Below are 51289 nucleotides of genomic sequence, written 5' to 3'. Positions count from 1 at the left end.
AGGCCCTGACAACAGGCCCCAGGGGCCACAAAATAGGGCGATTGACGCTTCGTTTTCAAGAAATCGCACTGTCATCAGCCTCGGCTGGCGTTTTGACGGCACTTGTTCAGCGTAGCCCTAAGCTGTTTTCTGTCCAAGTGAAGTAGCCGTAGCCACCAAAGAGCTTACCCATCTTGCGGGTGCTGGGGCTACTTCCATTGGAAATCTGAGTGATGGTGGCTGCACGCACGTAGTCACCGAAACACCCTGCCTCTTTTGAACTGCGCTTGACCCACACAGCGAACCGCATCCAGTCGTCTAACCGCATCCGTAACCCGCTGTCGGCCAATCCGTTTTGTTGGCGGTCTTGAACGTACAAGCCCGTTTTAGCCGCACCCATTGGATTCAAGATTTGTTCCTGAATCCACTGGCTCCATGTTGTACCCGTAGCGCGGCTGACCATGATGCCCAGCACGTAGGGGTCTGTACTTTTGTAGGTAGACACTTCACCCGGTTTGAAATCTGAGAATACGCCCTTCGCGGCTTTGGCAATACGATCCTCCGTCACCAAGTTAACCAGATTCAGATTGCCACGACCCCATTCTTTGAACTGCTCAGGTGTCCATACTGAACTGTCCGGGTTGGGGTCAGCCGCACCGGATGCCATGCGCAGCAAATCTCGCACAGTAGCATTGCCCAGTGCCTTGCCATTGAGTTCCGGCATGATGTCACTGACCTTGGTTTCCAGCTTGAGCTTTCCTGCGCAAATGGCCTGACCAACGGCCATAGCTGTGACCGTCTTGCCCATGGAGAAGCCAAAGAAGACTGAATCAGCGTCCGCAGGCGCTTTTGTCTCTGAATACAGCACCGTGTCACCATCCATCAAAACAAACGCTTTGGCAGGCCGATTTGCCACCAATGCGCGTGCTCTATCAATGATGACTTGCTCCGCTGTCGTGGGCGTGCGCTTTTGAAGCTGAACAGGCATGGGGCTCGGCTTGGTTTCATACCACCACGGGTTGCCTTTTTTGACCAACAGCCATTCGTCAGGAGCGGCGGCATTGCCGTCAGCATAGGGGTTGTTTTGGGCGAAGGCTTGACCACAAAGCAATGCGACAGTAGCCGCCATCAAGGAAATCTTCTTGTTCATGCGAAGTCTTTCAAAAATCAATTAATGGTTCATTTCGATGCTGATGGAGTTTCGACATCCGAAAGAGAAATGCTCACCACGTTGTCCATCGTCACCCCTCCTTCAGGCATGTACTTTTTGCCGATAACCAAGTCAGCTTTGGCTCCGATCAGTGGTACAAAGCCCCTTGGTCCTTCAGCCCATGATTGACAACCCTTTGTATCGGTGCAAATCGCAGTCTGGTTATTGCCGTTGGCATCAACGTATTTCAGTTGACAGGTGTCACCGCATTCAAACGCCTGCAACGTCACGCCGGAAACGTTGCGCTTGGGTGCGGCTTTGGCGGCTGCGATTTCCGCCTCCGCTGATGGTGTTGCCGTAACCTTGAAATCGTTGGTGGTTGTGGCACTTACTTGCTTAAAGACTCCCATGTTGCCAAGTGCAGATACCAAATCAACAACACCCTTGAACCCGCGCATTTCAACCAAGTGCTCCTTCTTGTCGTCGGTCATTTGTGACGTGTACTGAATTTCTGTTGATACGACCAGACCATTTACTTTCAGGTCGCGGGTTGCAGGATCACGCAACATTGCATTTCTGAATATGGGGTTTTCCATCGGCACTTTTGCTGCGGGTGGCAACTCGGCTTCAAGCACGGCATCGCATGTAACCTTACCCACTTTTTCATCGGTTGCAGCGGTACGTATAGTGCTGACCACCAATTTGACATCCTGCTTCATCTTCTCCAACAATGAGGCATCTTCGCCGGGTTCATTTTGCTTTTCTGCCAGTGACTTATGGAAGATGCGCTTCACCAGGTCGATGGATTTTTCGTCTGAACATTGCGGGGGTTTGTTTCCGCAGGCTACTAGCATGGACATCAAAAGACTGGCGCAAAGTAGTTTTGCTTTCATTTGCAAATACTCCTACTTTTTGAGCGCCAGAATGATTGCCAAAACGACTAGACCCAGCGCAGCCAAGGCACCTGAGGAGCTGTCGCTGTTCAAGATGTACATGAACCACGGCAAGGTCGCGATCATTAACCCGGTTTTGATGTTTTTCGGAAAGGTTTTGACCTCTCCGGTTTTCCCTTTGTAGAAAATATCTCCAGTCATCGCAAGAAGACTGGCTATGGGGGTGAAGCTGATGAGGCACAGCAATACCAACCATCGACGGCGGAACCACGGCACGGCGGAATAGCCTTGTGGTGAGTCAGAAAAGTTATTGGCAATGGCCTTGGCGCTGACCGGGCTTGCGATGTTTTGGGGCGCACCACATTTTGGGCAGGTCACTGCGGTCTCGTGTATTTGTACGCCGCAGCCACGGCAATGAACAAAGTTGGTCATAGAAAATCTCCCTTGAGTTGTTAAAGATTGCCGATACAGATCAACAGGCTGATGCCTGCTGTCACCAGTCCGATCACGGCGGTTGATTTACTGGGGTTTTGTTGATGAAGGCTGAGTGCGCCGCAAACCAGTGCAAGCAGTGAGAGCGCGGTTCCGCCGACAAAAGCGTCGTGATCCCATGCGGCATCAGCGAGCAATAAGGAAATAACCATGAGTACGCCAATCACGCACGCCACGATGGCAAGTGCGGGGCTGCCTGCCACCGCTCCGGTGGTTAGCTGTTGTTGTGCTCCGCAATGCGGGCAGGAAATGGCATCAGCATGGATACTTTTTCCGCATCCTCTGCAATAAACGGGGTTGATGATTTTGTTGATGTGTTCATCGTCTGGAGCTTTCATGATGATGTTTCATGCCTAACTATTGTGTTCTTTAGCGCACATTTTCGCATGTTTTGTGTTGTTTAAGACGTGGTGCTATACGGCCCAAATGGTGAACCTATGGGGCATGAAAACTGCCAACCAAGGAACCATCCCGACTCTGAAAAAGGTCTCGCTTCAAGATAAAGAAAGCGAGATGCCGATTCGACTGCCCAACGAGGTAACGAAAGCGATTGGTCAGAGCGTTTCGAGTCACCGCAAGGCGGCCGGAATGTCACAAGAGACGCTGGCTCACGAAGGAGAAATCGAGCGTTCGAGAATTTCCAAAATCGAGACCGGGCGAGTAAACGTTTCGCTCATGACGCTGGCTACGATTTGCTACTGCTTAAAAATCACCTTGGCCGAGCTATTTGTGGACATCAAAGTAACCATGCCGCCTGTTGCCAAAGGTGGCGTATCTCGCCGACTCAACTATTCAGGATCGGTACGCAATCTGGCGAAAAAATCGCCACGCAAACAAACCACGTCAGCGGCCAAACTCAAAGCTGGCTAAGACCATTCCGAAAACCGAAACCGAACCGCTGACACTATTCGGCACTGGTCGGTCGCAAAATCACCGGACTCGTAAAGCCAAATAACGGGCTTGCTCGTTGCTTTGCCTTTGGGCGACTGGCTCAGTTCATCGGCAGACTTTCCAGCACGGCTACCGGGGCCAGTGATCGGCACGCGGAGCCTTGCGTTATGTGGCCTGTAACTCGGTTCACTGGCCGATGGGTCGAGCAACAGAATCGTGTCTGGTCGCGTTTCACGTCCAGCAACCAAACCCTCGATACCTAGTGCCAGTGACCAATGTTTGGATATGGAGTTCTTGGCGTTGGCAGTAACAATGGCTACCAATTCGCCGCGCATCAAACAATCCACCACCCAGTGGTCTAAGCCGCCGTCTTTGCTTTCACGTAGGGTCAAGTTAAGCGGCAGATTGAGTGAGTCAACCAGCGTGACGAATTCATGTGCGTGAACACCTGAAAAGTACGTGTGACTAAATGCTGACCAGACAAGCGCCGGAATTCCGTGCTTCCTTCTTGATAGATTTTCAAGCGCCGAACTTTTCGCTAGATCAAAAATTACAAGCAGGGAGAGGAACACCATCAAGCCGCAACAACCATCTGTTCTGCCTTGAAAAAACGTCACATGCGCTGGCAGTTGTCTTTGACTTGTTTTCACAGCCAGGTAGTGCGAGGTTTGCAGCTTTGGGTAATAGCGTTGGAACCTGTATGAAACGACGGCGGTTGACTTGGATTTGTGAGCCGTCATATCAATAATCTTCAGGCAAAAGTACGGTGGTACAGCGTCGGATTCCGTCATCGTCAGCAGCGTCCGTTATCAGCCATAGGCTTGGTAGTTCCGAACGTTTTGAATGTGACGTGGCTTTCAGTTTTTCAGGTGTAACCAAGCGGTACACCGACATGATTCGTGAGCCGTCTTTCAGCGCCAGTTCATTCAGTTCAGCGTCTTCTTTGCATACGTCACCCCAGTCACCATGAAGGTGGCGGTTGACGATAAACGCCGCACTGAATCCGGTTTTCTCCAGCAGTGCAAGCGCACCCGGTGTAGCAACGCACTGTCCCAGTTGGAGCTTCGCGGCATTGGTGATGATGGTCACGGGTGGCTTTGGTTGTGCCGTGTCTGTATTGGTGTCGTGGTGGGTCATGGTCTTCTCCGAGTTGTAAAAAAATGGACGTGGCAAAGCCTCGGCATTGGCTATCCGATACGTCGCGTTGGTGTTGAAAGTCAGTGGAGTGGCGTTACTGCGTCAGCACAGCAATATGTCACTCAACATTTAAGCGGCGTTTGAATACGACACTGCAACCGTCTAATCGCTTCAACTCGCGCCCGTTGCGACTGCTGACAACCGTGTACGGCATGCAGCGATATTCAAAGCCATTGCAATCACTGCGCCAATCGCATGCGCGGCAGATATTTCCAAGGCCAGCAGTCACAACGTCGCTTTTGAGTACCGCAACAAAGCCCGGAGGGGCTTCGTCCGGGTCAAGAATTCCGAGTTCAGATTTCCGCATTTTTGTTCCCGAAGTTGAGCAACACGGCATGCGCCTATGCCGAAGCTGCGTAAAGTGCTTTCATCACTGCATGAACATCAAGCGGCTTGTTGGCTTGACAGCATTTCAGCGCAGCGCGTTTGATCGTTTCTCGCACGCCGTCAACCGTAAGGCGGCCAGCCAATGACGAATAGAACGATGGCAGCATTCGATGCCCTCCGGTGAACCAACTCACCAATGCATTGATGTGAAGGGAATTCAATGGACGACTTAACACAGCGCATTCATATGCTTCGGCTATGTCCTTGGGCAGAATTTCATACAGGTAGCCGATGGGTGTTGCGCCGTCGTCGAGCAAGTCGAAATCTTGTTCTTGCTCCAGAATGCCTGCCAGCAGTGCCTCGTGTGAGCGGAACGGCGTTTCCAGCAGCGTGACAAACTCATCGGTCAGTGCAAATATATCGCGCAAAGTGCATCTCTGGTTGAAGACGGCAGCATCAACGAATCTCAAAGAAACGAGTGTTGACGGCGCTGCAAACATGGCCTCAACCTCAGCAAGCGGCACGTCTAGCAAAACGGATACAGCGCGGTTGCGATGCATGTTGTCCGCCACGCCGATGTGGGACAGTGCAATTTTGAGGCTACTGGACTCGTCTTTGGTCAAGCTGTGAATGCAGCATTTTGAATAGGCCAATGCCAAGAATTTGATAGCCGTATCGTTCAGATTCAACAACTTTTGCAGTAGCGCCAGCTTGGATGACACGATGCACAGCACAGGTGTCTCCGGCATCAGCACTGTCGCCAATTGGGAGGCTAGTTCTTGTGGTTCGGTTCGCGGCTCGATTTTGTGATCAGGCTTGAGCAAAAAACGCGGCACATTGGTTGCCAATTCGGGTGGTTGCGATAGTCCCAAATCTTTCCAAAAATGACGACGAACGGTGTGGGCGCAATACTGCAAATCCTCGCCGTAGGGGCTGCTCACAATCTCGACCAATTTAGTGCCCAGTCGGTGCATGGCTTGACGCTCGATGCAGAATTGGAATCGCAGATTGTCGGGGTGCGGCACAAGGCTATGGCTGTCGAAGCAGGCGGCTTCGCGGATAGTGGCAAAGGCTTGAGTCAGGGATTCATCGAGGCACATGGTTTTTCTCCATGACCCTGCATACCGTTGTGCCCGTCAGGGCTGGCGGTGGCACAGGATCAGTCAGGGGTTCAGGGATGCAAACGACCACAGACGTGACGAAACGTCCTGATGCGTTGAAGGCTCAGGAACACGGTCTGAAGGTGCTCGAATGCGGGGTGGGATTTCAGTGCAGCCAAATTGTCTCGGGCTGCGGCCCCAAAACAGAACGATTGGGGTGGTTTCAAACAAGCAAAAGTCTGCTTGCTCGCTGTCAGTTGTCAGCAGTCAAAATCCGGTCAAAACGGCTGTTTTGCGAAGTTGGCTACCGATAGCTCCATTTTATACGATTTTACGCATAAAAGCCATCAAAAATAGCTCATTGACCATCTAAAAGTGGTGTTTTTACCCCCAAACACGCCCCATTGAGCCCCTCAATGCGGTCAAAAAAGTGCTTCATGGTGATCGGCCAGCCAAACCACGAAAATGGTCAATTTGCTTAAATTTTGAGCATTTTTGGAGTTTTCTTGGATTTCTTGTCTAAATCTGACTTTGAGCGTAAAATCGGTGCAATATTTACGCTCATTTTTTGATGGTCGAATCGACATGAAATTTTCGTCAGACGAGCTTATTCCGTTTTCTGAGGCGCGCTCAGGCATGTCCAAGGTGATTGAGAAAGTGCTGGCAGGCCGTGAGTTCGTGGTCACGAGGCACAGCAAGATGACCGTTGCGATCATCACTGCGTCGCAACTCTTTCAGTTCCGCGAAATGGAGCGGGAACTGAGTGAGTATCTGGACTCCATCGACGACGAAAAGAGTGGCGATGATGTCAAAGATAAGCTTGCGGCCTTGAGACGGCGCGTAGTGACAAAACAAGCGGATTTTGCGACTTACAGTAACAACGTGGCGAACGACAAGACAGTCACCGAAAGCGATCAAGCACAAGAGCTAAAAGATGAACAAGGGACTAAATGACGGTCAGCACAAAACGCCCATCGGTTGAATTGACCGCAGTCCTGAATTTTGGGGTTGTAGCGCAATGAACTACAGCCCTCATCAACTCGCTTTTTTCGCACATCAACTCACACGCCGCGCCGCATCCAGTTCAATGGAGGCAATGGCCGGGGCACTGTTGGATGCACAAGTTGATTTGAATCCGCATCAAATTGATGCCGCGATGTTTGCCACCAGTAACCCGCTGTCCAAGGGAGTGATTCTTGCGGACGAAGTTGGCTTGGGTAAGACCATTGAGGCTGGCTTGCTAATTGCTCAACGTTGGGCTGAACGCAAGCGCCGTATTTTGGTGATTACCCCAGCCAATTTGCGCAAGCAATGGCACCAAGAGTTGGCAGACAAGTTCGGTTTGCCCGCCACGATTTTTGAGGCCAAGTCGTTTCGGCAGTTGGTTAAAGAAGGTGCGGTAAATCCATTCAATCGGTCGGGCATCATCATTTGCTCTTACCAGTTCGCTGCACGTAAAACGGTAGAGGTCAAAGCCGTTGCTTGGGACTTGGTGGTAATCGACGAAGCGCACCGGCTGCGCAATGTCTATAAGCCTGAGAATAAAACGGCACGCGCTCTGCAAGAAGCTTTGTCCCAACCGCAAAAGGTGCTGCTTACCGCGACCCCGCTGCAAAACTCCTTGCTGGAGTTATACGGGTTGGTGAGCTTTATCGACGAGCGCGTGTTTGGTGATCTGGATAGCTTCAAAAGCCAATTCGGCGCACTCAAAAACGCAGAGAGCTTTGATGCCTTAAAGAACCGCATTGCGCCCATTTGCAAGCGCACCTTGCGCCGCCAAGTGGAAGCCTATGTGAAGTACACCAAGCGTATTCCATTGTTGCGTGAGTTCACCCCCAGTGCAGACGAAACCGCGCTGTACAACCATGTGACGGAATACCTGGAGCGCGAAGCACTTCACGCGCTACCTAATAGCCAGCGACAACTTATCACGCTGGTGCTGCGCAAGCTGTTGGCATCAAGTACCTTTGCGATAGCGGGTGCGCTGGAAACACTGACCAACCGCCTCAAGAAAACGCTGGCAGAAAAAGCATCCACTCTGGATAAGGGTGTAGACAACGGTCGAGGATTGATTGACGAGTTGGATGAGGACTTTGAAACACTGGATGAAATCGCCGAAGAAACTAATGACGTAACTTCCGACTTGCCAGTGGATGAAGCCCAAGCCCGGACAAAAGAACAAGTACAAGCAATCGCCCAAGAAATTGCAGACCTAGAGTCATTCCGGCAATTGGCTGTTTCTATTACCGAAAACGCCAAAGGCACGGCATTGCTGCAAGCTTTGAAAGTTGCCTTTGCCAAGCTCAATGAGCTGGGTGCGGCCAAGAAGGCAATCATCTTCACCGAGTCGCGTCGCACGCAAGATTATTTGATGGGCTTGCTGGCAGCAACCCCGTACCAAGATGGGGTCGTGTTGTTCAACGGAACCAACAACGATGCGGCCTCTAAGCGCATCTATGCGGACTGGATTAAGCGACACGCTGGCACAGACCGCATTACAGGGTCGCGTACTGCCGACACCCGTGCTGCATTGGTTGAACATTTTCGTGAGTTCAACGGCCCCGATGGTTCGATCATGATTGCCACAGAAGCAGGCGCTGAGGGCATCAACCTTCAGTTCTGTTCGATGGTCATAAACTACGACTTGCCGTGGAATCCGCAGCGTATTGAGCAACGCATAGGCCGCTGCCACCGCTATGGACAAAAGCACGATGTGGTGGTGGTCAACTTCCTTAACCGCGAGAACGAAGCCGATAAGCGGGTGTACGAACTGCTAGACCAGAAATTCAAGCTGTTTGATGGCGTGTTTGGTGCCAGTGATGAAGTGCTGGGCGCGGTGGAATCTGGTGTCGATTTTGAACGCCGAATCGCCGAGATTTACCAAACCTGTAGACAGCCTGCGGCGATTCACACCGCTTTCGAGCAATTGCAACTTGATATGGCAGGTGAAATCAGCGATGCCATGCTCAAGGCGCGCAAGTCTCTGCTGGAAAACTTTGACGAGGATGTGCAAGAGCGGTTGCGGCTTCGCAGTCAGGATGCAAAAGCTTCTTTGGGCAAGCTAGAACGTCTGCTGATGCGCTTTACGAGTGGGGCGCTGAATGGTCATGCTGAATTTACGGATGACGAAACCAGCTTTGTTCTCAAAGCTACGCCTTCGTTCTTGGCAAATATGGGAGGTCAGGCAGAGCTAGATGCCGGACGCTATGAATTGCCGCGACGATCAGAAGATGCACATATTTACAGGCTGGGGCATCCGCTGGCACAAGCTCTGTTGCAACATGCCAAACAGCACCCCGGCTTGACCACTACATCGCCTGCGACAAAGATCGTCCTCGACTACGCCGCTTACGGTGCAAAGGTTTCAGTTGTTGAGCCCCTGCGTGGACAGCACGGTTGGCTGGAAGTGCAGTCCCTTCAAATTCGCTCGTTAGGTGCAGTCGAAGAGCATTTGCTGGTTGCAGCGGTCGATACCAATGGCAATGCCTTTGATGAGCAAGTGACCGAAAAACTGCTCAACCTGCCATGTGCATCCAACGTGCAGGTTGAGACCAGTTCGGTGGAACATCGCACACCGCTTGAGGCTGAAATTGAGCGGCAGAAGACACTCGTAGTGGCAGACCTTGAAACGCGCAACTTGGGCGCATTCACGCAAGAGACTGAAAAACTGGATGCTTGGGCGGATGACTTGAAAGTTGGCTTGGAGCGCGACATCAAGGAGCTAGACCGTCGCATCAAGGAGTCGCGCACTAAAAGCAAAGGCGCTGCGACCCTTGCTGACAAGCTGGCGGCACAAAAAGAGCAACGCGATCTTGAAGGCCAGCGTGACAAAAAACGCCGTGAATTATTCGACCGCCAGGACGAGATTCAACGCAAACGGGATGGCCTGATTGATGAGCTTGAACGTCAGTTAAAACAAGAAATAACCGTCAGTACGGTACTAACGTGTGAATGGGAGTTGATATGACAGATAACACTGGAAGTGAAGCGACTAAATCCACTCCGGCACAACAACTTGTCGATTTGATTTGCGAGACACTCTCTGCGGACAACGTTGTTGGGAGCTTGTCGATTGGCACCCTGAAACAGCAGATGCTTTCTGGAAAGGCGAAAGCAGAGGATTGGTATTTGGCGATTGAGTCGAACTTGGAAGTCATCAACGGAGGAAATAGTGATGGCAACTAAGCAGTCTCTGAAATCACTTCGCATCAAGGAGTTTCGTGGGTCTACTCGCGACTTCTCGATTTCGTTTGATGGGAAGAAGCCGTTGTCGTTAATTTACGGCGAAAACGGTACAGGAAAGACCACAATCTGTGATGCTTTTGACTTTGTTGGAAATGCCAAAGTTGGTTCACTAGAGAATCGTGGGCTAGGCACGTTGCAACCGTTTTGGCCAACAATCGGTAAAGCCAGAACAGATATTCTTGTTGAATTGACGGTTGATGCCACTACGTGGAAAGCCCAGGCTTCAACGAAGTCAGTTTCTATATCCCCTAGTACACCGCTTCCTCGCATCGAAGTCTTGCGTAGATCAACGGTCCTGAAATTGGTACAAGATGCTCCAAGCGAAAAATACGGAGCAATAAAACCGTTCATTGACATTTCTGTCGTGGAACAGGCTGAAACGGTATTGCGCGCCCTCATTCGCGATAAGCGTCTAGCAGAAAGTGAAGCCGTTAGTCGTATCGCTGAAAATAGTGATTCTCTCGAACGCTTGCGGCAGCAGTCAAACGCTTCGTTGGTAGATGCTATCGAGTGGGCAAAATCTGAGATAGCTACCCCACCCGTAGATCAAACCCAAGATATTGAATCGTACCGTGCTGCAATCAGGGGGGTAGAAGCTGTTATTGCTATAGAAAATGAAGTTAAAAATTCTATTTCTGATCTTGAAATTGCCTTATCAAATCTACGAAATGCTAACGATACATTGGGTAACGCCACTACGAATGCTTATTCCTCTGACGGTCAATTAATAGGTATTCTTCAGGCTGCAAAGAGTCACTATATAAATCATGCCGAAGGCGATATTTGTCCCTTATGTGAAAGCGCAGATAAAGCGGCGGGCTTAGTAAAACGAATAGACGAACGTCTATCCAAATTGACTGAATTGGAAGCTGCTCGCAGAAATGTAGCGTCTATAAATTCTATTGTTGAGTCAAAGCAGACTTTGCGACACGCCAGTCAAGAGAAAGTCAAAAACCTTGCCAGAGTAGCGGCTGACAAATTGGAGGCTACGAATTCAGATTTGAAAATCCCCGCCGAATTGGTGGCGCAGCAGCTTATTCAGGCAGCATCGACAGGAACCTTGAACGACGTAGACTTCAATGGCCTTCGCGATTTGGTTGAAATTGCAAATCAACTATGTACTGCAATGGATGGAAAGGCAGCAGCTTACAAAACGATTAAGGCGCTATACGAGCAGTATGATGCTAACAACACGCGTTTGACTCAAGTCTCAAGAGTTATACCTAAGCTGGAGCAGGCGCTCGCTATTTGTGAAACTCAGAGGAAAAAGTTTCTTGATGGCATCTTGTCTTCAATAGCTCAAGAAGTAGGACGAATTTACGAAGTCATCCATCCTGGAGAAGGCCTGAATAAAATAAGCCTGAAGCTAGACCCTAAAAAAACGGGCTCCCTTGATTTGTCCGCCGAGTTTCTAAATAAACAAGATCAACCGCCACACGCCTATTTCAGCGAATCCCATCTGGATACGTTAGGTCTATGTATCTTTTTGGCACTGGCTGGTAGGCAGTCGCCACATGACACCATTGTCGTGATGGATGATGTTCTTGGGAGTATCGACGAGCCACACGTAGATAGGCTAATAGAAATGCTCTACAAGGAATCCCAGCGATTCAAGCATACGATCATTACTACGCACTACCGACCGTGGAAGGAAAAATTCCGTTGGGGGTGGTTGCGAAGCGGTCAAGTAGAACTAATTGAGTTGAGGGCATGGGAATCTACAACAGGAATTCAGGTTGCTGGATTGACACAAGCGCCATTGATCGAGTTAAGAAACCACTTATCGCAACAACCAATTAGCACTCAAGCCGCGTGCGCCAGCGCAGGTGTTTTGTTGGAGGCCATTTGTGATTACCTGACCGCACTCTATGAGTGTGCGGTACCTCGTCGGAAAGGAAAACCCACTTTAGGTGACTTGCTGCCAAACATCAACGGCAAACTAAGGGATGCACTTCGAGTGGAAGTCAGACAGGCCGATGGAAGTTACCTGTCCATTCCACTGAATGGCAAGTTCGATCAGTTGCAACAAATGGCGCAATTACGAAATATATTCGGTTGTCATTACAACGATCTGGCCTTGCAGCTACCGGGTCAGGACGCTGCCCAGTTTGCGACAACAGTACATGAAATCGCATCGGCTTTGATTTGTGATGAGCAAGGTTGGCCTGGCTCGGACAAGTCAGGATCTTACTGGGCCACGAAAGAAGAAACACGACGCTTGCATCCATTGAAAAAGCCCAGTAAATGAAAAAACAAAAACTAGAACTCACATGGGTCGGCAAGGATGCCCGCCCGAAGTTAGAGCCGCGCATTCTGCTTGAGGACCCAAACAAGAGTTACCACGCCAAACATCGCGTGAGTGAGGTAGACAGTTTTGATAATCGTCTCATCTTTGGTGACAACTTGCTGGCGTTGAAGTCATTGGAGCAAGAGTTTGCGGGTAAGGTCAAATGCGTATTCATCGACCCTCCGTACAACACTGGAAGTGCATTCTCGCATTACGACGATGGACTAGAGCACTCTATTTGGTTAGGCTTGATTCGGGATAGATTGGAAATTATTCGCCGCCTAATGACTGATGATGGGTCACTTTGGATAACAATTGATGACAACGAAGCTCACTACCTCAAAGTATTGTGCGATGAAGTATTTGGTAGGACAAACTTTGTATCGAACGTAATTTGGCAAAAAGCTTACGCACCTCGCAGCAATGCCAACCTGATCTCAGACTCGCACGATCATATTTTGGTGTTTGCAAAAAATAAGCCACTCGTTAGATTTGGCCTGCTTGGACGGTCAAACGAGCAAACCGCAAAATACAAGAATCCTGATAATGATTCGCGTGGCCCTTGGAAGCCGGAAAATTCTTCAATCAGTCTCCTGTCCGGCCAAAGGGGTAAACAATATGCAAAGACTGGTGAAAGCGAAAATATCTTTGAAATTGCTTCCCCCGCTGGGGTGAAACATCTTCCTCCAAAAAATAGATGTTGGGCTTTCACGCCAAAGAAATATGAAAAGTTATTGGCCGAAAACCGGATTATTTTTGGCATGGACGGGAACGGTCGGCCTTCGATAAAACGATTCTTATCGGAAATTTCCACAGGCGTTATGCCGCAATCAGTTTGGCTACATGAAGAGGTGGGGCATAACCAAGAAGCGAGCAGAGAAATTCGTGACCTTTTCCCCAGCGATCCTTTTTCAACTCCAAAACCAGAAAAACTACTTCACAGGATAGTTGACCTAGCTACAAGTCCTGGGGATTTAGTTTTGGATTCATTCGCTGGCTCTGGCACTACTGGTGCGGTCGCTCATAAAATGGGACGTCGTTGGATCATGGTGGAGCTGGGTGAGCACTGCCACACACACATCATTCCGCGTTTGAAAAAGGTCATCAACGGTGAAGACAACGGCGGTATCACCGAGGTCTCTGACTGGCAAGGCGGGGGCGGATTTCGCTACTTCTCGTTAGCACCTAGCCTCTTAGAAAAAGACCGCTGGGGGAACTGGGTGGTCAACAAGGAATACAACGCTGAAATGTTGACTGCGGCGATATGCAAGTTGGAGGGGTTTGCCTATGCACCGTCCGACACTCGCTACTGGCAGCACGGCCACAGCACCGAGACAGACTTCATTTACGTGACTACGCAAACGCTGAATGCCGATCAATTGCAGGCATTGAGTGATGACGTGGGGGGTGAAAAAAGTCTGCTGGTGTGTTGCAGCGCCTTCAAGGGTGACGTCAACCGTTACCCCAACCTCACTCTCAAGAAGATTCCTAAGATGGTATTGACCAAGTGCGAATGGGGGCATGACGACTACAGTTTGAATGTAGAAAACTTACCCATGCAACAGCAGTCTGCCGTTGAACCAGTGCCAACAAAACGCGCAGCCTCCGCCAAAGCAGTGCAGACGGCGCAAGGTGGTTTATTTGATGCCAAAACTACAGATAAGGACACGGCTACACCCGGCAGTTCGGAGGTGAAGTCATGAGCCAGAATCCAATTCAAAAAGACAGCGGACGCGAAAAAGTTGCGCGCTCAATTGCTGGCCGACTGAGCCTGCGCCAGCCGCAAACTGAAAGCCTTGACATTCTGCACAACGCGCTTGAGGCCGTGCCGGCCTTACGCGACTCTCACGCACGTTCTCCCGATGAACTCAAGGCCATGCAGACGGCGCTTGCAAGTCAGTTTCCAACGCTGACTGACTTTGAACGTGAATTTCCGTCAATGTGCTTTGCCCTTGCCACTGGCGTTGGCAAGACGCGCTTGATGGGCGCATTCATCAGCTACCTGTACGCCGCGTATGGGTACAAGCACTTCTTCGTTCTAGCCCCCAATCTCACCATCTACGACAAGCTGATACGAGACTTCACGCCCAACACGCCGAAGTATGTGTTTAAGGGGATAGCAGAATTTGCAACCGCCGTGCCGGAAGTCATTACAGGCGAAACCTACGAGCAGCGCGGCGATTTGGTAAGCCAAGCGATTGATGCACCCGTCCAAGTCAACATCTTCAATATTTCCAAGATCAATTCCGAAGTGCGCGGTGGCAAAGCGCCAAAGATCAAACGCCTTTCGGAATACTTGGGGCAGAGCTATTTTGACTACCTTGCAGGCTTGCCCGACTTGGTGCTCATCATGGACGAGTCGCACCGTTACCGGGCAGGCGCTGGCATCCGGGCGCTGAATGAACTCAAGCCACTGTTAGGTCTGGAAGTAACAGCCACACCGTTTACTGAGGCTGCTGGCGGTAAGACCGTCCCCTTCAAGAACGTGGTGATGGACTACCCACTGGCGCGTGCCATTGAAGACGGCTTTGTGAAAGAGCCAGCGGTTGTCACCCAACAGAACTTCAACCCGGCTGACCACAGTTCAGAACAAATCGAAGTCATCAAGCTCAAAGATGGCGTGCGGGTGCATGAGGAAACCAAGGTTCATTTGCTGACCTATGCCGCGCAGACTGGGCTGAAACCTGTCAAACCGTTTGTGCTCGTGATTGCGCGTGACACCACTCATGCGGCGCAATTGCTGGCACGGATTGAAAGCGATACCTTCTTTGGTGGCAACTACAAGGGCAAAGTCATTCAGGTCGATTCAAGCCGTACAGGTGCGGAAGAAGAAGAAATGATTCGCCGCCTGCTGGCAGTGGAAAGCTACGACGAACCTACCGAGATTGTGATTCACGTCAACATGCTGAAAGAAGGCTGGGACGTTACCAATCTGTACACCATCGTACCGCTGCGTGCAGCCAATGCCCGCACGCTGATTGAGCAATCCATCGGGCGCGGCTTGCGCTTGCCTTATGGCCGTAAGACCGGGGTGGAAGTTGTAGACCGCCTAAACATCATTGCGCACGACAAGTTTCAAGAAGTCATTGCCGAAGCCAACAAGGGTGATTCACCAATTCGCCTGAAGCAACTCAAGCTTGACCCAACCGATTCCGAAGGCAACAGACTGACCAGCTATGCCGTGCCGTCCACGATGGCGGTGGTGCTGGGACTGGCCGATGTCAAGGGTACGGGTGCCAACGGGAAAAGCTTTGTGGCAAGTGGCCCTGTTGGCGGTGAAGCTATGTCTGGCGTAGTCAGCCCCGGCGTAACCACCGGACAGCAAACCACAGGCCATATTACGACCGTGCTGCATACGAGTGAAGATCGACAAATTGCGATGGCGGCGATGGAGGTCATTGCAGAGGTTGGGCGCTTACGTCACTCAATTGGGACAACAAGCAGTGGCGAGTCTGGCAAATTGATTGCTCCAACCAGTGCCTCTTTGTCTACCCCCAGCGTGCAAGAGCACATTGCTCAATTGGTGCAGCAGCGATTGATACCGCAGCAAGGTGAGTTACTGGAATCGAAGTTCAACGATGCGGCGGCAGTAGCTGAGGTGGTCAAGCAGGCGGTAGATATTTTCGTGGAGCATACGATTGACATTCCACGGATTTCAATCGTGCCCGTTGGCCCCGTGACAAGTGGATACGCGCCGTTCCAACTGGACATTTCACGCCTGAACTATCAGCCACTTGCCAACACGCTTGAGTCACACGGACTGCAATCAAACAAGGTGTTGACTTATGGCGAAGCGGCGGTTGTTGAGGAGTCGCGGTTTGCCGACTACATCGTGCGGGAGTTGATTAACTTTGACGACGTTTCCTACGACGACCACGCCGATTTCATCTACCAATTGGCCGATCAGGCGGTCACGCATTTTCAAACGTATCTGACCGATGACGACGCACTTCACAACGTGCTGGCGAACTATGCCAAGCCCATTGCTGACATCATCCATACGCAGATGGCCAAGAACTATGTCGAAGAATCGGCTGGTTCTGACGTGGTTATCAGTCAAGGCTTTGTGCCACTCAAGCCCTGCGCGTTTACGGCCAAAGACGATTTGAAGCCGCTGCATTGGGCTCCAGACGACAAGCGCACTATCGGTCAGTACCTGTATGGTGGCTTTTCACGTTGCGCCTACCCTTACCAGAAGTTCCACTCCGACACCGAGCGTATTCTTGCGACTGTCCTAGAGCGGCAAGCAGTACGCTGGTTCCGCCCAGCCTCCGGTCAGTTCAACATCTATTACCGTTCAGGCGCAAATCAACCTGAGTACATCCCCGATTTCGTTGCCGCTATGGATGGCGTGATTCTGATGATTGAAACAAAAAAGGCTCAGGAAGTTACTGCATCGCAGGAGTCAGAAACAGATGTGAGGGCTAAAGCTGATCAGGCTGCACTGTGGTGCAAAAATGCTTCTGACTACTCAAAAAGTGTCGGTGGCAAACCATGGCGTTATTTATTGATCCCACACGATGCGGTGGCCGCAAATGTTACGTTGGATAACCTCATTTCAAGATTTGGATTGTGACTTCCTGACCCAACAGTATCGAGGAAGAAAATGGCAAAAACAAAAAAATCAAAAGCTGGGTTTGAGTCACTTTTTGAAGAGGATTACCTCCTTCGGACATTGGGCCGAATCGCTCACGACCCAGAAGTTGCGCTAACCGAACTTGTCGCCAATGCGTGGGATGCAGGAGCATCGCTGGTTGACATCATTATTCCAACGGTGAGGAGTGGCACTCTCGTCGTTGAGGATGATGGCCATGGAATGAGTTCTACCCAGTTCAAAGGCCGTTGGATGAAACTTTCGTATGACCGGGTGAAACACCAAGGTCAGAATGTTGAGTTCCCGAAGGAACGAGACAGTTGGCGACGTAGAGCCTATGGCAGAAACGGCGTGGGACGGCATGGAATGCTGTGTTTTGCAGATGAATACGCGGTCGAAACTTGGCGTGAGGGCAAAGGCTCGAAGTTCGTAGTCAGCACACATAGTAGCGAGACACCTTTCAAAATTGCCAGTGAAACAGCTTTCTTGAAAACAGGTCATGGAACACGTCTGTCAGTCGAGGTTGATCGACACCTTCCTGATGCTGAAAAAATAGGACAAATTCTTTCGGCACGGTTCCTTCATGATCCCCAGTTCGTCGTTCGAGTAAATGGGCACTCAATTTCACTTTCGGAGCAACCAGGTCTGATTGAACAGAAAACCTTGCGAGTAACAGAAGACCTGACCGTTGAGGCCTACGTAGTTGATTCAGCCCGAGCGGCAAAGTCAACTCTTTATCAAGGCATCGCTTTCTGGATAAATGGCCGTCTTGTTGGAACCCCGAGTTGGATTGTTGGAAATACGGCCGTTCTTGATGGTCGAGGCCGACTCGCTAAGCGCTATTCAATAGTGATAAAGGCCGGCGACGAATGGATTCGAGAAATCGAACCTGATTGGTCCCGCTTTAAAAATACCGAGGTCGTTACGGAACTTAATTCCGCTGTTTGTCGATATTCACTTGAGGTTTTTGAGAGAGTGTCCGACTCCTTCGTTGATGAAAGCTCTGAGGATGTCCTAGTGCGGAATCGTGAACAATTTCGCGAACTTTCGACTCTTGGTCGCATTGAGGTTGCAACATTTACTCAAGAACTGGTGAAGCGCAATCCAGCGATAAATACTGAGACGTTATCAGCGGCTGTACAGGCAGTCATCAATTTAGAAAAATCTCGGAGTGGTGCGGCCCTACTTGAAAAGCTCACAAAGCTCGATGAATCAGATTTGGAAGGTCTTGATCGGCTGTTGGGGCAATGGACTGTACGAGATGCTTTGTCGGTGCTTGATGAGATTGACCATCGCCTTGCGGTCATCGTTGCCATTGAGAAGTTGTGCGGTGACCCATCCACGGATGAATTACACACACTTCACCCTCTTGTCACTCAAGCACGCTGGATTTTTGGTCCAGAGTTTGACAGTCATGAATACGCTTCGAACATTACTTTGCGTAACGCAGCAAACAAGGTGTTTGGGAAGAAAGTTGAGGCATGCGCGTTTATCAATGCAAAGCAACGTCCTGACATCGTGATTCTTTCGGACTCAACTTGTTCTATCGTTGGCACAGAGGTTTACGACAGCCAAGATCAGGCACTTACGCGAATTCAGGATGTACTAATTATTGAATTGAAAAAGGGTGCATCCGCCATTGGGCGTGAAGAGATGAACCAAGCGGATAGCTACGTCCAAGATTTTTTAAACAGTGGTGCCATGGATGGCACGCCCATGTTTCGTGCTTTTGTTGTAGGGCATGAGATAGCCCCGAAAACCAGTAAAGAAAAAGAAATCAAGGATGACGGTGTACTTCGTGGCCGGATAGTCGCAACCACTTATGGTCAATTGATTCGGCATGCCAATCACAGACTTTTTAAATTACGTGAAAAAATACCAACTCGCTATGAAGAAACAACAGGTGCCGATCTCATGAAGCGAGTCATGATGCAATCAAGCCAGAGCGTTATTTCGGATAAAAATGTGACTTGAGTGGATGCGAGGAACGCTCTGTAAGCTCCGAACTTTCTTGGAATTAAATATGCTTAGGCTCATGGGTGGCGCGAGCCTAAAGTGTGAAAATAATATATCCACTTGCCTGGCTGTCAATAGCCTGAGAAAATAGAGAAACATTTCGCTGCAATGGCGTGGTGTATTGACTGACGCGCCCTGCGTTGGTTTGGTTTTTCTTCCCCAATTCCCCGCTTGATTTTTCTTGTCATGCCATTGGTGCGTGCTGACTAAACACGTCTGTGCGCCCAAGGGTTTGGGGAATATTTTTCTTCAACCTCAGGTAGTGATAACTCTCAGTTATCGACAGCCAGAAAGCCCTTCAAAATGACCAAAATTTCCGCCAAAAACACGGGTACGGCAACCGCTCGCAAGTCCAAGACCGCCACTATCAGCAACCAACAACCGAAGCCACCACAGGCCGTTTTGGACGGTTTTTCAGCTACTGCTGACCGCTTCATGGAAGCTGCACAGTCCGAAGCCAGTAAGTGCGCGTATTCCAGCGATATTCGCATGTTCGCTGCCATTGGCATCACGGTTCCGGCCACCGCTGCGCAAGTGATCGAGTACCTGGCCAAATTCGCCGGAAATCTTTCCGTGGCAACCCTTGAGCGTCGGCTTATTTCTCTGCACAAAGCCCACCTCGAAAATTCGTTCAAATCCCCGACCGTTCATATTACGGTGAAACGCACCATGCAGGGTATCCGGCGCACGTTCGGCACAAAGCAAAAACAGGCTCGGCCAATGGTTAAAGACGACTTGCTTGAGGCGATGGTAATGATTGACCGCCAGAAGCCCATCAAAGCAGCGCGGGACCGTGCGCTTCTGCTGGTCGGTTTCGCATCCGCGATGCGTCGCTCGGAATTGGTGGCTGTGATGGTTGAACATTTGACGTACCTGCCCAACGGCGTTGAAATCTTTTTGCCCCACAGCAAAACCGACCAAGAACGGCAAGGCCGCACGGTCTTTGTGCCGTTCGCCAATGGCGACCGTTGCCCGGTGCGTGCGTTGATGCAGTGGCTAGATGTCGCCGAAATCAAAAATGGGTTTGTTTTTAGAGCCGTCACGCGCCATGACCGCATTGCACGGCATGGTTTGTCTGCGCAGTCGGTGGCGCTGGTGGTGAAGGCATCGGTGGCGCGTGTGGGCGGTGATGCCGATAAAGTCAGCGGCCACAGCCTACGCTCTGGCTACTGCACTCAAGCGGCCATGATCGGGCTGCAACCGTGGCAAATTCGAGAGCAAACCGGGCACAAATCAGATGTGACCTTAGCCAAGTACATCCGCGCCGTTGCGAAAAGAGCCATCCCCAGCTTGCTCTGAATAAAAAGATCAAAGCGTTACCTTACTGGTAGCGCTTTTTCCCATTAGGTGTCATGAAGTATTGACCACCTTTCGATTCAGTGCAGTCACTAATTCATGACTAATACTTTGGTTTTTGGCATCGTAGGACTTCTCATATCGCCTTGAGAAAAGGCAATTTTTTTATCCGATACATACTATTGAGTTCTTCAAAGTGCAGATGCAATACAGCAGCTAGTTCGCCCTCAGAGTAGTTGAGATCCTCTTGAATATTTTTTATCAAAGCGTCAAAAATACTGGTCTGTTCGTTTGCGAAGTTCAGCGACTCTGGTTCTCGCGTGCGATAGCCACGAGTGGACATGGTTCGCCAAAGGTATTGCGACTTCCCTTCGTCAATTACACCTAACGATTTAGCCTTGTAGATGAGCGCCGCCATAGATACTTTCCAATATGGCTTCAGGGCAGCGGCACGTTCAATAGTGAGATTCTGCAAGTCTGGGGCAATATCTGCGGCTGGCATGAGTAAGGCGGAGGCGAACTTATTTGCTTCGTTTTCCATGTCGGGGACAGGATAACGGTGCAAAACTATGTGACCCAACTCATGAGCCAGAGTGAATCGCTCGCGGTCTGCTGGCAGTGCATTGTTTATGAAAATCAACGGTGGCAAGTTGCTAATGCGGTAGCTGACTCCATCTATTTTCGCGCCGTTCATATTGCACTTGATGATGATGCAGCCTGCACGCTCAAGGTATTCTGTGAGGTTCTTGACGGGACCACGCGGCATTAACCAAGCGCGGCGAACGTTCTGGGCGATTACTTCGAGGTCACCTTCATAGTCTTCTATGTCGTATGTAGGTAGAGGCAGTTCGGGCTCCACTTCCACCATGGAAAGCAGTGTGTTTGTGTGGGCAATACGAACGTTTAATTCCGCAATCACTCTGTCGATAACCTTCTGACCAACAGAGGCACTTTTACGGAACATACCGTCATGCATGCTCATTGGCGATCCATACTCCCGCGCCTTTTGCGTAAAAAAGCTTATCGGGCAATTGAGGGCTCGGGCAAGTACCTCAATTTGGGGTGCAGTAACGTCCTTGAGCCCTTGCTCAATTTTTGAAAGAGTGCCTTGGGAAATTCCCGCAGCATCTGCCAACTCGGTCTGGCTAAGGCTCAGCATACGGCGGCGCAAGCTGAGCAGATCAGGCCGGAAGTCGGTGCTATTTCCCCTTTCCTGCTGTACTACGCTTGTGTTCATTGTCTCGGTCCTTGGTTTTCTTGATAACTCTCTCTGCGGGCGACCCTTGGGGTGTCGGTTGCTGCGGCATTTCGATAATAGTTTGCTCAATTTCAGCCGTTGCCAAGAGGTCGATTGTCCAAGCAATTTGCCCTTTATCCTTGCAAACCAGCATGATGCGTTCGACATCTAACTCGTCTCGTGTCGGAACGTAGACAAGCTCCAATCGGGTTAGACCTTCCAGTGCTTCGATAGGTTGTGACTTATCGAGGAATGCTTTGGCCGACTTCGTTTGCACGTTGTTGGTGCGTAAATTCCGTTTGCTCTTTTTGAAGCGCAGATAAAGGGCGCTCTCCACGTAGAGACCAACGTATGGACGTTTTGTCTCGACAGATACAAAGGCACTCTTGCTGTAGAACTTGTGCATGGCCACTTTTAAGAAGTAGTTGCACATGGCATTGCCCATAACCGTCTTCCAGTGCAAGTTGGCAGCATGGTCACTGGCGCGCCAAAGACCCCACGCTTCATGCACACATTCACGCAGATCGTTTATGTGCGGTTCAACGATTTGTTCAACTTCGTCTTTGCTGTGTTCAATCATTTGGGTCCTGTTTACCCCCGATGCCAAGCCGAAGGCAGGCGCTCTGGAGCTATGAAATGTTGGTAGCAGGATAATAACAGAAACAACATAACTTGCATCAAATTATTCCTAAAATTATTCCATGAATGCCAAATTTCATTCTTTCACTCCCTTTTCAATAACAGCGACGATGAGCATCCGGTGATGGGCAGATTTCACCGACCGGGCGACGAGCGGCGAAGCCTTGTGGTGGTGGTGCCCAATGCTTGTCATGAATGGCTGGAGCGACGACCGGGACAGCACTCGATTTGCTGACTGAGATGCCGATAGCGGAATTTAGTGCCGACCCCGTTGTTGGCGAAAGCGTTCAGGTCAACTCTCGGGCAACATTGCTGTAGAGATAAAATCAAGATGGGCTTTCAGTAGTCCCCGCATTCACCTCCCTGATGCGGCAGGCATCAAGCTTGTTCAGACCCAGCCTTTAAACCGCTGGGTTTTCTTTTGGCTGTGCTGATTTCAGAGAGTCTGCTGACAGTGGACTACGCCCTGATATGAGTCCTATGCAGAAGCCAACATCAGATGACCAATATCCGCCTTTGCAGGTCGCACACTGATCTCTATGTCGTAACCTAGCCGCGTCAAGCAATCCATCAGTTTGCGCTCTGACAGGTTGGTGAAATCACCGCGCATCATGTCGGAGACTTTGGGTTGCGTGATGCCCATGCGTTTGGCGGCATCTTGTTGCGTCAGGCCACGGCTGCGCATGGCTTTCCTGATCTCAATGACAAGCCCCGTTTTGATCTTGAGTTTTTCGGCATCAGCCAGACCAAGGTCAGCAAACACATTGCCGGAACCCCGTTGCACTTCAATGCCATCAATCAGTCGAGTTTTCATTTTCGCAACTCCTTTGCAAACGCTTCGGCTATTTTTAGCCTTGCGTGGATGATGTCCATTTCTTCCTTCGGCGTGGCGATGCCGCGCTTGCTTTTCTTCTGGAAGCAGTGAAGGACAAACACTGCCTCGGCGAACTTGACCGTGTACACGGCACGGTAGGTGCCACCAATATCGTCTTCCACCACCTCAAGCACCCCTGCACCGCCAAAACCTTTGAGCACTTTGGCTGCGTCATGCTTGTCACCAGACTGTGCCAACGACAAAGCGAAGCCGAAAAACCGCCGAACGTCCGCAGGCAAGGCCATCAAGTCTTTGTGGCTGCTGCCTATCCACTCAAGCGGTTTTTCGATACTTGGCATATCAATGATTATCCATGAAAAGGTATAAAATGCAACCCTTGTTTGCGCAGCGTGTCTTGCACGACTCAAGTATTGCTGCCTGCGATCTGCATCATGTAGTCGTTGTGCTTTGATGCCGAATCACGGGCAGGCTCCAGCGAAATTTTGGTGTAATATTTTTGTGTCGTCTGCATCGAACGGTGCCCCATAAGACTTTTGGTGACAGCCATGTTCGCGCCTAGCTCGGCTTGAATCGAGCCAAAAGTACAGCGTAAGTCATGCAATCTTGCGGGTCGCATACGAGCACCCGTGGTGTCAACGCCCAGCTTTTTAGCCTGTTCTTTAGCGTCTTGCAGGGTGTCCGCAGTGCGGCCATACTCCTTGTGTTCAATGCTGTGCCCAGCACTTTCAATGCGACGAAATATCTCTTGTGTTTCGTCACGATCAAAAATGCGAATCCATGCTTTCTTTGGCTCGTTCAGGTGCGGCGTTTTCGTCCCCCAACTTGGAAACAGATAGTCAGACGCACCGCTCAACTGAAGCTGACGTTCGACGATTTTGAAAGCCTGCCCAGAAAGCGGCACTTTATGCTCTCGTTTGCCCTTGAATTTCTCTTTGGGAATGATCCACGCCTGACTGACCATATCAAGCTCGCGCTTTTCTAGCGAAAGCAAATTCGCACGTCTGGCACCCGTCAACGCAGCCAGCATGAAAAAGTTACGCCAATTTTCATCAGGCTCTTTTTCGAGTGACGCGAAAAAACGGCGTAGTTCTTCACGACTCAGGCTGCGCAATCGCGGTTCTTCAGCATTTCGCTTGATAGCAATCACAGGGTTGGTCACTGTGACATCCTTGGCTGCCATTTCCCGCACAAAACGGTTAAAGACGCTACTCAGCAAAGCGATCACTCGATTGGCAGTGGACGGCTGCGCCACGCTGATCTTGTTGAACAGCTTTTCAATATGAGGGTATTTGATGTCCATCATTTTTAACGGCGCGAGGTTAACGCCCGCCTCGTCACTTGCGCAGAATCGCTCAAACTTGGAGAGGTCTTCGAGGTGACTTCGATTGCGCAGTTTGCTATGACTTTCGTAATAGGCGGTAAACGCCTGCTGCAACGTTGCGCTCTCACGGTAAGTGCGCATCTTGTCAAACGGACTCTCACCTGTTGCCACTTGCCCAATGATTTCATCCATCTTTCGGCGTGCTTGGTCAACCGTCATTTCTGGAAAGACCCCCAGAGACTTGCGTTCCGGCTTCCGGTTTACTTTCCGATAAAAGATGAAGGTTTTGCGCCCACTTGATCCAACGCCCATAGCAAGACCGGGGCGATCTTCGTCGTAATAATATTTGTAGCCAGCATCAGGCACAGGTAGTGCGATGATGTTGGTTTTGGTGAAGTGAATTTTTCGAGTTTCTGGCTGTGATTTTTCGGCTGGCATGACTAAAGACCTGATTTTTGGTTGCTACTCAATTGCAGTCATGAACGGGATTTGCTGCAATTTTGATAGCGGTTCCGTTGCTACCGTATTGCTACCACGGGTAGCAACGGAGATGTGTTTTCAATGATCTTAACCAGTTTGCGAAATTCACGCAAGCCTATGATTTTAAACAACTATTTATCTTTATTGACCTCCAATGAACAGCATCTATTTCGCCAAAAATGCACTGTTAATCCGTAGGTCCCTGGTTCGAGCCCAGGTCGAGGAGCCAGGTTTTTCATGCGGGAGTAGCTCAGTTGGTAGAGCGCAACCTTGCCAAGGTTGAGGTCGAGAGTTCGAGACTCTTCTCCCGCTCCATATGGTCCATATTGCCCTTTGGCAACCCATGACTGTGTGGACCATGTGAATTCGTTTGAATCCAAACGAAAAACCCAGCGCGATGGCTGGGTCCTTCGAAATTCCTACCAACCCAATATCTGCTTAGCGCGCCTTTTTGGCTTTGGACGCTGGCGCAACGGATGCCAGGGCGGAGGCACCTTTTTCCATGGCGGCGTCGAGCGTAGTTTCCGCTGTCGTTGCAGCGTCTTTCAGGTTCTTGGCGACTGAAGCAAAGGCTTCTGGCGCTGGGTGAGCCTTTTCGACGGCATCAACCGTGCTGTGAAACTGTCCGAAGCTCAAAGAGGTCGCCTCTTTCAAATTCTTGGCAAACATGGCCATGCCCGCTTCGGCTGAAGCCTTCATGATTTCAAACGCGGCCTGCGGGTCCTTGATGCCCTTGATGGACTCCACGGTTTCAGCAATGGCCGCTTGTGCCTCTTTGGCCTGGTTTTGAGCCAAATCAGCCCATGCCTTCAGGCTTTCCTGTGCTGGCTTGATCGCGTCCTGCATGGCCGCTGGATTGATTTTTGAAGCAGATTCCGACATGGTCTTTGCGATGGCTTCGAAGGGGGTGTTCTTGAACATTTGATGGCCTTTGTTAAAAAATGGTGCAGTGCAGCAATTATCAATCAAATGACAAGGTCGTGCTCATACAAACGAAGAATTCGTCTTGATTAGTAGCGCAGACCTAGATCAAGCAGAACGGTCAAGGACGCGCCACCTGGGCCACCATGCTGTCAGGCGCCCAGCCGCCACCCATCGCCTTGTAAAGGCTCACGATCGCCGTGAGGTGGTTGCGCTGGGTGTCGATCAAGCCGGACTCGGCCTGCGCCAGGTCGCGCTGCGCATTCAGCACTTCCAGGTAGCTGGAGTAACCCGCCTTGTAGCGCAAGTCGGACAGGCGCAAGGTGTTGCGCAAGGCCTCGATACGCCGGTTGGTGGTGCTGGCGATCTCACGGCCTGCGGCCACGTTGTTCAAGGCGTCATGCACATCCCTGAAGGCGTTTTGCACCGTCTGGGTGTACTGGGCCAGGGCTTGCTGCTCCCGCGCATTGGCCGCAGCTACCACCGCGCCGATGGCGCCTGCGCGAAACACCGGCTGCGTCAGGTTGCCCACCAGGTTCCAGAACAGTGAGGCGGGGTCGAACAGGCTGGACAGGTCTTTGGACTGCTGCCCCAATCCGGCCGTCAGACTCAACTTCGGGAAGTACGCCGCACGGGCCTGGCCGATGTCGGCGTTGGCGGCCATCAGCGCTTGCTCGGCACTGACGATGTCGGGCCGACGCGTCAACATGTCCGACGGCAGGTCTGCCGGGATCGCCTGACGGGCATACAAGGCGCTCACGTCGGCCCCCCGCGCCAGAATGGGCTGCAGGATGGCGCCGGGCGTGCGGCCCAGCAGCACGGCCAGTGCCGCCTCGGCGTTGCTTCGGTTTTGCCGCGTAGCCTGCAGCGTCGCCTCGACGCTGGCAGCTTCGGACTCGGCTTGGCGCAGGTCCAGCGCCCCGATCACCCCCCCCTCCAGGCGGCGCTTTTGCAAGCGCAGGTTCTCTTGCCGGGTGGCCAGGGTTTGCTCGGCCAGCATCATTTGGGCATCCAGCGCCCGCAGTGCAAAGTAACTTTGCGCCACATTGGCGTACAAGGTGGTCAACACCGTGCCGCGGTTGGCGGCCTGACCCAGCAGCCGGGCGCGGGCCGCTTCATCGGCGCGGGCATATTTGCCCCAGAAGTCGATTTCGTAGCTGGCGCTCAAACCCACCTGCGTGTCGGTGGAGAACGGCCCGGCACTGGTGTTGTAGGTAGCCGCATTTTCGCTGCCACGCCGGCGCGTCGCACCCGCGTTCAGGTCCACCGTGGGGTAGAAGTTGGACTGGTTCTGGTCCAGGGTGGCACGGGCTTCTGCCATGCGGGCGGTGGCCAGGGCCAGGTCCTGGTTGTTGCTGGCGGCCTCCATCAGCAAGGCGTCAAGCGCCGGGTCCTGAAAGCCTTTCCACCACGTCAGCCAGTCCACCTGGACGGTGCTGCCCGTGGCGGGCAGGCTCGCAGGCACATCCAGCACCGGGCGCTCGTAGTTTTTACCTAAATTGGCTGTACCGCACGCGGATATTGTGCAAGCCGCTACTAAAGTAATAGCAAAATAATTCAACTGTTTGATGCGCTTAAACATGGTGCGCTCCTTCGCCATGAGCGGGTTTGCTCAAAAATTTGTAGTCTTCAGGTTCACTGCGAAAGTGCCAGTCGTTCACCAGTTTGAAAAACAGGGGGACCAGAAAGACCGCCAGGAAAGTGGCCGCGAGCATGCCGCCTAGAACACCGGTACCAATCGACTGGCGCGCTGCCGCGCCCGCGCCGCTGGAGAAGGCCAGTGGCACCACACCCAGAATGAACGCGAGCGAAGTCATCAAGATGGGCCTGAAGCGCAGTCGCGCCGCTTCCAACGCAGCCGCCACGGGGCTCAGGCCTTCGTGCACCTTCATCATTGCAAACTCGACGATCAGAATCGCGTTCTTGGCGGACAGGCCCAACAGGGTGACCAGACCAATCTGGAAGTACACGTCGTTAGCATAGTTGCGCAAGTACACCGCCACCAGCGCGCCAAAGATACCAAAGGGCAAAGCGAGCAAGACGGACAGGGGCAACGACCATTTTTCATACTGCGCCGCCAGGATCAAAAAGATCATGACAAAACCGGCTGTCAACGCCAGCGTGCTGGAGCCGCTGCTGCGCTTTTGCTGGAAGGCCGTGCCACCCCAGTCGTAGCCCATGTCGGCGGGCAACACGTTGGCTGCGGCGCGCTCCATCGCGGCAATGGCCTGGCCCGAGCTGTAGCCCGGTTTGGGATCGCCAATGATCTGGATGCTGGGCAAGGCATTGAAGTGCTGCACCGAATCGGGGCCGGAGACAAACTTCACTTCAGCCACCGAGCGGATCTGGATCATCTGGCCGGTTTTGGAGCGCACATACAGCGCGCCGATGTCTTCCGGCTTGGCGCGGTACTGGCCTTCGGCCTGCATCAGCACCTGGTAGATACGCCCACTCTTGTTGAAGTCGTTGACGTAATAGCTGCCCAGGGTCGCGGCCAGGGTGTTGTAGATGTCGGCCACGGCGATGCCCATGGAACGGGCCTTCTCGGTGTCAACATTGACAAACAGCTGGGGCGAGTTGGCTTGCCACAGGGTTTTGACGCCTTGCAGTTCAGGCTGCTTGTTGGCCTCGGCCAGCAAGGCCGGCAGCGTTTGCGCCAGGCGCCGCACGCCACCGTCGCCCTTGTTTTGCAGGTAGAACTCAAAGCCGCCGGTCTGGCCCAGGCCCTGGATCGCCGGGGGCGAGAAGGCCAGGGGCAGGCCTTCCTTGATGCCGCCGGTTTTCATGTAGGTCTCGGTCACCAGGTCTTTGGCCGACTGGGTGCGCTCAGCCCAGGGTTTGAGCGGGAAGAACATGGTGGCCGCAGATGACTTCAAGCCACCACCGCCCAAAAAGTTCAAGCCCACCAGGCTGAACACGGTGTCGATGTTTTTGTTGGGTGACATGGCGGCCTCCACTTGTTTAACCACCTGGTTGGTGCGCTCCAGCGCTGCACCTTCCGGCAGGATCACGGCGCCAATGAAGTAGCCCTGGTCTTCGTCCGGTACCAGGCCTGAGGGAACTATTTTGAACAACAGCCCGGTCAAAGCGCCCATGCCCACAAACAGCGCCAGGCCGAGCACGCCACGCTTGAGGAAGAAGGCCACGCCCCGGGTGTAGCGCGTCGTCAGTTTCGCGAAGCTGCGGTTGAACCAGTCGAAAAACTTGTTCCGGCGCTCCATGTTGGGCTTGAGCAGCACCGCGCACAAGGCGGGCGTCAAGGTCAGCGCCACAATACCCGAAAGCACCACGGCAATGGTGATGGTGACCGAGAACTGGCGGTACAACTCCCCCGCCAGGCCGCCCAAAAAGGCGACGGGAATAAAGGCCGCACACAGCACCAGCACGATGGCGATCACGGGGCCGGTGACTTCCTGCATGGCTTCAATGGCGGCATCGCGCGGACTCATGTTTTCTTCATGCATGAGGCGCTCGACGTTTTCCAGCACCACAATCGCGTCGTCCACCACGATACCAATGGCCAGCACCATGCCGAACAGGGTCAGCGTGTTAATGCTGTAGCCCAGCAGGTGCAAACCGGCCATGGTGCCAATCAGCGACACCGGCACCGCGAGTGTCGGAATGATGGTGGCACGCCAGCTTTGCAAGAAGAGGTAGACCACGATGAATACCAGCACCATCGCTTCGACCAGGGTCTTCAGCACTTCGTGAATCGACTCGGTCACAAACGGCGTCGTGTCGTACGGCGTTGAATAGGTCAGGCCTTCGGGGAACTTGGCCTTGAGCGCGACCAGCGTTTTCTCCAGCGCCTCCCGGGTGTCCAACGCATTGGCGCCGGTTTGCAGGAACACACCCACGGGGATCGCGGGGTGGCCATTGACGCGGCCATAGAAGTTGTAGTCCTTGGCCCCCAGTTCGACCCGGGCCACGTCCTTCAACCGGACCATGGCACCTTTGTCGCCGCTTCGTACAACGATGTTGGCAAACTGCTCGGGCTCCAGCAGGCGGCCTTTGGCCGTCACGGTGAGCGTCAACTCCTCGGTGTTGTTGGGCGGCGCGCCGATCTTGCCGGCGGCGTACTGGGCATTCTGTTCCGTGACGGCACTGGAAATGTCACCCACGGTGATGCCCAGTTGCGCCATGCGGTCAGGTCGCAACCAGATGCGCATGGCGTAATCTTTGGCGCCAAAAATCTGCACATTGGTAGTACCGGGCACGCGTTTGACGGCATCCAGCACGTTTTGCGTCACGTAGTTGGAGATGAAGAGCGCGTCATAACGGTCATCCGGTGAATAGATGGCCGCCACCGTCATGAAGCTGGCGGAGCTTTTGGCCACCGTCAGCCCCTGGCGCTGCACCTCTTGCGGTAGCTTGTTCAGCACCTGGTTGACGCGGTTGTTCACGTTCACGGCGGCGATGTCGAGGTTGGTGCCGACATCAAACGTCACGTTGATCGTGACGGCGCCATCGCCCGACGAAGTAGAGCTCATGTAGAGCATCTTTTCCACGCCGTTGATCGACTGTTCGATGGGCGCGGCCACCGTGGTTTCCAGCACCTCGGCCGAGGCGCCGGGGTAGACCGCGGTCACACTGACCACGGGTGGTGAGATTTCCGGGTAACGCGAGATCGGCAAAATGCGCATGGCGGCCAGACCGGCCAGCACCAGGAACAGCGAGAGCACCGTCGCGAAAATCGGACGGTCAATAAAGAACTTGGAGAACATGGGGCGTTTGCTCCTTATTTAGTAGCTGCTTGCGAACTACTGGCGGGGGCTACAGGCATTTTTGATGCTGAATTTGTGGCTGCAGGCACATACGGCACCGGCTTGACGGTCATACCGGGGTCATGGGCCTTGATGAAGCCATCCACCAGCACGCGGTCGCCATTCGCGAGGCCTTTGGTCACAATCCACTGCCCTTTGCTCCAGCCGTCCAGCTCGACCGGACGAGGTTCCAGTTTGTCGTCCTTGGAGACGACAAACACCATTTTGCCCATCGGACTGTCAATCACGGCACGCTGGGGCACGCTCAGGCTGTTGGGGCGGTTCGCGCCACCCAGCATCACACGGACAAATTGGCCCGGGCGTAACACACCGTCCGGGTTGGGCAGTTCGGCGCGAACATCAAAGCTGCCGGTTTGCGCGTTGACCCGTTCGCTGGCGAAGTTGAGTTTGCCGGTGCGCGGATAAGTGCTGCCATCAGCCAGCTTGACGTTGACCGTAAAACCCAGGCTGCCATTGGCAGCGCGCTTGCCCGGCACATTCATCTGGCCGTTGTTGAGCTGCTGCGTCATGTGCAGCAAATCGCTCTCGGACACGCTGAAGTTCACATACATCGGATTGGTTTGCACCAGGGTGGTCAGCAGGCTGTCGGTGCCGGACACCAGGCTGCCTTCGGACTTGGTTGCCGCACCGGTCGTACCGCCGATGGGCGCCAACACCTTGGTGTAGCTCAGGTTCAGCCGCGCTTCTGCGGCCTGGGCTTGCACTTGCTTGAGAGAGGCCTCGGCCGACTCCAGGGCCGACTTGCTGTCGTCAAACTCTTTTTGGCTGATGGCTTTTTCAGCGGCCAACGGGCCCAGACGGGCCGCGTCACGCCGCCCCTGGTTGACTTTGGCCGTGGCGACCGCCACTGCGGCCTCGGCTGAGGCCACCTGGGTCTGGAAATTGGCCGGGTCAATCTGGAACAGCGGCGTGCCAGCCTTCACGGTGGCCCCTTCCTCAAACAAGCGCTTTTGCAAAATACCTGCCACACGCGCCCTCACCTCGGTTTCACGGGAGCCAGCGGTTTGCCCCGTGTACTCCAGTTCGATTGGCTGGGCCTTGGCCTGAACGGTCACCACGGCCACTTCCGGCGGGGGCATGGCGCCGCCCGCACCGGCTGGAGCTCCGGCTGTCTTGCCACAGGCCACCAGCGCCAGGGGCAGTGCCAAAGCCATCAAGGGCAGGAAACTGCGCGAGGCTGGCGAGCGAGAATTCGGGAGGTGAATTGAATTTGAGAAAATCAGAGGAATTGACATAGGTCTATTGATATTTAAATTCGGTGATGTAGTATCACATACATTCATGACTGTTTATTGTTTTTATGGGTAGTAACCCGCAGGTAACCGAACGCAATGGCTAGAAAAACCAAAGAAGACACCGACCAAACCCACGCCGCGTTGCTGGAGGCCGCTGCCCAGTTGTTTTTCGACAAAGGGGTGGCACGCACGACGCTGAATGACATTGCGGTGGCCGCCGGTATGACGCGGGGCGCCATCTACTGGCATTTCAAGGACAAGGCGGACCTGCTGCAGGCCTTGTTCAGCCAGGCCATGCTGCCGATGGAGGCGATGCTGGCCGAACTCACCGTTTGCACGCAGGTCGACCCGCTGGGCGCCTTGAGGCACATGTGCGTGCACTCCTTCAAAACATTGGCCGAGTCGCCGCAACAACAGCGCATCTTCGGGATCATGTTTCACAAGTGTGAAAACACCGGTGAAGCGGCGGCCGTGGTGGAGCGCGAACTGGAATGTCGTGATGAGTGCATGGGCCGTTTTCAAAACATCCTGCAGCAAGCCGTGAACCAGGGCCAGTTGCCCGCCGATACGGACGTGTTTTTAAGCCTTCACATCATCCACAACTTCATGATGGGCACCATGAGTGAATGGTTGTTGGTTCCCGCCAGCTATCCGTTGGCAACCGTGGCACCCGCCATGGTCGATATGCTGCTGGCAGGCTTGAGGACCAACCCACCGCGCCTCAATGGCAAGGTGACCAGCCCGCGGTAGACCGGCTTGTCCATCCACTGCGGGGCACCGTCAGCCCGTTGGATTTCGGGCCAGCGCTGGAGTATCTGGCCAAAGACCATCTCGACTTCCATGCGCGTCAGCGCCGCGCCGATGCACACATGGGGGCCGGAGCCAAACGAGAGCGAACTGCCCTCACTGCGGGTGATGTCCAGCGTGTCGGGCTGGGTGTAGCGCGCCGGGTCGCGGTTGGCCGCCCCGATCAGGGGCACGACCAGCTCGCCGCGACGCAACTGCTGGCCATGCAACACCAGATCCGTGCTCACCCGCCGGCCGGTGTACTGCACCGGGCTGTCAAAACGCAGCAGTTCACGCACGGCCCCCGGCAACAACGCAGGTTCTTGCTGCAAACGGCGCCACTGCGGCGGATGGGCCAACAAGGCTTGCAGACCACTGCCCAGCAGGTGGCGTGTGGTTTCAAAACCGGCAAACAGCAGCATGGCGCACTGCGCCAGCAATTCGGCACTGCCCTGAATCTCGCCAGCCGCCTCGGCCTGTACCAAGCGGCTCACCAGGTCTTCACCCGGGTCACGGCGTTTGAGTTCAATCAGCGATTCGAAGTAGCGGCTCATGGCCACCAGGCTGGCCTGCGCACGGCGGGCTTGCTCCCGCGTGGGTTGCACCGCACCAATAAACGTCGCGAGATCGTCCGACCAGGCCAGGAATTCAGCCTGCCCCAGGTTCTCGATGCCCAACAGCAGCATGATCACCCGCGCGGGCAGCGGCCGGGCCACCGCCTCGATGAAATCGAAGTGGTCCAGGCCCTCCACCTGGTCGAGCAGCTCCGTGATGACCTGCTCAATGTGTGGCACCAGCTTGTGGATCACATCGGGCCGAAAACCCGCGTTCAGTACCTTGCGGATGCGAGGATGGTCGGGCGCGTCGAGAAACAACAAAGCCCGGGCGAACAGGCGTTGGAAATCGGCCAGCTCGCCGCGCGCACCTTCGCGGTCATTGACCCAGGCCCCCGTGCGCTGGGCAGAAAAGCGCGGATCGCGCAAGACCATTTCCACATCGGCATGGCATGTCAAAAGCCAGGCGCCACCGAAGAACTCCTCACTCCAGTGAATCGGACCCGCGTCCCGCAGGGCCTGGTAGGTCGGGTAAGGATTGACATGAAACGCATCACCCAGGATGCGCTTGCCCACCACCGGCCCGGTCAGCACGGCGTTCATCAGGCCGTTGGCTGGAGCGGTGCAGGCCGCTGTCCCTGCACATTCAATCCAAGACGCGCGAACAACTGGCGGTCCCGATCGGCCTGGGGGTTGCTGGTGGTGAGTAGTTTGTCACCGTAAAAAATGGAGTTGGCACCGGCGGCAAAACACAGCGCCTGCAAGGCCTCGTCCATCTGCTCGCGTCCGGCCGACAGGCGAACCATGGTGCGCGGCATGGTGATGCGGGCCACCGCAATGGTGCGCACAAACTCGAACGGGTCCAGCGGCTCGGTGTTGGCCAGCGGGGTCCCCGCCACGGCCACCAGGTTGTTGATCGGCACCGACTCGGGGTACGGGTCGAGGTTGGCCAGCTGCGCAATCAGGCCTGCGCGTTCGAGCCGGGACTCCCCCATGCCGACGATGCCGCCACAGCAGACGTTGATACCGGCCTCGCGCACATGGCCGAGTGTGTCCAGGCGGTCCTGGTAGGTGCGGGTGCTGATGATCTTGTCGTAAAACTCAGGCGCGCTGTCCAGGTTGTGGTTGTAGTAGTCCAGCCCGGCGTCCTTGAGTGCCTGGGCCTGCTCCGCCTCGAGCATGCCCAGCGTCATGCAGGTTTCCAGGCCCAGGGACCGCACTTCGCGCACCATCTCGGTGACGCGCTCCATGTCGCGCTCCTTGGGGCTGCGCCAGGCAGCCCCCATGCAAAAGCGCGTCGCCCCCTGGTCTTTGGCGGCTTGCGCCGCTTCCATGACTTCGGCCAGCGGCATCAGCTTGGTGGCGTCAATGCCGCTGTCGGCGGTAGATGCCTGCGGGCAATAACCACAGTCCTCGGCGCAACCGCCGGTCTTGATGGAAAGCAGGGTCGACAACTGCACCTCATTGGCATCAAAGTGCTCGCGGTGCACCTGCTGGGCGCGAAACAACAAATCCATGAAGGGCAGCGCATACAGGGCTTGCACATCCAGAACCGGCCAGCGTTGGTGAAATTTGGGGGCCTCTGTACGCGCCGGTGCCGGACGCAGCGAGGAAACGGGAACCAGGGTGATGGTGGTCATGTCGTGTCTTTCAGGTAGAAGCCAGGAAGGAAGAGGTGGCAGTAAAAATGGTGTGCAGGGCGGCACCGTCCAGATGGACGGCGACGGCCGCTGGCGTGGGGTCGGGCAAGTAGGGCACCACGCCCAGACAGGGGCTACCCTGCAGTTGCAGACGCTGGCGCAACGTGGCGACATTCTCGTCCAGCCACGGCATGTCCGGGGTGATGACGTTGCCCACCCACCCGGCCAGCGGCAAGCCACAGGCACGTACCGCTTGCGCCGTGAGCAGGGCATGGTTGATACAGCCCAGACGCAGGCCGACCACCAGCACCACGGGCAGCTGCAGGTCGACCGCCAGATCAACACTGTCCCAATCGGCGCCCATGGGCACACAAAAGCCGCCCACACCCTCCACCACCAGCACGTCGGCGCGTGCCGCCAGGGCGTGGGCCGAGCGCAAGAGGACGGCGCGGTCAATCGTCTGCTCCTGGAGTGCCGCCGCAATGTGGGGCGCACAGGCGGCCTCGAACTGCAGGGGGCCTACTTCGGCGTCGGTCAAGACCAGTGAACTGGCGTCGCGCAGGGTGCGCACATCGTCATTGACCCACTGGCCATGGATCAAACTCGTGCCAGCCGCCACCGGTTTGAAGCCGGCGCTGCGCCAGCCCTGTTGGGTACACCAGTGCAGCAACGCTGCGCTGATGCGGGTCTTGCCCACTTCGGTGTCGGTGCCGGTGACGAAGCAACCCGGCAACGGGGCCAGCGCCGTCATGCCAAGGCTCCGGTCAAGTCCCTGGCAGCACGGGCCAGCCCGTCAACCAGCCGCTGCACGTCGTCGCTGCTGTGCGCAGCGCTGAGCGTGATGCGCAGACGGGCCGTGCCAGCAGGTACCGTGGGCGGACGGATGGCCGGTACCCACAGACCCTGGGCATCCAGCGCTGCCGCCAGCGCCAGAGTGGCCGTGTTGTCACCCACGATCACCGGCTGGATCGCGGTGCTGGAGTCCACCAGGCGCCAACCCAGCGCAGGGTAGGCGGCCAGCAGGGCGGTGAGTTGCGTGCGCAACTGCCCGATGCGTTGTTGCAGGTGGGCGCGTCGCTGGTCGCCTTCTGCCCCACCCATCAGGCGCAGGCTCTCACGCAGCGCATGGGCCACGGCCGGGGGTGCCGCGGTGGTGTAGATGTAGGGACGGGCGGCCTGAACCAGCCAGTCGATGATGGTCGGGTGCGCGGCCACAAAAGCACCGCCCACCCCGGCCGCCTTGCCAAGCGTGCCCATATAGATCAGGCGTTCGCTCTTCAATTCAAAATGCGAGAGGCTGCCGCGCCCTTGCGCACCGAGCACCCCAAAGCCATGGGCATCGTCCACGATCAGCCAGGCATCAAAACGTTCCGCCAGCGCCAGCAGAGCGGATAAATCGGCCAGATCACCGTCCATGCTAAAGACAGCGTCGGTCACGATCAGCTTGATCGGGGTCGTGCAGCGCGCCAGTTGGCTCTCCAGCGTGGCGAGGTTGCGGTGAGGATAACGCTGCAGGGTCGCCTTGGCCAACAGGGCCCCGTCGATCAGCGAGGCGTGGTTGAGTTTGTCGGCAAAGATCGTGGCGTGGGCATCGCCCAGGGCCGTGAGCAGCGCCAGGTTGGCCATGTAGCCGGTACAAAAGTAGAGCGCCTGGGCATCCGGAATACACGGTGTCAGCCAATGGGCGAGATCGTCTTCCAGCGCAGCATGGGCGCGTGAATGGCCGTTGATGAGGTGAGACGCGCCGCTGCCTGCGCCAAAGCGCTGTGCACCGTCCGCCAGCGCCTCAATCAAGGCCGGGTGACGGGCCAGACCAAGGTAGTCGTTGCTGCAAAACGCCAGCATCTCGCGGGCCGGTTGCCCATCCCGGCTGACGCGCTGGTGCGGCGCACAGGGTGACTCTGCGATGCGGCGCTGGCGTTTGAGCGCCTGCGCTTCGCGCTCACGCAGTTGGCGGTTCAGGTGCTCGATCAGCATCGGAGGGACTTTGGCTTAAAACATCGTTGAGCGTGGCGATGACCCGGTGGGCCAGCCAGTGGGCGAGTGCTTCATTCAGCACATAGGGCGGCATCAGGTAAACGGTGCGCCCGATCGGGCGGATCAGCAGTTCGTGCGCACGCCCGGCCAGGTGAAAGCGCTCGGCAAACCGCGGACCCGCGAACGCTTCGCGCACGTCAAAGGCCCAGATCATGCCGATGTGACGCCAGTGTTCGATGCGGGCATCGCTTTGCAATGGCGCCAACGCAGCGCTCAGTGTGGCCGCCTGCTGCCGGTTGTTGCTCAGCACCTGGGCCTGTTCGAAACGGTCAAGCACGGCCAGTGCCGCGCGGCAAGCCAACGCGTTGCCTGTGTAGGAGTGCGAATGCAGAAAGCCGCGTGCCACGTCGTCATCAAGAAAGGCTTCATAAATGTGATTGCGCGATAGCACCAGGGACAGCGGCAGGTAGCCACCGCTGATGCCCTTGGACAGGCAGACAAGGTCGGGCCAGATCCGGGGCTCGTCCGGCAACGATGCCTGCTCGAAGGCAAAAAAGGTGCCGGTGCGCCCGCAGCCCACCGCAATTTCGTCGGCAATCAGGTGTACTTCGTACTGGTCGCACAGGGCGCGCACGGCGCGCAGGTAAGCTGGGTCGTGCATGGCCATGCCGGTGGCGCCCTGTACCAGCGGCTCCAGGATGACGGCGGCGATGTGGTCGTGACGTGCAGCCAGCAGGGTCTGCAATTCGGCCGCCGCACGCAGGGCGACCTCCAAGGCGGACTCGCCCGGGGCCGCCTGGCGCGCGTCGGGCGACATGACCTGGTGCGATCGCATCAGCAAGGGGTCATAGGCATCGCGGAACACGGCCACGTCGGTCACCGCCAGTGCGCCCAGCGTCTCGCCATGGTAGCCCTGGCGCAGGCAGACGAATTCCTGTTTGGCGGGGCGCCCCCGGTTGCGCCAATAGTGAAAGCTCATCTTGAGTGCGATCTCGACGGCCGAGGCACCATCACTGGCGAAGAAACAATGCCCGAGCACGCCGCCGGTCAGGCTGGACAGGCGTTCGGCCAGTTCCACCGCCGGCGCGTGGGTGCAGCCAGCCAACATGACATGCGGCAACGTGTCGAGTTGGTCTTTGAGGGCGGCGTTGATGCGTGCGTCAGCGTGGCCAAACAGGTTGACCCACCAGGAGCTGCTGGTGTCGAAGTAACGCTGCCCGGCATCATCAAAAAGCCAGGGTCCCGCGCCGCGAACGATGGCCAAGGGCGGCACAGTGGCGGCCCGTCGCATTTGCGTACAGGGATGCCAGACGGCCGCCACACTGCGCTGGGCTAGCGAGGCTGCGGGCTGACCGCCATCAACGTACCCCATCACAGGTGCTGGGTTGGCACCTGGTGGCGCAACGCGGTCTGTTTGTTTTTGTCGTTCACAAACACGAGCCGGGGCACGTGTGCGGCGACCTGGTCGTCATGCACCTGAGCAAAAGCCGCGATGATGATCAGGTCGCCCACGGCAGCGCGCCGCGCCGCTGAACCGTTGACCGAAATCATGCCGGAGCCGCGCTCCCCTTTGATGGCGTAGGTGATGAAGCGTTCGCCATTGTTGATGTTCCAGATATGGATCTGCTCGTTCTCGGCAATGTTGGACGCCTCCAGCAGGTCTTCATCGATGGCGCAAGAGCCTTCATAGTGCAGTTCACAGTGGGTAACGGCGACGCGGTGAATTTTGGATTTGAGCAAGGTGCGAAACATGGTGGTCCGAATGGATGGGCCGCCTCTTGATGCGGCATACCGATGCCGGAACCTCGACGCGTACGGTGGATTGATTGGGCCTACGTCCTGTTGAGGAGCCCCCTTGGGTTCATTTTAGGCAGCGCCATGAACTAAATTTTGTATTAGCTTATATCAATATCAAACTAAGACGCAGCTACCACGTATCAGGGGTCGACTCAAAATCGTCTATTGCCTATGCGGCTGAGTGCCTACAAATGCACCGTAAAAGTGCGTTTTATTGATGAACCTCTCTAAAGCGCGCCCATATAGTCGCACTGCACCAATTTTGTGCAATACTAGGGTATTCCCTAGTAGATAAATTATTCCGAATAATTTTATTTCCGCATGAAGCTCATTATTTTCCTCCTGGCCTTGATTCGCTCCGCCTTCCAAGCGAATAGCCATGCATCTTTCAGCCAGGAGCGACGAGCCTTGGAAGACTATTTGAGTCAAGCCAGCTCGATTGCCGAGTTGGAATACCGCGAGCGCCAGTGGCTTGGGTCGCGCGCTTCGGGCAACGCTTTTTGTCAGGCATCCAACCCCCTTTGAATTTTCAAGAGAATCACCATGAGCATCCTTGCTTTTATTAAATCCCTTTTTGCCGAACACACTTTTATCGCTGGCGAGCGCGTCAATCACATTCGTCGGGGCGCCATTCAACAGACTGACGGATATGTGGTCGCAAAGACTTTCGGCGGCATCTTGGTTGAATGGCCCCGTGGCGGCGCCAGCGTGATTCCCGTCACCGAACTTTGCGTCATCGGCTAAAACCAACTTGTCATCTGCGTGGGCGAACACACAGATGAATTCCTGACAAATCAGTAACATTTCTTTGAGAGTCATCAATGAGCTCTTCAACTGCAAATTGTTCAATGCTTGTCAAGGAGCCACAAACATGGGAAGCACCGCATCGCAAGGCATGGCGAGTCAGGCGCCGACCACGCCATCGATAGTTTTTCCCCGAGTATTGGCACGGAGTCGCGCCATGAGTGATTGGGAGCGCTACCTGCTCTTGACCGTGCTGGGCCCGGTTTTTTGGCTGCAAGGCAAGTATGTGCGCCGCGTCACACCGCGCTTGCCGGAGCCGCCGGGAACACGAGAAGGCATTTCAGGCCAGGGACCACTGGTTCGGATTCTTGTGGCGGGGGATTCGGCGGCTGCAGGCGTCGGGGCATCCACACAAGACGAGGCACTGTGTGGGCAACTGGTTCGTCGCCTCAGTGAACACTTCACCGTCGTCTGGCGACTGGCGGCCGTCAATGGCCTTGATTCACCCGGATTGGCCAAACTTCTGGCAGATGTCCCCACTTGCCAGTTCGACGTCGTCGTCCTGTCGATCGGCGTCAACGATGTGACCAGCCTCCGGTCACCCCTTCAATGGCTGAATTGGCAGAACCGCCTGGCGAGTGTCATTGATGAGCGATTCAATCCCAGCCTGCTGATTCACAGTGCCGTCGCACCAATGCATGCCTTTACGGCGCTGCCCCAGCCTTTGCGATGGTTCATGGGTCGTTGGGCACTGGAGATGAATCGTCTTCTGGCCAGAATGCTCTCAGGTCAGCAACGGCGCACCATGCATTGGCACCCCAAGACAGCAGCATCTCTGGGTCTGGCAATAGATGGTTTTCACCCAGGCCCCTATGGCTACGCCCTTTGGGCTGCGGGCTTGTGTGAACATATTTTGTCAGCCAACACGGTGTTGCGCTTGAGCGCGGTACAAAATGAAACAGCCAAATCCGCTCAAAACCAGACCGTCTTCAAATCCTAAACAACACTCTTCAACAAAATGCCTCCGAATTTCCCACACCAGTCCCAATTCATCGGCGCGGTCTTGTTGAATTGCATTGACAAATATCTATGACCTCACAGCAAGACATCAACTGAAAATGCTGGCATCCTGACGTTCAGACCATAGGCCCGCGACGGGCACCAAGGAGTTTTTATGTTTAACTTTTCAAGTCAATACAAACAACTTGCCGCCGTTGGTGTCGGTGCAGCGGTCCTGCTTGTTTTTAGTCTACTGGTACTCCGCGGGGACCGGGCTGAGGCGCAAGGCATCATGTCGACTCCTGCTTGCCAATGCTCTGCGTCTACAGCCATACCCAGCATGTCCACGAACGTCGTGCATTGCCTTTGTGGCGCCATGTCTTGCGTCATCAGTGAGCATGGCGGACGAGGCAAGAATACGAGTCTGATGCAATGCGTCAAGTAGCAATCGACAGCCATAAAAAAGCCCGCAAGTTTCGCAACTTGCGGGCTTTTTACTTGAGACTCACTTAGCGAGCAGGGCGGGCAGGACGTTTTTGCGCGTCACGTGGCACAAATACCTTGCCGCCATTACCGGGTTTTGCACCCATGGGCTTGCCAAAGGCAGGCTTGCGGGCACCAAAGTCGCCACGTGGAGCACCGAAATCACCGCGGGGAGCGCCGCCTCCTTCATTGCGTGCGCCAAAATCGCCACGCGGGGCTCCAAAGTCACCACGAGGTGCGGGAGCGTCGTTGCGGGAGCCGGCAAAGCGGTCGTTGAAACCACCTTTACGCTCATAGCTGCGGCCTTCTGGTTGACCGAAGCCGCCACCACCGCTATTATTTTGATAGCCGCCTGCGCCCGAATCACGTGGGCCGCCGGCATTTCTATCAGGAAAACCACCACGGCTCGCACCGAAGCCACCTGAACGGCCACCCCCACCGCCGCCGCCATAATTTCCACCGCGGGAATGATTGTCGTTGCCACCACGGCCGCCACCACCACCAAAACTATTTGGACGTGAGTCAGGGAAACGCTGTTGCGGCTCCATACCAAGAATGGTCTCACCCTTGAACTGATGATGCGTGTGGAACTCGATGTCCATGATCTTGCGGCGATCGCGGAACTCGGCAAACGTCACGGCGATACCGTCGCGTCCTGCGCGGCCAGTACGACCAATACGGTGTGTGTAATCTTCCGCCTTCATGGGCAAACCGAAGTTGAAAACGTGGGTTACCGTGGGTACGTCAATACCGCGGGCTGCCACATCGGTTGCCACCAGAATTTGCACTTGCCCTTGACGCAAGGCCATCAAACGGCGGTTACGCAAACCTTGGCTCAATGCACCGTGCAAAGCAACGGCGGAAAAGCCCTCTTGCTGCAGGTCATTGGCCAGGCCATCACACTCAATCTGGGTGCTGGCAAAAACAATAGCCTGATTGATCGTGGTGTCGCGCAACCAATGATCCAGCAACTTGCGTTTGTGTTGCGCGTTGTCAGCCCAGAACAGTTTCTGGCTGATGTTGGCGTGCTTTTCTTTAGGCGAAGCGATTTCCAACTTTTGCGGTTCACGCATCACACGAGCAGCCAACTGCTGAATGCGCGGTGCAAACGTGGCACTGAACATCATGGTCTGCTTGCGCTGGATGGTCAGCTGATTGATGTCGGCGAGGTCATCGGAGAAGCCCAGGTCCAACATACGGTCAGCTTCGTCAACCACCAAGAACTGAACTTGGTCCAGTTTGATTTGCATGGAACGTTGCAGGTCCAACAAACGGCCAGGCGTGGCCACCACCAGGTTGGCGTTTTGCAGCTTGGCAATTTGCAACTGGTAAGGCATGCCGCCCACAATATTGGCGACGCGCAGGCCGCGGCAGTGCTGGACCAGATCAATGGCGTCATGCGCCACTTGCTGTGCCAGTTCGCGGGTGGGGCAAACAATCAGGGCGCCAGGCGCCGCAGGGGCGAAATGACGTGGGTTGGTGGGATCTTTGCGCTTGGCACGCTTGGGAGGTGCTTCGCCTTTGGCCGTTGCTTCTGCAACAGCTTGCTCAAAGTCAGTCTTTTCCTTCGCTTCAGCCTGGGCCATCTGTGTCAACAGGGTGTGCAACACGGGCAACAGGAAAGCAGCAGTTTTGCCGCTACCTGTTTGGCTGGACACCATCAGGTCGATAAAACGCGCAGCATCGCCATCGGCGCTCACACCTTGCATGGCGAGAGGGATAGTTTTCAGCTGAACGGTTGTAGGCTGGGTAAAGCCCAGATCTTTAACGGCCTGGATCAGCTCTGGTGCAAGGCCCAGGGCCAAAAAGCCATTGGGCAGTTCTTCTGCGGGCTCAACGGCCTCAACAGCAGTAATCAGCTCTTCGCCTTGAACGACGGCATTCGTCATCTCAGCGGTGTCATTGGAGAAATTTTCGACAAGCGATGATTCGCCTGTCGCTTGGATAGCGTCAGTCATGTATTTACTCACACGCGAGCGCCGCAGGATAGGCGACTGCTCCGTCAATGGTTAAAAAACATCAACCATCAAACGGAACCTGCTCTGACTCACGTGGAGTTCAATCAGCGCTGGGGGTCCTTTTGTGTTGCCTCGCGGATGCGAATCAACTTTGGACCCAGTGAATGAAGGGAGATGTACAAATATGCGCTACTGTTTGCAGCGCAGCCTCGAATTATCACATAGATTCGGGTTTCTACCTAATCTAGTTCAATTTCAGGAAATGGTCCCGGTAGTGTTCGAGTTCATCAATGGACTCATGCACATCCGCCAGCGCGGTGTGTCGCTGCTGTTTTTTGAATGCGCTATACACCTCCGGCCGCCAACGCTTGGACAGTTCCTTGAGCGTGCTCACGTCGAGATTACGATAGTGAAAGAAGGCCTCCAACTTGGGCATGTACTTCACCAGAAAACGCCGGTCCTGGCCAATGCTGTTGCCACACATCGGCGACCCTTTCTTGGGCACGTACTGGCTCAAAAACTCCATCAATTGCGCCTCTGCCTCTGCTTCGAGCAGGGTCGATGCCTTGACCTTGTCGATCAAGCCGCTTTTGCCGTGCGTGCCTTTGTTCCAGGCATCCATCTTGTCAAGCTGCTCGTTGCTCTGATGGATCACCAGCACGGGACCTTCAATGCGGGACTCCAGCTTGGGCCCGGTCACAACCACGGCGATTTCAATGATGCGGTCGACTTCCGGCTCGAGACCGGTCATTTCACAGTCGAGCCAGATGAGGTTCTGGTCTGATTTGGCAAGCAATACGCCTGCGGGGGGGGTGTTCGTAACGTCCATGCCCCGAATTGTCGCTGATGGCCTAAACTCGGGCGCCATGTCTGATCCGAATCCATCCCTCACTTTTTCATTGGTGCTGACCTACGCTTTCGCGCTGACCTTGCTCTCAGGTTTGGTGCTGAAATTCTGGCTCAGTTCCCGGCAAATTCGCCATGTCGCACAACATCGCAACACCGTTCCCGCGGCCTTTGCGCAGTCCATCACATTGACAGCCCATCAAAAAGCTGCGGACTACACGGTTGCCAAAGCGCGACTGGGTCTGTTGGAAATGGCCGTTGGTGCTGCAGTCTTGCTGGGCTGGACGCTATTGGGCGGCCTCTCAACCCTCAATCAGTCGCTTTTGGCGTGGATGGGCGGGGGACTGGCGCAACAGGTGGCCCTGATTGCAGTCTTCGTTTTGATTGGTGGCGTGATTGATTTACCCGTGACGCTGTACCAAACCTTCGTGCTTGAAGAACGGTTTGGCTTCAACAAAATGACGCTCAAACTCTGGGTCATGGACTTTCTCAAGTCCAGCCTGATTGGGGCCGTCGTGGGCCTCCCCATCATTCTGCTGATGGTCTGGATGATGGGCACCATTGGCAGTTGGTGGTGGCTGTGGGCCTGGGGCGTGTGGATGGGCCTGAATCTGCTGCTGCTGATGATTTACCCCACCTTCATTGCACCGCTGTTCAACAAGTTTGCGCCGCTGGAAGACGAAACCCTCAAAACCCGGGTAACGGCCTTGATGAAACGATGCGGCTTCGCAGCCAAAGGACTGTTCGTGATGGACGGATCCAAGCGCAGCGCGCATGCCAACGCCTATTTCACGGGGTTTGGTGCCGCCAAACGAGTCGTGTTTTACGACACCTTGCTGGCCAAGCTGTCGGCCAATGAGGTGGACGCTGTACTGGCCCATGAACTGGGTCACTTCAAACACAAGCACGTCATCAAACGCATCGTGTCCATGTTTGCAATGAGCCTGGTGGGTTTCGCCCTGCTCGGCTGGCTGGCCACGCAAGCCTGGTTTTATACCGGCCTGGGCGTGCAGCCCAGCCTGAGTGCGCCCAATGACGCCCTGGCTTTGTTGTTGTTCATGTTGACGGTACCGGTGTTCAGCTTCTTCATCGCCCCTTTGTTTGCCCAACTGTCCCGCAAACATGAATTCCAGGCCGATGCCTACGCAATAGCCCAGACCAGCGGTCACGACCTGTCAACTGCGTTGCTCAAGCTGTTCGAAGACAATGCATCCACACTCACCCCTGACCCGATTTACGTGAAGTTTTACTACTCTCATCCACCCGCATCCGAGCGCCTGGCGCGGATGACGGGCTGAACCAGAAAGATCATCCATCATGCCCTCTATGATCAAGAAAAAAGACTGGTCAACCCAGACCAGACGTTCGATGACAGCTACTGAAGTTGTAGCAAATCTGGCGAAACTCGAAGGCTGGATCTTGACCGGCGACGATGCAGCCGTGGCCATTGAAAAGACTTTTACTTTTGCCAACTATTACGAGACCATGTCGTTTGTCAATGCGCTGGCCTTTATCGCCCACGCGCAAGACCACCACCCCGACCTCTCGGTGCATTTCAATCGATGCGTGGTGCACTTCAACACCCATGACGTGGGTGGCTTGTCAATGACTGATTTTGAATGCGCGTCCCTGGTTGACGCCCTCCTGCAATGACGACCTTCGCCAAGGCGCATACCTGATGGATCGCGCCACGCTTGACCGCGGTTTGATTGTGGCCAACTATGGCCGCCATTTTTTGGTCGAAACACCGGAGGGCAAACGACTGATTTGCCATTCCCGCGGCAAGAAAAGCCAGGGACTGGTGGGTGACAGGGTTCTTTGGCAGGCGTCCCGTGACGAAGGGACGATTGAAAAAATAGAAGAACGCCGCAACGTTTTTTATCGCCAGGACGAGGTCCGCACCAAATCCTTTGCGACTAACCTGGATCAGATCCTGATCCTGATTGCAGCGGAGCCCGAGTTCTCCAGCAGCCAGTTGTCTCGCGCCCTGATTGCGGCCGAAGCCGAGCACATCACGCCCATCATCGCGCTGAACAAAAGTGATCTGGTTGAGCCCTTTGCGCGCGCCTGGGAATGGCTGCTGCCCTACCGCAGAATGCATTACGGTGTGCTACCGCTCTCGCTGAAGCAATCGGGGGATGTGGACCACGTAGCGTTGCTCAAACTGCTTCACGGCAAGACCACGCTGGTGCTCGGCCCATCAGGCGCAGGCAAAAGTACCCTGATCAATCTGCTGGCACCCGGGGCACTCGCGCAAACCGGCGAGATCTCTCAGGCGCTGAATTCTGGCAAGCACACCACTACCAGCACGACCTGGTACTGGGTGGACAAGGACAAAACCACGGCCTTGATTGACTCTCCGGGTTTCCAGGAATTCGGCCTGAACCACATTGACCCGGCGCAATTGGCAGCCTACATGCCCGACCTCAAACCTTATGTGGCCAACTGTAAGTTTTACAACTGCAGCCATCTTCATGAGCCAGGCTGCGGCGTGATGGCGGCCATCAAACCAGACGGTAGCCCAGATGGAATCAGCGCGAACCGCTACAAAATTTATAGCGATCTATACGCCGAGTTAAGTCAGGCCCGCAAGTACTGACCCCAGCGCCTGCACCAGGGCATCGCATTGCGTCGGGGTGCCAATGCTGATGCGCAAGTATTGTTCAATGCGGGGCTGTTTGAAGTGCCGCACCAAGACACCTTGCGCCCGCAGCCCGGCAGCAATACCGGCAGCCTCATGCTGAGGATGCCGTACAAAAACAAAATTGGCCTGCGAAGGAAGTACCTTGAAGCCCAAGTCTTCCAGCGCCAGTACCAGCCCTTCCCGGGCACTCATCACGGCCTGGCGGGTTTGTTCGAAATAGGCCGTGTCTTCAAAAGCGGCCACCGCCCCAGCTTGGGCAAGCCGGTCCAGCGGATACGAGTTGAAGCTGTTTTTAACCCGCTCCAGCGCGTCGATCAAATGCCCCTGACCGCAGGCAAAACCCACGCGCAAACCCGCCAGAGACCTCGACTTGGACAACGTGTGCACCACCAGCAAATTGGGGTAACGGGCAATCAGGGGAATGGCACTCTCCCCCCCAAAATCCACATAGGCCTCATCCACCAACACCACACGCTGGGGGTGCATCTTCAAAAGTTGCTCGATCTCCTGACGCGGCAGCCCCATGCCAGTGGGCGCATTGGGATTGGCAATGACCACGCCCGCTACCGATTGATCGGTCGGCCGTGCGTAGGCGGCCACGTCCAGACCCATCTCAAGCGTCAGGGGAACCAGCTCAATGGGGATGTCATAGAGCCTGCAATAGACCTTGTAAAAGCTGTAGCTGATGTCGGGCATCAACAACGGACAACGGTGCTGAAAAAAAGCAAAGAAGGCGTGCGCCAGCACCTCGTCAGAGCCGTTACCGACGAAGACATGCTGTTCTGCAAGTCCGTGATGCCTGGCAATGGCTTGACGCAAACGGGACGCCTGCGGATCAGGATATAGCTGCAAGCCTTGTTGGGCCGCAGCCCCAATGGCGGCCATCACCCGGGGTGACGGGGGATAGGGGTTTTCGTTGGTGTTGAGCTTGACCAGATTCTCAATCTTGGGCTGCTCGCCTGGCTCGTAGGGAACAAGCCCCGTCACGACAGGACTGAGAAAAGAAGAACTCAACATCATTTCACTTTGTTTTTGATAGCAGCTCCCGCTGATACCACAAGGGCTACAGCCGAATTAAGCCTAAAAACTAACCCAAAAGACGAGCCAGGGTCAACAAGGCAAGCAACACCATCCACATCACCACCGTGCGCCAGACCAAACCGACGATGATCGCGAGATGGGCGATCTCGGGCGTTTGCCCTGGCGTGGACTCACTTTGCGCTGACGCGGTCAAACCATCCAGCGAGCTGTCAACCGGAACAATGGCCATATTCGCTGCGCTGCCTAACCGGATATTCACAGCACCCGAAGTGGCGGCCAAAATAACGCCGTCGTTATCACCGGCCTCACGCGGCTCATAGTTGCGCCAGCCGTCGATGGCCTCTTCGAAACTGCCCACCACCGCAAAACTGATCGCGGTAATGCGGGCGGGCACCCAGTCGATGACAGCCCAAGCTTTGGCGGCGGTGAGCTGCAGGGCTTCGCTGACGGGCTGATGGTGCGTCTTGCTCTTATGCTGCCAGTAGCGCGTGACGAATTCACTCAAGCGGTACAGCACCGCACCCGCCGGACCAAATCCAAATGCAGCGAACACCGAGAACCATGCCAGCACGCCAAAAACATGACGGTGTGCCGCCAGCACAGAATGTTCAATCACATGACGAACGATCTCACTGCGAGGCAATTCGCTGGCATCAATCTGCTGCCAGCTGGCCAACAGCTGACGAGCCAAATCCTCATCGCCATCTGCCAGGGCATCCCGAATTTCAGTGAAATGGAAGCTGAACTGCCGAAAACCCAACGTGGCATACAGCACGGCCACACTCCAGACCATGGCCACGGGCAAGCCGACAAACACATCCAGCAACCAGTAGATGACCAGCGCGGCAAGTGAAGGGCCGCCGACGGCAAACCCCCACGCCAGCCAGCCATGAAAAGACTGGCCCGCATCAAAATTGCGGGTGCTCCAGCGCACCCATGCGCGAACACTGGCGTGAACCGGATTACCCCGTCCAAGAGGTCGCGCCTGCTCCAAAAGCAGGGCTAAAAGCACAGAGATAAAGCTCATGCGTTCATCATAGCGGCACGGCGTGTCAAGACGACAGCAAGCGGTAGAAGTTACGCAGCATGCCTGCAGTAGCACCCCAGATAAACCGCTGCTTCACACCTTCAGGGGTGTGGTCCAGATAGGGCATTGAAAACCATTCACGCCTGACCCCTTCCCATTCGAAAACATGGCGCTGATGGTGGGCAGGGTTCATCAGGAATTCCAGAGGCACCTCAAACACATCAGCCACTTCAAACGTGTTCGGTGTCACCGTGAATCCCGGATCGACCAGGGCGATGACCGGCGTGATGATGAAAGCCGACCCAGTGACATAGTGCGGCATCACGCCGAGCACCTGAACATGCGAGGGATCCAGGCCGACCTCCTCCTGAGCCTCTCTCAATGCGGTGGCCGCCGCATCGGCATCTTCCGCATCTGCCTTACCGCCCGGAAATGCGATTTGTCCGGAATGTGTGGAAAGATGCAGGGTGCGCTCTGTCAGCAACACCGTCGGACGGTCGCGCATCACGATAGGCACAAGCACCGAGGCATGCAGGGGCAGGCGATTCGAAAAACTCTTCTCGGCCAGCACTTCAGGCGCCCATTCTGGCAGGGAGGCAAAACGCCGCCGCAAGGCGACCGGTTGAAGTGCCGACAGCGGCACCGGCGGCAGATGCGAATCGACGCCCGCCACCGGCACCAGCCGCGGATCAAAATTCGGCAGCCTGGACAAGGGCGGCAACGGGGATGCGGGGGTTTTGGAGGTCACAAAATGGGTATTGTTGCCACAAACAAAAAAGCCGCCACAAGCAGATGCTGGGGCGGCTTTTGCAAAACAGTGTGCTTTAAACAGCAGCTGTCTTGATTTTCTTGGCTGGCAATTTTTCTTTGATACGAGCCGATTTGCCGCTGCGATCGCGCAAGTAGTACAACTTGGCACGACGAACATCACCGCGACGCTTGACTTCAATGCCAGCGATCAATGGACTGTAAGTCTGGAACGTACGCTCAACGCCTTCTCCGCTGGAGATCTTGCGAACGATGAAGCCACTGTTCAGTCCGCGATTGCGCTTGGCAATCACAACACCTTCGTAGGCCTGCACACGCTTGCGTGTACCTTCAACCACGTTAACGCTCACGATAACCGTGTCGCCTGGGGCGAATTCAGGAATAACTTTCCCGAGACGAGCAATTTCTTCTTGCTCAAGAATTTGAATCAGATTCATGATTTTTCCAAATGATCTTGGTCGCGCCAGCGTCGGGATTGACACAAAAGCTTCGCTGCCAGAGCAACAAAGCGGCCAGCCAGAGGATCGGTAAGCCTTCTATTATAACCTGACTCAGTTATGTGCCGGGACTACACCGAGTCAAGCAAGGTCGGTGAGAAATTTCTCGTCCGTTGGTGTCAAGCGCCCGGCCGCCCTGGCATGAACGATCAACTCAGGTCGCTGTCGCGCGGTGATAGCCAACCGTTGCTCGCGGCGCCAGCGATCAATATTGACATGGTGACCGGACAACAGCACATCCGGCACTCCCCTGCCCGCCCAGCTTTCGGGTCGGGTGAAATGAGGACAATCCAGCAGGCCATCCAGTTCGGGGTTGAAACTATCCTGTAGATGACTTTCCGCCGTGTTCAAGACCCCCGGTTGCAAACGCGCCACGGCATCAAGCAGAGCCATGGCGGCTATTTCACCGCCTGACAAGACAAAATCACCCAGACTGATTTGCTCGGTGACATGCTCGTCAATAAACCGTTGGTCAATGCCCTCGTAGCGGCCACACACCAGTACGGCGCCAGGACCCTCTGCCAATCGGGCCACGGTGTTGTGGGTGAGTGATTTGCCTGCGGGCGAGAAAAGAATAACCGGGACGATTGCGGCGCGCTGGGCGCGGATGGTCTTCAGACATTGGTTCAAAGGCTCGGCCATCATGACCATGCCCGGACCACCACCAAACGGGCGGTCGTCCACGCGCCGGTAGTTACCTTCAGCGTGATCACGCGGGTTGATCAGACGCACATCAACCAAGCCAGATTCGTACGCGCGACGCGTGATGCCGCTGGTCAGTAGCGGCGCAAACAATTCAGGAAATAAGGTGACAACGTCAAACCGCATGAGGCAAGGCTCAGTAGTCGGCTTGCCAGTCCACGAGAATGCGCTTGGCCAGCAAATCGACGTCATCAACGTAGACCGACACAAAAGGAATCATTCGCTCCTGCATCTTGCCATCAAGCTCGTAGTCCATGACCAAAACGGTCTGAGCGCCCGTGGATAGCAATTCCTTGACAACACCAAGCGTCACGCCTTCACGATTGACTACATTCAGACCAATGAGGTCCACCCAGTAATATTCGTCTTTTTCGGCTGCTGGAAAGCTGGATCGGGACACGAAAATTCGTGCGCCACGCAAAGCTTCCGCGGTTGTACGGTCGTCAACCTCACGCGCCGATGCAACTACAGTGTTGGAGTGAATCTTGGCTTCGACGATCGCCAATTTGGCGACGCCAGAGAAGGTTTTGGCCCCTCTCTCGGATGGCATCAAAAACCATCGCTTGGAAGAAAAAAGCGCCTCGGGATCGGCGCTGTGCGGCAGGACTTTGAACCAGCCTTTGATGCCCCAAGCATCCGCGATGCGCCCAACTTCGATAGCATCCGCCGGCAAATCGGCGGCTTCAAGGCCGGGCAACATCACTGCTTGATCAGGCTGCTTTTTTGGCAGCTTGATTGATCAGGCGTTCCACCGTAGGTGAGGCCTGAGCGCCAACACCTCTCCAGTACGTCAGGCGATCCTGAGCAATACGGATGCTTTCTTCATTGGCCGTGGCGATAGGGTTGTAAAACCCGATACGCTCGATAAAACGGCCGTCACGACGGGTACGCTTGTCAGCAACAACGA

At 54.8% G+C, this 51289-nt stretch carries 48 protein-coding genes and 1 tRNA gene (1 of these 49 running past the window's edge); 17 read left to right on the top strand and 32 right to left on the bottom strand.

Annotated features, from left to right (window positions below):
* Positions 1-106: 106 nt before the first annotated feature.
* From AC097N_RS06580 to AC097N_RS06565, 4 genes are read right to left on the bottom strand one after another with little or no spacing between them, the layout of a single operon-like run.
* The gene (locus tag AC097N_RS06580; RefSeq protein ID WP_479580088.1) at positions 107-1129 is read right to left on the bottom strand and encodes a serine hydrolase domain-containing protein; all 1023 of its coding nucleotides are present in this window, start codon (positions 1127-1129) and stop codon (positions 107-109) included.
* Positions 1130-1158: 29 nt separating this feature from the next.
* Positions 1159-2022 carry a hypothetical protein gene (locus AC097N_RS06575; protein ID WP_479580087.1) on the bottom strand — a complete coding sequence of 288 codons (864 nt, stop codon included), beginning with the start codon at positions 2020-2022 and terminating at the stop codon, positions 1159-1161.
* Between the two features lie 12 nt (positions 2023-2034).
* Complete coding sequence (locus tag AC097N_RS06570; protein ID WP_479580086.1) at positions 2035-2454, bottom strand: hypothetical protein; 420 nt, start codon at positions 2452-2454, stop codon at positions 2035-2037.
* 20 nt (positions 2455-2474) lie between these two features.
* The gene (locus AC097N_RS06565; RefSeq protein ID WP_479580085.1) at positions 2475-2852 is read right to left on the bottom strand and encodes a hypothetical protein; all 378 of its coding nucleotides are present in this window, start codon (positions 2850-2852) and stop codon (positions 2475-2477) included.
* A gap of 106 nt (positions 2853-2958) precedes the next feature.
* Between AC097N_RS06565 and AC097N_RS06560 the strand changes: the two genes are divergently transcribed.
* Positions 2959-3384 carry a helix-turn-helix domain-containing protein gene (locus tag AC097N_RS06560; RefSeq protein ID WP_479580084.1) on the top strand — a complete coding sequence of 142 codons (426 nt, stop codon included), beginning with the start codon at positions 2959-2961 and terminating at the stop codon, positions 3382-3384.
* On the opposite strand, the gene AC097N_RS06555 is transcribed toward AC097N_RS06560, so the two are convergent.
* The 4 genes from AC097N_RS06555 to AC097N_RS06540 form a co-directional block, all read right to left on the bottom strand.
* On the bottom strand, positions 3381-4196 hold the full coding sequence (locus tag AC097N_RS06555) for a hypothetical protein (RefSeq protein WP_479580083.1): 816 nt from the start codon (positions 4194-4196) through the stop codon (positions 3381-3383). The genes AC097N_RS06560 and AC097N_RS06555 overlap by 4 nt on opposite strands.
* On the bottom strand, positions 4147-4542 hold the full coding sequence (locus AC097N_RS06550) for a type I restriction endonuclease subunit M (RefSeq protein ID WP_479580082.1): 396 nt from the start codon (positions 4540-4542) through the stop codon (positions 4147-4149). The genes AC097N_RS06555 and AC097N_RS06550 overlap by 50 nt, the downstream gene beginning before the upstream one ends.
* Before the next feature lie 401 nt (positions 4543-4943).
* Entirely contained in the window at positions 4944-6029 is a 1086-nt protein-coding gene (locus tag AC097N_RS06545; protein WP_479580081.1) for a hypothetical protein, read from the bottom strand.
* 422 nt (positions 6030-6451) lie between these two features.
* Positions 6452-6616 carry a hypothetical protein gene (locus tag AC097N_RS06540; RefSeq protein ID WP_479580080.1) on the bottom strand — a complete coding sequence of 55 codons (165 nt, stop codon included), beginning with the start codon at positions 6614-6616 and terminating at the stop codon, positions 6452-6454.
* On the opposite strand from AC097N_RS06540, the gene AC097N_RS06535 reads away from it, so the two are divergent.
* The 8 genes from AC097N_RS06535 to AC097N_RS06500 all read left to right on the top strand — a co-directional run bounded on the left by AC097N_RS06535 (position 6615) and on the right by AC097N_RS06500 (position 20470).
* Positions 6615-6983 carry a type II toxin-antitoxin system Phd/YefM family antitoxin gene (locus AC097N_RS06535; protein WP_479580079.1) on the top strand — a complete coding sequence of 123 codons (369 nt, stop codon included), beginning with the start codon at positions 6615-6617 and terminating at the stop codon, positions 6981-6983. The genes AC097N_RS06540 and AC097N_RS06535 overlap by 2 nt on opposite strands.
* Before the next feature lie 64 nt (positions 6984-7047).
* Complete coding sequence (locus AC097N_RS06530) at positions 7048-9996, top strand: SNF2-related protein (RefSeq protein WP_479580078.1); 2949 nt, start codon at positions 7048-7050, stop codon at positions 9994-9996.
* Entirely contained in the window at positions 9993-10214 is a 222-nt protein-coding gene (locus tag AC097N_RS06525; RefSeq protein ID WP_479580077.1) for a hypothetical protein, read from the top strand. The genes AC097N_RS06530 and AC097N_RS06525 overlap by 4 nt, the downstream gene beginning before the upstream one ends.
* Positions 10204-12522: an AAA family ATPase gene (locus AC097N_RS06520; RefSeq protein ID WP_479580076.1), complete on the top strand. Its 2319-nt coding sequence runs from the start codon at positions 10204-10206 to the stop codon at positions 12520-12522. Before AC097N_RS06525 ends, AC097N_RS06520 begins: the two co-directional genes overlap by 11 nt.
* Positions 12519-14264, top strand: coding sequence for a site-specific DNA-methyltransferase (locus AC097N_RS06515; RefSeq protein WP_479580075.1), 1746 nt, complete (start codon positions 12519-12521; stop codon positions 14262-14264). The genes AC097N_RS06520 and AC097N_RS06515 overlap by 4 nt, the downstream gene beginning before the upstream one ends.
* Positions 14261-17137, top strand: coding sequence for a DEAD/DEAH box helicase (locus AC097N_RS06510; protein WP_479580074.1), 2877 nt, complete (start codon positions 14261-14263; stop codon positions 17135-17137). Before AC097N_RS06515 ends, AC097N_RS06510 begins: the two co-directional genes overlap by 4 nt.
* 30 nt (positions 17138-17167) lie before the next feature.
* Positions 17168-19129 (top strand): ATP-binding protein, encoded by a 1962-nt coding sequence (locus tag AC097N_RS06505; protein WP_479580073.1) that lies wholly within the window; start codon positions 17168-17170, stop codon positions 19127-19129.
* Positions 19130-19606: 477 nt separating this feature from the next.
* Positions 19607-20470, top strand: coding sequence for a site-specific integrase (locus AC097N_RS06500; RefSeq protein ID WP_479580072.1), 864 nt, complete (start codon positions 19607-19609; stop codon positions 20468-20470).
* A 133-nt stretch (positions 20471-20603) separates the two neighbouring features.
* Here AC097N_RS06500 and AC097N_RS06495 read toward each other — a convergent pair whose 3' ends face one another.
* From AC097N_RS06495 to AC097N_RS06475, 5 genes are all read right to left on the bottom strand, one after another.
* Complete coding sequence (locus AC097N_RS06495; protein ID WP_479580071.1) at positions 20604-21704, bottom strand: ImmA/IrrE family metallo-endopeptidase; 1101 nt, start codon at positions 21702-21704, stop codon at positions 20604-20606.
* Positions 21667-22284, bottom strand: coding sequence for a hypothetical protein (locus AC097N_RS06490; protein WP_479580070.1), 618 nt, complete (start codon positions 22282-22284; stop codon positions 21667-21669). Before AC097N_RS06490 ends, AC097N_RS06495 begins: the two co-directional genes overlap by 38 nt.
* Before the next feature lie 537 nt (positions 22285-22821).
* Positions 22822-23157 carry a helix-turn-helix domain-containing protein gene (locus AC097N_RS06485; RefSeq protein ID WP_479580069.1) on the bottom strand — a complete coding sequence of 112 codons (336 nt, stop codon included), beginning with the start codon at positions 23155-23157 and terminating at the stop codon, positions 22822-22824.
* The gene (locus AC097N_RS06480; RefSeq protein WP_479580101.1) at positions 23154-23516 is read right to left on the bottom strand and encodes a type II toxin-antitoxin system RelE/ParE family toxin; all 363 of its coding nucleotides are present in this window, start codon (positions 23514-23516) and stop codon (positions 23154-23156) included. The genes AC097N_RS06485 and AC097N_RS06480 overlap by 4 nt, the downstream gene beginning before the upstream one ends.
* Before the next feature lie 65 nt (positions 23517-23581).
* Entirely contained in the window at positions 23582-24937 is a 1356-nt protein-coding gene (locus tag AC097N_RS06475) for a tyrosine-type recombinase/integrase (RefSeq protein ID WP_479580068.1), read from the bottom strand.
* A gap of 281 nt (positions 24938-25218) precedes the next feature.
* Here AC097N_RS06475 and AC097N_RS06470 point away from each other — a divergent pair.
* Positions 25219-25294 (top strand) — tRNA-Gly (locus AC097N_RS06470).
* Between the two features lie 123 nt (positions 25295-25417).
* Here the strand turns inward: AC097N_RS06470 and AC097N_RS06465 are convergent.
* From AC097N_RS06465 to AC097N_RS06450, 4 genes are all read right to left on the bottom strand, one after another.
* Positions 25418-25900: a hypothetical protein gene (locus AC097N_RS06465; RefSeq protein WP_479580067.1), complete on the bottom strand. Its 483-nt coding sequence runs from the start codon at positions 25898-25900 to the stop codon at positions 25418-25420.
* A 121-nt stretch (positions 25901-26021) separates the two neighbouring features.
* The gene (locus AC097N_RS06460; protein WP_479580066.1) at positions 26022-27482 is read right to left on the bottom strand and encodes an efflux transporter outer membrane subunit; all 1461 of its coding nucleotides are present in this window, start codon (positions 27480-27482) and stop codon (positions 26022-26024) included.
* The gene (locus tag AC097N_RS06455) at positions 27475-30624 is read right to left on the bottom strand and encodes an efflux RND transporter permease subunit (RefSeq protein WP_479580065.1); all 3150 of its coding nucleotides are present in this window, start codon (positions 30622-30624) and stop codon (positions 27475-27477) included. The genes AC097N_RS06460 and AC097N_RS06455 overlap by 8 nt, the downstream gene beginning before the upstream one ends.
* A 14-nt stretch (positions 30625-30638) precedes the next feature.
* Entirely contained in the window at positions 30639-31919 is a 1281-nt protein-coding gene (locus AC097N_RS06450) for an efflux RND transporter periplasmic adaptor subunit (RefSeq protein ID WP_479580064.1), read from the bottom strand.
* 96 nt (positions 31920-32015) lie between these two features.
* On the opposite strand from AC097N_RS06450, the gene AC097N_RS06445 reads away from it, so the two are divergent.
* Positions 32016-32669 (top strand): TetR family transcriptional regulator, encoded by a 654-nt coding sequence (locus tag AC097N_RS06445; protein WP_479580063.1) that lies wholly within the window; start codon positions 32016-32018, stop codon positions 32667-32669.
* On the opposite strand, the gene AC097N_RS06440 is transcribed toward AC097N_RS06445, so the two are convergent.
* The 6 genes from AC097N_RS06440 to panD are packed head-to-tail and all read right to left on the bottom strand — an operon-like array spanning position 32567 to position 38628.
* Positions 32567-33862, bottom strand: a complete 1296-nt coding sequence (locus AC097N_RS06440; RefSeq protein ID WP_479580062.1) for a cytochrome P450 — start codon at positions 33860-33862, stop codon at positions 32567-32569. The genes AC097N_RS06445 and AC097N_RS06440 overlap by 103 nt on opposite strands.
* Positions 33862-34899 (bottom strand): biotin synthase BioB, encoded by a 1038-nt coding sequence (gene bioB, locus AC097N_RS06435; RefSeq protein ID WP_479580061.1) that lies wholly within the window; start codon positions 34897-34899, stop codon positions 33862-33864. The genes AC097N_RS06440 and bioB overlap by 1 nt, the downstream gene beginning before the upstream one ends.
* Positions 34900-34909: 10 nt before the next feature.
* Positions 34910-35650: a dethiobiotin synthase gene (gene bioD / locus AC097N_RS06430; protein ID WP_479580060.1), complete on the bottom strand. Its 741-nt coding sequence runs from the start codon at positions 35648-35650 to the stop codon at positions 34910-34912.
* Positions 35647-36876 carry an 8-amino-7-oxononanoate synthase gene (bioF, locus tag AC097N_RS06425; protein WP_479580059.1) on the bottom strand — a complete coding sequence of 410 codons (1230 nt, stop codon included), beginning with the start codon at positions 36874-36876 and terminating at the stop codon, positions 35647-35649. Before bioF ends, bioD begins: the two co-directional genes overlap by 4 nt.
* Positions 36842-38248, bottom strand: a complete 1407-nt coding sequence (gene bioA / locus AC097N_RS06420) for an adenosylmethionine--8-amino-7-oxononanoate transaminase (protein ID WP_479580058.1) — start codon at positions 38246-38248, stop codon at positions 36842-36844. Before bioA ends, bioF begins: the two co-directional genes overlap by 35 nt.
* Positions 38248-38628, bottom strand: a complete 381-nt coding sequence (gene panD, locus AC097N_RS06415) for an aspartate 1-decarboxylase (RefSeq protein WP_479580057.1) — start codon at positions 38626-38628, stop codon at positions 38248-38250. The genes bioA and panD overlap by 1 nt, the downstream gene beginning before the upstream one ends.
* Before the next feature lie 366 nt (positions 38629-38994).
* Here panD and AC097N_RS06410 point away from each other — a divergent pair, with 366 nt between their 5' ends.
* From AC097N_RS06410 to AC097N_RS06400, 3 genes are all read left to right on the top strand, one after another.
* Complete coding sequence (locus AC097N_RS06410; RefSeq protein WP_479580056.1) at positions 38995-39198, top strand: hypothetical protein; 204 nt, start codon at positions 38995-38997, stop codon at positions 39196-39198.
* 18 nt (positions 39199-39216) lie between these two features.
* Complete coding sequence (locus AC097N_RS06405; RefSeq protein ID WP_479580055.1) at positions 39217-39417, top strand: hypothetical protein; 201 nt, start codon at positions 39217-39219, stop codon at positions 39415-39417.
* Positions 39418-39634: 217 nt separating this feature from the next.
* Positions 39635-40417 carry an SGNH/GDSL hydrolase family protein gene (locus tag AC097N_RS06400; protein ID WP_479580054.1) on the top strand — a complete coding sequence of 261 codons (783 nt, stop codon included), beginning with the start codon at positions 39635-39637 and terminating at the stop codon, positions 40415-40417.
* A 508-nt stretch (positions 40418-40925) separates the two neighbouring features.
* Here the strand turns inward: AC097N_RS06400 and AC097N_RS06395 are convergent.
* Both AC097N_RS06395 and orn read right to left on the bottom strand, forming a co-directional pair.
* Entirely contained in the window at positions 40926-42857 is a 1932-nt protein-coding gene (locus AC097N_RS06395) for a DEAD/DEAH box helicase (RefSeq protein WP_479580053.1), read from the bottom strand.
* 244 nt (positions 42858-43101) lie between these two features.
* Positions 43102-43686: an oligoribonuclease gene (gene orn, locus AC097N_RS06390; protein ID WP_479580052.1), complete on the bottom strand. Its 585-nt coding sequence runs from the start codon at positions 43684-43686 to the stop codon at positions 43102-43104.
* 37 nt (positions 43687-43723) lie between these two features.
* Here orn and AC097N_RS06385 point away from each other — a divergent pair, with 37 nt between their 5' ends.
* Genes AC097N_RS06385 through rsgA form a run of 3 tightly spaced genes read left to right on the top strand, consistent with a single transcriptional unit; the run spans position 43724 to position 46302 of the window.
* Entirely contained in the window at positions 43724-45001 is a 1278-nt protein-coding gene (locus tag AC097N_RS06385) for a M48 family metallopeptidase (RefSeq protein WP_479580051.1), read from the top strand.
* 19 nt (positions 45002-45020) lie between these two features.
* Positions 45021-45356: a 4a-hydroxytetrahydrobiopterin dehydratase gene (locus AC097N_RS06380; RefSeq protein WP_479580050.1), complete on the top strand. Its 336-nt coding sequence runs from the start codon at positions 45021-45023 to the stop codon at positions 45354-45356.
* A gap of 25 nt (positions 45357-45381) precedes the next feature.
* Positions 45382-46302: a ribosome small subunit-dependent GTPase A gene (gene rsgA, locus AC097N_RS06375; RefSeq protein WP_479580049.1), complete on the top strand. Its 921-nt coding sequence runs from the start codon at positions 45382-45384 to the stop codon at positions 46300-46302.
* On the opposite strand, the gene hisC is transcribed toward rsgA, so the two are convergent.
* From hisC to rpsP, 7 genes are all read right to left on the bottom strand, one after another.
* Positions 46279-47367, bottom strand: coding sequence for a histidinol-phosphate transaminase (hisC, locus tag AC097N_RS06370; RefSeq protein WP_479580048.1), 1089 nt, complete (start codon positions 47365-47367; stop codon positions 46279-46281). The genes rsgA and hisC overlap by 24 nt on opposite strands.
* A 67-nt stretch (positions 47368-47434) precedes the next feature.
* A complete protein-coding gene (locus tag AC097N_RS06365) occupies positions 47435-48415 on the bottom strand; it encodes a CobD/CbiB family protein (protein ID WP_479580047.1) in 981 nt (326 codons plus the stop codon).
* A gap of 25 nt (positions 48416-48440) precedes the next feature.
* Positions 48441-49163 carry a CoA pyrophosphatase gene (locus AC097N_RS06360; protein WP_479580046.1) on the bottom strand — a complete coding sequence of 241 codons (723 nt, stop codon included), beginning with the start codon at positions 49161-49163 and terminating at the stop codon, positions 48441-48443.
* Between the two features lie 76 nt (positions 49164-49239).
* On the bottom strand, positions 49240-49620 hold the full coding sequence (gene rplS, locus AC097N_RS06355; protein WP_479580045.1) for a 50S ribosomal protein L19: 381 nt from the start codon (positions 49618-49620) through the stop codon (positions 49240-49242).
* A gap of 141 nt (positions 49621-49761) precedes the next feature.
* Positions 49762-50508: a tRNA (guanosine(37)-N1)-methyltransferase TrmD gene (gene trmD / locus AC097N_RS06350; RefSeq protein ID WP_479580044.1), complete on the bottom strand. Its 747-nt coding sequence runs from the start codon at positions 50506-50508 to the stop codon at positions 49762-49764.
* 10 nt (positions 50509-50518) lie between these two features.
* Entirely contained in the window at positions 50519-51082 is a 564-nt protein-coding gene (gene rimM / locus AC097N_RS06345; RefSeq protein WP_479580043.1) for a ribosome maturation factor RimM, read from the bottom strand.
* Positions 51083-51092: 10 nt separating this feature from the next.
* A protein-coding gene (gene rpsP, locus AC097N_RS06340) for a 30S ribosomal protein S16 (RefSeq protein ID WP_479580042.1) crosses the window boundary here: on the bottom strand, positions 51093-51289 show its 3' portion. 55 nt of this gene lie beyond the right edge of the window; the window shows 197 of its 252 coding nt (coding positions 56-252); the start codon falls outside the window, past its right edge; its stop codon occupies positions 51093-51095.

The sequence above is a fragment of the Rhodoferax sp. LS1R11 genome (assembly GCF_056521395.1).
Note: the sequence above shows the minus strand (reverse complement) of the source record. Positions and strands in the feature narration are given on the sequence as shown.

Bases quoted from the DNA above. Each gene is read 5' to 3' on its own strand.
- AC097N_RS06575 (WP_479580087.1), bottom strand. From the start codon at position 2,022: ATGAAAGCAAAACTACTTTGCGCCAGTCTTTTGATGTCCATGCTAGTA.
- AC097N_RS06555 (WP_479580083.1), bottom strand. From the start codon at position 4,196: ATGACGGAATCCGACGCTGTACCACCGTACTTTTGCCTGAAGATTATT.
- AC097N_RS06460 (WP_479580066.1), bottom strand. From the start codon at position 27,482: ATGTTTAAGCGCATCAAACAGTTGAATTATTTTGCTATTACTTTAGTA.
- AC097N_RS06580 (WP_479580088.1), bottom strand. From the start codon at position 1,129: ATGAACAAGAAGATTTCCTTGATGGCGGCTACTGTCGCATTGCTTTGT.
- AC097N_RS06570 (WP_479580086.1), bottom strand. From the start codon at position 2,454: ATGACCAACTTTGTTCATTGCCGTGGCTGCGGCGTACAAATACACGAG.
- AC097N_RS06380 (WP_479580050.1), top strand. From the start codon at position 45,021: ATGCCCTCTATGATCAAGAAAAAAGACTGGTCAACCCAGACCAGACGT.
- AC097N_RS06510 (WP_479580074.1), top strand. From the start codon at position 14,261: ATGAGCCAGAATCCAATTCAAAAAGACAGCGGACGCGAAAAAGTTGCG.
- AC097N_RS06410 (WP_479580056.1), top strand. From the start codon at position 38,995: ATGAAGCTCATTATTTTCCTCCTGGCCTTGATTCGCTCCGCCTTCCAA.
- AC097N_RS06400 (WP_479580054.1), top strand. From the start codon at position 39,635: ATGAGTGATTGGGAGCGCTACCTGCTCTTGACCGTGCTGGGCCCGGTT.
- AC097N_RS06540 (WP_479580080.1), bottom strand. From the start codon at position 6,616: ATGTCGATTCGACCATCAAAAAATGAGCGTAAATATTGCACCGATTTT.
- AC097N_RS06530 (WP_479580078.1), top strand. From the start codon at position 7,048: ATGAACTACAGCCCTCATCAACTCGCTTTTTTCGCACATCAACTCACA.
- AC097N_RS06385 (WP_479580051.1), top strand. From the start codon at position 43,724: ATGTCTGATCCGAATCCATCCCTCACTTTTTCATTGGTGCTGACCTAC.
- bioF (WP_479580059.1), bottom strand. From the start codon at position 36,876: ATGCTGATCGAGCACCTGAACCGCCAACTGCGTGAGCGCGAAGCGCAG.
- AC097N_RS06485 (WP_479580069.1), bottom strand. From the start codon at position 23,157: ATGAAAACTCGACTGATTGATGGCATTGAAGTGCAACGGGGTTCCGGC.
- AC097N_RS06440 (WP_479580062.1), bottom strand. From the start codon at position 33,862: ATGAACGCCGTGCTGACCGGGCCGGTGGTGGGCAAGCGCATCCTGGGT.
- AC097N_RS06505 (WP_479580073.1), top strand. From the start codon at position 17,168: ATGGCAAAAACAAAAAAATCAAAAGCTGGGTTTGAGTCACTTTTTGAA.
- orn (WP_479580052.1), bottom strand. From the start codon at position 43,686: ATGGACGTTACGAACACCCCCCCCGCAGGCGTATTGCTTGCCAAATCA.
- bioB (WP_479580061.1), bottom strand. From the start codon at position 34,899: ATGACCACCATCACCCTGGTTCCCGTTTCCTCGCTGCGTCCGGCACCG.
- AC097N_RS06560 (WP_479580084.1), top strand. From the start codon at position 2,959: ATGAAAACTGCCAACCAAGGAACCATCCCGACTCTGAAAAAGGTCTCG.
- panD (WP_479580057.1), bottom strand. From the start codon at position 38,628: ATGTTTCGCACCTTGCTCAAATCCAAAATTCACCGCGTCGCCGTTACC.
- AC097N_RS06565 (WP_479580085.1), bottom strand. From the start codon at position 2,852: ATGAAAGCTCCAGACGATGAACACATCAACAAAATCATCAACCCCGTT.
- AC097N_RS06550 (WP_479580082.1), bottom strand. From the start codon at position 4,542: ATGACCCACCACGACACCAATACAGACACGGCACAACCAAAGCCACCC.
- AC097N_RS06395 (WP_479580053.1), bottom strand. From the start codon at position 42,857: ATGACTGACGCTATCCAAGCGACAGGCGAATCATCGCTTGTCGAAAAT.
- hisC (WP_479580048.1), bottom strand. From the start codon at position 47,367: ATGATGTTGAGTTCTTCTTTTCTCAGTCCTGTCGTGACGGGGCTTGTT.
- AC097N_RS06490 (WP_479580070.1), bottom strand. From the start codon at position 22,284: ATGATTGAACACAGCAAAGACGAAGTTGAACAAATCGTTGAACCGCAC.
- AC097N_RS06480 (WP_479580101.1), bottom strand. From the start codon at position 23,516: ATGCCAAGTATCGAAAAACCGCTTGAGTGGATAGGCAGCAGCCACAAA.
- AC097N_RS06445 (WP_479580063.1), top strand. From the start codon at position 32,016: ATGGCTAGAAAAACCAAAGAAGACACCGACCAAACCCACGCCGCGTTG.
- AC097N_RS06465 (WP_479580067.1), bottom strand. From the start codon at position 25,900: ATGTTCAAGAACACCCCCTTCGAAGCCATCGCAAAGACCATGTCGGAA.
- AC097N_RS06535 (WP_479580079.1), top strand. From the start codon at position 6,615: ATGAAATTTTCGTCAGACGAGCTTATTCCGTTTTCTGAGGCGCGCTCA.
- AC097N_RS06405 (WP_479580055.1), top strand. From the start codon at position 39,217: ATGAGCATCCTTGCTTTTATTAAATCCCTTTTTGCCGAACACACTTTT.
- AC097N_RS06475 (WP_479580068.1), bottom strand. From the start codon at position 24,937: ATGCCAGCCGAAAAATCACAGCCAGAAACTCGAAAAATTCACTTCACC.
- AC097N_RS06365 (WP_479580047.1), bottom strand. From the start codon at position 48,415: ATGAGCTTTATCTCTGTGCTTTTAGCCCTGCTTTTGGAGCAGGCGCGA.
- rsgA (WP_479580049.1), top strand. From the start codon at position 45,382: ATGGATCGCGCCACGCTTGACCGCGGTTTGATTGTGGCCAACTATGGC.
- rimM (WP_479580043.1), bottom strand. From the start codon at position 51,082: ATGTTGCCCGGCCTTGAAGCCGCCGATTTGCCGGCGGATGCTATCGAA.
- bioA (WP_479580058.1), bottom strand. From the start codon at position 38,248: ATGGGGTACGTTGATGGCGGTCAGCCCGCAGCCTCGCTAGCCCAGCGC.
- bioD (WP_479580060.1), bottom strand. From the start codon at position 35,650: ATGACGGCGCTGGCCCCGTTGCCGGGTTGCTTCGTCACCGGCACCGAC.
- AC097N_RS06500 (WP_479580072.1), top strand. From the start codon at position 19,607: ATGGAAGCTGCACAGTCCGAAGCCAGTAAGTGCGCGTATTCCAGCGAT.
- trmD (WP_479580044.1), bottom strand. From the start codon at position 50,508: ATGCGGTTTGACGTTGTCACCTTATTTCCTGAATTGTTTGCGCCGCTA.
- AC097N_RS06520 (WP_479580076.1), top strand. From the start codon at position 10,204: ATGGCAACTAAGCAGTCTCTGAAATCACTTCGCATCAAGGAGTTTCGT.
- AC097N_RS06545 (WP_479580081.1), bottom strand. From the start codon at position 6,029: ATGTGCCTCGATGAATCCCTGACTCAAGCCTTTGCCACTATCCGCGAA.
- rplS (WP_479580045.1), bottom strand. From the start codon at position 49,620: ATGAATCTGATTCAAATTCTTGAGCAAGAAGAAATTGCTCGTCTCGGG.
- AC097N_RS06515 (WP_479580075.1), top strand. From the start codon at position 12,519: ATGAAAAAACAAAAACTAGAACTCACATGGGTCGGCAAGGATGCCCGC.
- AC097N_RS06450 (WP_479580064.1), bottom strand. From the start codon at position 31,919: ATGTCAATTCCTCTGATTTTCTCAAATTCAATTCACCTCCCGAATTCT.
- AC097N_RS06525 (WP_479580077.1), top strand. From the start codon at position 9,993: ATGACAGATAACACTGGAAGTGAAGCGACTAAATCCACTCCGGCACAA.
- AC097N_RS06495 (WP_479580071.1), bottom strand. From the start codon at position 21,704: ATGAACACAAGCGTAGTACAGCAGGAAAGGGGAAATAGCACCGACTTC.
- AC097N_RS06455 (WP_479580065.1), bottom strand. From the start codon at position 30,624: ATGTTCTCCAAGTTCTTTATTGACCGTCCGATTTTCGCGACGGTGCTC.